The sequence below is a fragment of the Micromonospora sp. Utrum1 genome, from assembly GCF_057197805.1.
Genome location: NZ_CM170071.1, coordinates 2,074,141 through 2,128,033, shown reverse-complemented (window position 1 = coordinate 2,128,033; position 53,893 = coordinate 2,074,141). Strand labels below are relative to the sequence as shown.

The 53,893-nt window shown below is 70.7% G+C and carries 56 protein-coding genes, 1 tRNA gene and 5 pseudogenes (2 of these 62 running past the window's edge); 28 read left to right on the top strand and 34 right to left on the bottom strand.

Annotated elements, in window-relative coordinates; all coding sequences use genetic code 11:
* Positions 1 to 1,102, top strand: partial view of a serine hydrolase domain-containing protein gene (locus AC0OLQ_RS10420; protein ID WP_484531141.1) — the 3' portion only. Its footprint begins 41 nt before the window's first position; only the last 1,102 of its 1,143 coding nucleotides appear in the window; its start codon lies off the left edge, out of view; it ends in the stop codon at positions 1,100 to 1,102.
* Between the two features lie 70 nt (positions 1,103 to 1,172).
* Here AC0OLQ_RS10420 and AC0OLQ_RS10415 read toward each other — a convergent pair whose 3' ends face one another.
* Positions 1,173 to 1,928, bottom strand: coding sequence for a hypothetical protein (locus AC0OLQ_RS10415; RefSeq protein WP_484531140.1), 756 nt, complete (start codon positions 1,926 to 1,928; stop codon positions 1,173 to 1,175).
* Positions 1,929 to 3,144: 1,216 nt separating this feature from the next.
* Between AC0OLQ_RS10415 and AC0OLQ_RS10410 the strand changes: the two genes are divergently transcribed.
* Entirely contained in the window at positions 3,145 to 3,297 is a 153-nt protein-coding gene (locus AC0OLQ_RS10410) for a hypothetical protein (RefSeq protein ID WP_484531139.1), read from the top strand.
* A gap of 144 nt (positions 3,298 to 3,441) precedes the next feature.
* Here AC0OLQ_RS10410 and AC0OLQ_RS10405 read toward each other — a convergent pair whose 3' ends face one another.
* Together AC0OLQ_RS10405 and AC0OLQ_RS10400 are read right to left on the bottom strand one after the other, a co-directional pair.
* Positions 3,442 to 3,906 (bottom strand): hypothetical protein, encoded by a 465-nt coding sequence (locus AC0OLQ_RS10405; protein ID WP_484531138.1) that lies wholly within the window; start codon positions 3,904 to 3,906, stop codon positions 3,442 to 3,444.
* A gap of 66 nt (positions 3,907 to 3,972) precedes the next feature.
* On the bottom strand, positions 3,973 to 4,947 hold the full coding sequence (locus tag AC0OLQ_RS10400) for a helix-turn-helix transcriptional regulator (RefSeq protein WP_484531137.1): 975 nt from the start codon (positions 4,945 to 4,947) through the stop codon (positions 3,973 to 3,975).
* An 89-nt stretch (positions 4,948 to 5,036) separates the two neighbouring features.
* Here AC0OLQ_RS10400 and AC0OLQ_RS10395 point away from each other — a divergent pair, with 89 nt between their 5' ends.
* Together AC0OLQ_RS10395 and AC0OLQ_RS10390 are read left to right on the top strand one after the other, a co-directional pair.
* Positions 5,037 to 5,555 (top strand): VOC family protein, encoded by a 519-nt coding sequence (locus AC0OLQ_RS10395; protein ID WP_484531136.1) that lies wholly within the window; start codon positions 5,037 to 5,039, stop codon positions 5,553 to 5,555.
* Positions 5,556 to 5,742: 187 nt separating this feature from the next.
* Entirely contained in the window at positions 5,743 to 6,522 is a 780-nt protein-coding gene (locus AC0OLQ_RS10390; RefSeq protein ID WP_484531135.1) for an SDR family oxidoreductase, read from the top strand.
* A gap of 229 nt (positions 6,523 to 6,751) precedes the next feature.
* On the opposite strand, the gene AC0OLQ_RS10385 is transcribed toward AC0OLQ_RS10390, so the two are convergent.
* The gene (locus AC0OLQ_RS10385) at positions 6,752 to 7,402 is read right to left on the bottom strand and encodes a haloacid dehalogenase-like hydrolase (RefSeq protein WP_484531134.1); all 651 of its coding nucleotides are present in this window, start codon (positions 7,400 to 7,402) and stop codon (positions 6,752 to 6,754) included.
* 32 nt (positions 7,403 to 7,434) lie between these two features.
* Entirely contained in the window at positions 7,435 to 8,280 is an 846-nt protein-coding gene (locus AC0OLQ_RS10380) for an MOSC domain-containing protein (protein ID WP_484531133.1), read from the bottom strand.
* Positions 8,281 to 8,460: 180 nt separating this feature from the next.
* On the opposite strand from AC0OLQ_RS10380, the gene AC0OLQ_RS10375 reads away from it, so the two are divergent.
* On the top strand, positions 8,461 to 9,357 hold the full coding sequence (locus AC0OLQ_RS10375; RefSeq protein ID WP_484531132.1) for an IS982 family transposase: 897 nt from the start codon (positions 8,461 to 8,463) through the stop codon (positions 9,355 to 9,357).
* A gap of 87 nt (positions 9,358 to 9,444) precedes the next feature.
* Positions 9,445 to 10,224, top strand: coding sequence for a transposase family protein (locus AC0OLQ_RS10370; RefSeq protein WP_484532318.1), 780 nt, complete (start codon positions 9,445 to 9,447; stop codon positions 10,222 to 10,224).
* A gap of 49 nt (positions 10,225 to 10,273) precedes the next feature.
* On the opposite strand, the gene AC0OLQ_RS10365 is transcribed toward AC0OLQ_RS10370, so the two are convergent.
* The 3 genes from AC0OLQ_RS10365 to AC0OLQ_RS10355 form a co-directional block, all read right to left on the bottom strand.
* Positions 10,274 to 11,362 (bottom strand): winged helix DNA-binding domain-containing protein, encoded by a 1,089-nt coding sequence (locus tag AC0OLQ_RS10365; RefSeq protein ID WP_484531131.1) that lies wholly within the window; start codon positions 11,360 to 11,362, stop codon positions 10,274 to 10,276.
* A gap of 62 nt (positions 11,363 to 11,424) precedes the next feature.
* Positions 11,425 to 12,204, bottom strand: coding sequence for a transposase family protein (locus AC0OLQ_RS10360; protein WP_484532318.1), 780 nt, complete (start codon positions 12,202 to 12,204; stop codon positions 11,425 to 11,427).
* 217 nt (positions 12,205 to 12,421) lie between these two features.
* A complete protein-coding gene (locus AC0OLQ_RS10355; RefSeq protein WP_357333262.1) occupies positions 12,422 to 12,763 on the bottom strand; it encodes a four-helix bundle copper-binding protein in 342 nt (113 codons plus the stop codon).
* Positions 12,764 to 13,068: 305 nt separating this feature from the next.
* Here AC0OLQ_RS10355 and AC0OLQ_RS10350 point away from each other — a divergent pair, with 305 nt between their 5' ends.
* Both AC0OLQ_RS10350 and AC0OLQ_RS10345 read left to right on the top strand, forming a co-directional pair.
* Complete coding sequence (locus AC0OLQ_RS10350; RefSeq protein ID WP_484531130.1) at positions 13,069 to 13,224, top strand: hypothetical protein; 156 nt, start codon at positions 13,069 to 13,071, stop codon at positions 13,222 to 13,224.
* 106 nt (positions 13,225 to 13,330) lie between these two features.
* The gene (locus AC0OLQ_RS10345) at positions 13,331 to 14,317 is read left to right on the top strand and encodes an endonuclease/exonuclease/phosphatase family protein (protein WP_484532317.1); all 987 of its coding nucleotides are present in this window, start codon (positions 13,331 to 13,333) and stop codon (positions 14,315 to 14,317) included.
* A 134-nt stretch (positions 14,318 to 14,451) separates the two neighbouring features.
* Here AC0OLQ_RS10345 and AC0OLQ_RS10340 read toward each other — a convergent pair whose 3' ends face one another.
* The 4 genes from AC0OLQ_RS10340 to AC0OLQ_RS10325 all read right to left on the bottom strand — a co-directional run bounded on the left by AC0OLQ_RS10340 (position 14,452) and on the right by AC0OLQ_RS10325 (position 16,899).
* Complete coding sequence (locus AC0OLQ_RS10340; protein ID WP_484531129.1) at positions 14,452 to 14,835, bottom strand: hypothetical protein; 384 nt, start codon at positions 14,833 to 14,835, stop codon at positions 14,452 to 14,454.
* A 161-nt stretch (positions 14,836 to 14,996) separates the two neighbouring features.
* Positions 14,997 to 15,407: a hypothetical protein gene (locus AC0OLQ_RS10335; RefSeq protein ID WP_484531128.1), complete on the bottom strand. Its 411-nt coding sequence runs from the start codon at positions 15,405 to 15,407 to the stop codon at positions 14,997 to 14,999.
* A gap of 344 nt (positions 15,408 to 15,751) precedes the next feature.
* Positions 15,752 to 16,159, bottom strand: coding sequence for a hypothetical protein (locus tag AC0OLQ_RS10330; RefSeq protein ID WP_484531127.1), 408 nt, complete (start codon positions 16,157 to 16,159; stop codon positions 15,752 to 15,754).
* A 266-nt stretch (positions 16,160 to 16,425) separates the two neighbouring features.
* The gene (locus tag AC0OLQ_RS10325) at positions 16,426 to 16,899 is read right to left on the bottom strand and encodes a hypothetical protein (RefSeq protein ID WP_484531126.1); all 474 of its coding nucleotides are present in this window, start codon (positions 16,897 to 16,899) and stop codon (positions 16,426 to 16,428) included.
* Between the two features lie 536 nt (positions 16,900 to 17,435).
* Here AC0OLQ_RS10325 and AC0OLQ_RS10320 point away from each other — a divergent pair.
* On the top strand, positions 17,436 to 18,197 hold the full coding sequence (locus AC0OLQ_RS10320) for a hypothetical protein (protein WP_484531125.1): 762 nt from the start codon (positions 17,436 to 17,438) through the stop codon (positions 18,195 to 18,197).
* 157 nt (positions 18,198 to 18,354) lie between these two features.
* Here the strand turns inward: AC0OLQ_RS10320 and AC0OLQ_RS10315 are convergent, their stop codons facing one another.
* Positions 18,355 to 18,930 carry a hypothetical protein gene (locus AC0OLQ_RS10315; protein WP_484531124.1) on the bottom strand — a complete coding sequence of 192 codons (576 nt, stop codon included), beginning with the start codon at positions 18,928 to 18,930 and terminating at the stop codon, positions 18,355 to 18,357.
* A gap of 348 nt (positions 18,931 to 19,278) precedes the next feature.
* Here AC0OLQ_RS10315 and AC0OLQ_RS10310 point away from each other — a divergent pair.
* Positions 19,279 to 19,424: pseudogene (locus AC0OLQ_RS10310) on the top strand (IS701 family transposase); the annotation flags it as partial.
* Positions 19,425 to 19,605: 181 nt separating this feature from the next.
* Here the strand turns inward: AC0OLQ_RS10310 and AC0OLQ_RS10305 are convergent.
* From AC0OLQ_RS10305 to AC0OLQ_RS10290, 4 genes are all read right to left on the bottom strand, one after another.
* Positions 19,606 to 20,625, bottom strand: a complete 1,020-nt coding sequence (locus AC0OLQ_RS10305; protein WP_484531123.1) for a carboxypeptidase-like regulatory domain-containing protein — start codon at positions 20,623 to 20,625, stop codon at positions 19,606 to 19,608.
* Positions 20,626 to 20,792: 167 nt separating this feature from the next.
* Positions 20,793 to 21,524, bottom strand: coding sequence for an NUDIX domain-containing protein (locus tag AC0OLQ_RS10300; RefSeq protein WP_484531122.1), 732 nt, complete (start codon positions 21,522 to 21,524; stop codon positions 20,793 to 20,795).
* 65 nt (positions 21,525 to 21,589) lie between these two features.
* The gene (locus AC0OLQ_RS10295) at positions 21,590 to 22,072 is read right to left on the bottom strand and encodes a peroxiredoxin family protein (RefSeq protein WP_484531121.1); all 483 of its coding nucleotides are present in this window, start codon (positions 22,070 to 22,072) and stop codon (positions 21,590 to 21,592) included.
* A 177-nt stretch (positions 22,073 to 22,249) separates the two neighbouring features.
* The gene (locus AC0OLQ_RS10290; RefSeq protein ID WP_484531120.1) at positions 22,250 to 23,017 is read right to left on the bottom strand and encodes an SDR family NAD(P)-dependent oxidoreductase; all 768 of its coding nucleotides are present in this window, start codon (positions 23,015 to 23,017) and stop codon (positions 22,250 to 22,252) included.
* Positions 23,018 to 23,160: 143 nt separating this feature from the next.
* On the opposite strand from AC0OLQ_RS10290, the gene AC0OLQ_RS10285 reads away from it, so the two are divergent.
* Complete coding sequence (locus AC0OLQ_RS10285) at positions 23,161 to 23,832, top strand: RNA polymerase sigma factor (protein WP_484532316.1); 672 nt, start codon at positions 23,161 to 23,163, stop codon at positions 23,830 to 23,832.
* Complete coding sequence (locus tag AC0OLQ_RS10280) at positions 23,829 to 24,053, top strand: hypothetical protein (RefSeq protein WP_484531119.1); 225 nt, start codon at positions 23,829 to 23,831, stop codon at positions 24,051 to 24,053. Before AC0OLQ_RS10285 ends, AC0OLQ_RS10280 begins: the two co-directional genes overlap by 4 nt.
* Positions 24,054 to 24,232: 179 nt before the next feature.
* Here the strand turns inward: AC0OLQ_RS10280 and AC0OLQ_RS10275 are convergent, their stop codons facing one another.
* Together AC0OLQ_RS10275 and AC0OLQ_RS10270 are read right to left on the bottom strand one after the other, a co-directional pair.
* The gene (locus AC0OLQ_RS10275) at positions 24,233 to 24,994 is read right to left on the bottom strand and encodes a C39 family peptidase (RefSeq protein ID WP_484531118.1); all 762 of its coding nucleotides are present in this window, start codon (positions 24,992 to 24,994) and stop codon (positions 24,233 to 24,235) included.
* Between the two features lie 575 nt (positions 24,995 to 25,569).
* The gene (locus AC0OLQ_RS10270; RefSeq protein ID WP_484531117.1) at positions 25,570 to 26,010 is read right to left on the bottom strand and encodes an Lrp/AsnC family transcriptional regulator; all 441 of its coding nucleotides are present in this window, start codon (positions 26,008 to 26,010) and stop codon (positions 25,570 to 25,572) included.
* 285 nt (positions 26,011 to 26,295) lie between these two features.
* Between AC0OLQ_RS10270 and AC0OLQ_RS10265 the strand changes: the two are divergent.
* From AC0OLQ_RS10265 to AC0OLQ_RS10255, 3 genes and pseudogenes are all read left to right on the top strand, one after another.
* A pseudogene (locus tag AC0OLQ_RS10265) lies at positions 26,296 to 27,116 on the top strand (HARBI1 family protein).
* A gap of 136 nt (positions 27,117 to 27,252) precedes the next feature.
* Positions 27,253 to 28,062 carry an arginase family protein gene (locus AC0OLQ_RS10260; protein WP_484531116.1) on the top strand — a complete coding sequence of 270 codons (810 nt, stop codon included), beginning with the start codon at positions 27,253 to 27,255 and terminating at the stop codon, positions 28,060 to 28,062.
* 332 nt (positions 28,063 to 28,394) lie between these two features.
* On the top strand, positions 28,395 to 29,258 hold the full coding sequence (locus AC0OLQ_RS10255) for an IS5 family transposase (RefSeq protein ID WP_484528173.1): 864 nt from the start codon (positions 28,395 to 28,397) through the stop codon (positions 29,256 to 29,258).
* A gap of 197 nt (positions 29,259 to 29,455) precedes the next feature.
* Here the strand turns inward: AC0OLQ_RS10255 and AC0OLQ_RS10250 are convergent, their stop codons facing one another.
* Positions 29,456 to 29,833, bottom strand: a complete 378-nt coding sequence (locus AC0OLQ_RS10250; protein WP_484531115.1) for a hypothetical protein — start codon at positions 29,831 to 29,833, stop codon at positions 29,456 to 29,458.
* Between the two features lie 368 nt (positions 29,834 to 30,201).
* On the opposite strand from AC0OLQ_RS10250, the gene AC0OLQ_RS10245 reads away from it, so the two are divergent.
* The gene (locus tag AC0OLQ_RS10245) at positions 30,202 to 30,444 is read left to right on the top strand and encodes a hypothetical protein (protein ID WP_357333272.1); all 243 of its coding nucleotides are present in this window, start codon (positions 30,202 to 30,204) and stop codon (positions 30,442 to 30,444) included.
* Between the two features lie 28 nt (positions 30,445 to 30,472).
* Here AC0OLQ_RS10245 and AC0OLQ_RS10240 read toward each other — a convergent pair whose 3' ends face one another.
* A complete protein-coding gene (locus AC0OLQ_RS10240; RefSeq protein ID WP_484531114.1) occupies positions 30,473 to 34,216 on the bottom strand; it encodes a S8 family serine peptidase in 3,744 nt (1,247 codons plus the stop codon).
* Between the two features lie 213 nt (positions 34,217 to 34,429).
* Here AC0OLQ_RS10240 and AC0OLQ_RS10235 point away from each other — a divergent pair.
* A pseudogene (locus AC0OLQ_RS10235) lies at positions 34,430 to 34,603 on the top strand (SDR family NAD(P)-dependent oxidoreductase); the annotation flags it as partial.
* A gap of 98 nt (positions 34,604 to 34,701) precedes the next feature.
* On the opposite strand, the pseudogene AC0OLQ_RS10230 reads toward AC0OLQ_RS10235, so the two are convergent.
* Positions 34,702 to 34,983 (bottom strand): annotated as a pseudogene (locus tag AC0OLQ_RS10230) (EamA family transporter); the annotation flags it as partial.
* Here AC0OLQ_RS10230 and AC0OLQ_RS10225 point away from each other — a divergent pair.
* Positions 34,980 to 35,291: pseudogene (locus AC0OLQ_RS10225) on the top strand (tyrosine-type recombinase/integrase); the annotation flags it as partial. The pseudogenes AC0OLQ_RS10230 and AC0OLQ_RS10225 overlap by 4 nt on opposite strands.
* 64 nt (positions 35,292 to 35,355) lie before the next feature.
* On the opposite strand, the gene AC0OLQ_RS10220 reads toward AC0OLQ_RS10225, so the two are convergent.
* Positions 35,356 to 35,427 (bottom strand) — tRNA-Val (locus AC0OLQ_RS10220).
* 50 nt (positions 35,428 to 35,477) lie between these two features.
* Positions 35,478 to 36,011 carry a TIGR02611 family protein gene (locus AC0OLQ_RS10215; protein ID WP_484531113.1) on the bottom strand — a complete coding sequence of 178 codons (534 nt, stop codon included), beginning with the start codon at positions 36,009 to 36,011 and terminating at the stop codon, positions 35,478 to 35,480.
* A gap of 273 nt (positions 36,012 to 36,284) precedes the next feature.
* Between AC0OLQ_RS10215 and AC0OLQ_RS10210 the strand changes: the two genes are divergently transcribed.
* Positions 36,285 to 36,716, top strand: a complete 432-nt coding sequence (locus tag AC0OLQ_RS10210) for an SsgA family sporulation/cell division regulator (protein WP_007457244.1) — start codon at positions 36,285 to 36,287, stop codon at positions 36,714 to 36,716.
* A 70-nt stretch (positions 36,717 to 36,786) separates the two neighbouring features.
* Here the strand turns inward: AC0OLQ_RS10210 and AC0OLQ_RS10205 are convergent, their stop codons facing one another.
* The gene (locus tag AC0OLQ_RS10205; protein ID WP_484531112.1) at positions 36,787 to 37,563 is read right to left on the bottom strand and encodes an SDR family oxidoreductase; all 777 of its coding nucleotides are present in this window, start codon (positions 37,561 to 37,563) and stop codon (positions 36,787 to 36,789) included.
* A gap of 161 nt (positions 37,564 to 37,724) precedes the next feature.
* Here AC0OLQ_RS10205 and AC0OLQ_RS10200 point away from each other — a divergent pair, with 161 nt between their 5' ends.
* Positions 37,725 to 38,633 carry a helix-turn-helix transcriptional regulator gene (locus tag AC0OLQ_RS10200; RefSeq protein WP_484531111.1) on the top strand — a complete coding sequence of 303 codons (909 nt, stop codon included), beginning with the start codon at positions 37,725 to 37,727 and terminating at the stop codon, positions 38,631 to 38,633.
* Between the two features lie 7 nt (positions 38,634 to 38,640).
* Complete coding sequence (locus tag AC0OLQ_RS10195; RefSeq protein WP_189198168.1) at positions 38,641 to 39,096, top strand: RrF2 family transcriptional regulator; 456 nt, start codon at positions 38,641 to 38,643, stop codon at positions 39,094 to 39,096.
* 151 nt (positions 39,097 to 39,247) lie between these two features.
* On the opposite strand, the gene AC0OLQ_RS10190 is transcribed toward AC0OLQ_RS10195, so the two are convergent.
* The 3 genes from AC0OLQ_RS10190 to AC0OLQ_RS10180 form a co-directional block, all read right to left on the bottom strand.
* On the bottom strand, positions 39,248 to 39,805 hold the full coding sequence (locus AC0OLQ_RS10190) for a flavin reductase family protein (RefSeq protein ID WP_484531110.1): 558 nt from the start codon (positions 39,803 to 39,805) through the stop codon (positions 39,248 to 39,250).
* On the bottom strand, positions 39,802 to 39,999 hold the full coding sequence (locus AC0OLQ_RS10185) for a hypothetical protein (protein ID WP_484531109.1): 198 nt from the start codon (positions 39,997 to 39,999) through the stop codon (positions 39,802 to 39,804). The genes AC0OLQ_RS10190 and AC0OLQ_RS10185 overlap by 4 nt, the downstream gene beginning before the upstream one ends.
* Before the next feature lie 137 nt (positions 40,000 to 40,136).
* Positions 40,137 to 40,214 carry a putative leader peptide gene (locus tag AC0OLQ_RS10180; RefSeq protein ID WP_484532315.1) on the bottom strand — a complete coding sequence of 26 codons (78 nt, stop codon included), beginning with the start codon at positions 40,212 to 40,214 and terminating at the stop codon, positions 40,137 to 40,139.
* A 248-nt stretch (positions 40,215 to 40,462) separates the two neighbouring features.
* Between AC0OLQ_RS10180 and AC0OLQ_RS10175 the strand changes: the two genes are divergently transcribed.
* Positions 40,463 to 40,642, top strand: coding sequence for a DUF4236 domain-containing protein (locus tag AC0OLQ_RS10175; RefSeq protein ID WP_091270009.1), 180 nt, complete (start codon positions 40,463 to 40,465; stop codon positions 40,640 to 40,642).
* Between the two features lie 166 nt (positions 40,643 to 40,808).
* Here the strand turns inward: AC0OLQ_RS10175 and AC0OLQ_RS10170 are convergent, their stop codons facing one another.
* Positions 40,809 to 41,717 (bottom strand): hypothetical protein, encoded by a 909-nt coding sequence (locus tag AC0OLQ_RS10170; RefSeq protein WP_484531108.1) that lies wholly within the window; start codon positions 41,715 to 41,717, stop codon positions 40,809 to 40,811.
* Between the two features lie 24 nt (positions 41,718 to 41,741).
* A complete protein-coding gene (locus tag AC0OLQ_RS10165; protein ID WP_484531107.1) occupies positions 41,742 to 42,263 on the bottom strand; it encodes a VOC family protein in 522 nt (173 codons plus the stop codon).
* A 50-nt stretch (positions 42,264 to 42,313) separates the two neighbouring features.
* On the opposite strand from AC0OLQ_RS10165, the gene AC0OLQ_RS10160 reads away from it, so the two are divergent.
* The 3 genes from AC0OLQ_RS10160 (at position 42,314) to AC0OLQ_RS10150 (ending at position 46,682) form a co-directional block, all read left to right on the top strand.
* Complete coding sequence (locus AC0OLQ_RS10160; protein ID WP_355639912.1) at positions 42,314 to 42,784, top strand: MarR family winged helix-turn-helix transcriptional regulator; 471 nt, start codon at positions 42,314 to 42,316, stop codon at positions 42,782 to 42,784.
* 48 nt (positions 42,785 to 42,832) lie between these two features.
* Positions 42,833 to 44,395, top strand: coding sequence for a tetratricopeptide repeat protein (locus tag AC0OLQ_RS10155; RefSeq protein WP_484531106.1), 1,563 nt, complete (start codon positions 42,833 to 42,835; stop codon positions 44,393 to 44,395).
* A 67-nt stretch (positions 44,396 to 44,462) separates the two neighbouring features.
* Entirely contained in the window at positions 44,463 to 46,682 is a 2,220-nt protein-coding gene (locus AC0OLQ_RS10150; protein WP_484531105.1) for a hypothetical protein, read from the top strand.
* A 12-nt stretch (positions 46,683 to 46,694) separates the two neighbouring features.
* On the opposite strand, the gene AC0OLQ_RS10145 is transcribed toward AC0OLQ_RS10150, so the two are convergent.
* The gene (locus AC0OLQ_RS10145; RefSeq protein WP_484531104.1) at positions 46,695 to 48,146 is read right to left on the bottom strand and encodes a sensor histidine kinase; all 1,452 of its coding nucleotides are present in this window, start codon (positions 48,144 to 48,146) and stop codon (positions 46,695 to 46,697) included.
* On the bottom strand, positions 48,143 to 48,799 hold the full coding sequence (locus AC0OLQ_RS10140; protein ID WP_456185921.1) for a response regulator transcription factor: 657 nt from the start codon (positions 48,797 to 48,799) through the stop codon (positions 48,143 to 48,145). Before AC0OLQ_RS10140 ends, AC0OLQ_RS10145 begins: the two co-directional genes overlap by 4 nt.
* A 96-nt stretch (positions 48,800 to 48,895) precedes the next feature.
* Here AC0OLQ_RS10140 and AC0OLQ_RS10135 point away from each other — a divergent pair, with 96 nt between their 5' ends.
* The gene (locus tag AC0OLQ_RS10135) at positions 48,896 to 50,023 is read left to right on the top strand and encodes a LolA family protein (protein WP_484531103.1); all 1,128 of its coding nucleotides are present in this window, start codon (positions 48,896 to 48,898) and stop codon (positions 50,021 to 50,023) included.
* Positions 50,024 to 50,308: 285 nt separating this feature from the next.
* Positions 50,309 to 52,528, top strand: a complete 2,220-nt coding sequence (locus AC0OLQ_RS10130) for a HelD family protein (protein ID WP_484532314.1) — start codon at positions 50,309 to 50,311, stop codon at positions 52,526 to 52,528.
* 64 nt (positions 52,529 to 52,592) lie between these two features.
* Here the strand turns inward: AC0OLQ_RS10130 and AC0OLQ_RS10125 are convergent, their stop codons facing one another.
* Positions 52,593 to 53,015: a hypothetical protein gene (locus tag AC0OLQ_RS10125; protein ID WP_357333297.1), complete on the bottom strand. Its 423-nt coding sequence runs from the start codon at positions 53,013 to 53,015 to the stop codon at positions 52,593 to 52,595.
* Positions 53,016 to 53,328: 313 nt separating this feature from the next.
* On the opposite strand from AC0OLQ_RS10125, the gene AC0OLQ_RS10120 reads away from it, so the two are divergent.
* Positions 53,329 to 53,706 (top strand): hypothetical protein, encoded by a 378-nt coding sequence (locus tag AC0OLQ_RS10120; protein ID WP_484531102.1) that lies wholly within the window; start codon positions 53,329 to 53,331, stop codon positions 53,704 to 53,706.
* A gap of 61 nt (positions 53,707 to 53,767) precedes the next feature.
* On the opposite strand, the gene AC0OLQ_RS10115 is transcribed toward AC0OLQ_RS10120, so the two are convergent.
* Positions 53,768 to 53,893, bottom strand: partial view of a sporulation protein gene (locus tag AC0OLQ_RS10115; RefSeq protein ID WP_484531101.1) — the 3' portion only. It continues 819 nt past the right edge of the window; only the last 126 of its 945 coding nucleotides appear in the window; the start codon falls outside the window, past its right edge; it ends in the stop codon at positions 53,768 to 53,770.

Below are 53,893 nucleotides of genomic sequence, written 5' to 3'. Positions count from 1 at the left end.
GGAAGCGTTCGAACGAAACTTCACCGACCTCGGCGAGGTCGGGGCCGCCTTCTCCGCGTACCACCAGGGTGAACGCGTGGTGGATCTGTGGGGCGGCCAGGCCGATCCGGAGACCGGACGCCGTTGGCGCGCGGACACGGTGCAGCTGGTCTTCTCCGGCACGAAGGGCCTCGCGGCGGCCTGCGCGCTCCTGCTCGTGGAGCGCGGCGTGCTGGGTCTCGACGCGCCCGCCGCCAGGTACTGGCCCGAGTTCGCCGCGGCCGGCAAGGCCGGCATCACCGTGGGCGACATCCTGTCGCACCAGGCGCGGCTGCCCGGCGTCCGCGAGCGAATCGGCCTCGACGACCTGCTCGACCACGAGACGATGGCGAAGCTGCTCGCCGACCAGGCGCCCGAAACGGATCCCCGGGCGGCCTTCATCTACCACGCGCTCACCTGGGGCTGGCTCGTCGACGAACTCGTCCGGCGGGTGGACGGGCGGTCGGTCGGCGAGTTCTTCACCGACGAGTTCGCCCGCCCCCTTGAGCTCGACACCTGGATCGGCCTGCCGGACGAGCACCATGACCGCGCATCCACCATGCTGGCCGCGCCCGGCTTCCTGCTCACCGCGGAGCCGCCCTCCACCGATCCCCTCGTCGTGCTCACCCACAATCCGCTCGTCGTTCCCGGAACACCCGCCTTCTGGAACAGCCCGGAGTTCCGCCGGGCCGGGCTGGCCGCCGTCGGCGCGTTCACCACCGCCCGGTCGATGGCGCGGTTCTACGCCAGCCTCGCGGCCGGTGGTTCCCTCGATGGCGTACGCGTGCTCGAAGCCGCCACGGTGGAACTCGGCCGGCGGGAGCGCCGTCGGGGGCTGTCCGCGCTCTCGGACAGCCAGATGGCGTACGGGGCCGGGTTCGAGCTCGCCACCGACGCCCAGGTCTTCGGACCGGCGCCGGACGCGTTCGGGCACGTCGGAGCGGGCGGCTCCCGGCACGGCGCCTGGCCCGGCAAGCAGGTCGCCTTTTCGTACGCGATGAATGAGGCCCGCGCCGAGTATCCCGATCGGCGGTCCCGAGCACTCCTGAACGCGCTGCACGAGGCGGTCACCGCACTGGGTTAGAACTGGCGCCCCGCCCCGGCCAAGGTCCGGGGCGGGGCACCTTCATGCGGCGTCTCGTCGAAACCCGCCGCTAACGGAGCTGGCTGATGTTGCGGGCGAAGACGTACCGTTCCTGCTGCGTCTCGGTCAGGTTCCAGAGCCAGCCGGTGTTCTTGTCGTAGGCGAGGTCTTCGGGGTGTGCCAGCAGGTCGTTGTAGTTCACGAGGCTGCCGGGAACCCACGTGACGAGGTCGCCGTTGGCGTTCCCGTTGGCGCGGGCCATGTAGTACTTGCCGTTGACGCTCGTGGCGCCGTTCATCTCGTTGACGTCGACCTGGATGGCCTCCACAGCAGTGGCCACGTTGCTCGTCGCCGCCAGCAGCCGGGTGGTGGCGTCGATGTTCCACCGGAACAGGCGCTTGTGATCGGCGGGGTCCTCCGGCAGACCGTATTCGCCGACCACGATGCTGTCCGGCGTGGTGGTGCGGTCGAGCGAGATGAACGACCACTGGACGGGCCGCTCGCCCCCGGTGGGGGCCTGGGCGTCGTAGGCGGCACTCTGCGGCAGCACGTACGCGTAGTTGTGCGCGGTGTAGGTGCCGTTGGACTGCCGGCCGATGGTGGTGTCGTCACCGTTGGCGGTGACCTTGAGGATCTTCGTGGTGTCGAAGACCCGGATTCCCCTGCTGGTGTCCACCACGTAGAGCAGCTTTCCGTACCACATGATGCCGCCGGCGTGGAAGTGGATGGCCTTGAAGTTCGGCGTGCCGGCGCCGCCGGTCGACGGGTCGAGGTAGGGCTCGACCAGAAGGACGTGCCGGTACTTCGGCGCGTCGGGGTTGGTCATGTCGACGAAACTGATCCGTGCGCCCTTGCCGGTGGTCTCGTCCAGATGGTCGTACCACGAAACCAGGGGTGACCTTGCGGCCGTTGTAGAGGCCGCCGTCGGCGTAGTCGGCGCTGGTCGTGAGGCCCTGCGGGTACCAGAGGCCCGTCCCGTCGGTGGTGTTCTTGTCCCACGTCCATCCCTGCGCGAACCCGCTCATCTCCGACAGCAGGATCTTGCTGCCGGTGCGATTGGCCGAGTTGAGCACATCGTCGACGGTCGCCCACGGTAGCGAGCCGGCGAGCTGGATGTCGTTGATCACCTGCGCGTAGGGCGCGGCGGTCCCCGCCTGCGTGGTCGTTCGGTACTTCAGCTTGAAGTGACTCGCCGTCAGGTAGGAGAGGTCGGCCGAGACCGGCTGGGGACCGATGGGCGCCCGAGCAGCGGCCGCCACGGGTTGCTGACCGGTGGCCCGCTCCGGCAGCGATTGCGACGGGGGTGGCGGCGAGGCCCTTCAACAGGGCGCGTCGGTTGATCATCATGACGGCCGAAGGTAGCCGCGGCACACGAAGATCATCAATGATCGAGATCACATTGTCGTCAATCGTTGTCGATGGAATGCGCGGGATCTCGGTGCGGAGCGGGCCTCCTCGTCGGCAACCGGCAAGGCGATCCGTCTCCCGGTGAAAGGTGGCCGCCTGTCCGCCCCATTGCCTCGTATCGCCGGGCCAGGTCTCCGGGCATGATGTTGTCGTGTCGGACGCGGGACGGTTGCCGCCGTAGCGAAGCATTCGGTGTGGCAGTCCGGGTGGGCGGCCGTGTTGGCGGCCTGGCTCGGGGTCGCCTGGATCGAACTGGCCAGCCTGCAGAACGCCTCCCTCCTGCTGTTCGTGATTCCCCCGTTCGAGCTCGCGGTGTGGTTCATCGCCATCGCGCTGACCGTGCGCCTGGCCTACCGCGCCCGAGCCGGACGTCCTGCGGCGCTCGCCACCGCGGCACTCCTCCTGGTGGCCTGCGGGTGGTTCACGAACTGGGGCCCGTTCCACCCAGCGTCGTACTGGGCCACCCACCGCTGGGCGTTCAACGCCGTGGCCGACGGTGTCCGGCAGGGGCAGATCGGCACGTCCCGCGACTATTACGGCGAACTGCTCCCCCTGCAGCTTCGGGATCTGTCCACCAGCGGCCGCGCGGCGGTCGTCGGCGGCCAGGACGGGAAACCGGCCGTATTGCTGCCCCAATGGGTCGGTATCCCGGACGACGCCGGCGGATACGTCTACCTCGAGGCCACACCGCGCCGGACCTGGTCATCGACCTCTTCGGCGAACCCGCTCGGCTGGCCGGCGGACAGCACCTCGCCGACGGCTGGTGGTACGTCCTGCCCGGCGACTGACCGACGCCACTGTCCGGGCGCCTCAGTCGGTACAGCGTGTGTCGGGCGCTCCAGGCCTGGTCAGGCCCGCAGAACACCAGCGCTGTCGCCCCTCCGGCCGCGGAGCGTAACCGCCACGGCGCCGGACGAGCGACCACTGGCGAGTCACAGGCAGCACCAGCAATACAGGTTCTCGCCGGCGTCTCGTGCGCGCCGCGCAAGCGCGGCAATCTCCTCGATGACAGGCAGCATCTGGTCGTCGGGCAACGGGCCTCCCCACGCCAGCTCGTCGATCCGTCCCCACCGTGCCGACAACTCCAGCACTCGCGCGTCGTCGATCGAGGCGAGCGTGTCCCGGGTCGCGCCGTCGAGGGACATCAGCCAGGGTCCTTCGTGCTCGTCGCGGCTCCACAGCAGCTTGAGATCAACCAGGTTGACCTCCCAGTCGACACCTCGGACGAAACTCACGAGCTTGCCGAGGGTCACTGTGGGCTCGATGCCCTTGAGGTCGATCGCATCGACAGCCGCGCCGTCGCCACTGGCGACGACCGGCCCGCCATCGAAATTCTCCATCAGGCTGACAGCCGCAGCGTCATCCTCAGCCCGGAAGTAGTCAAACAGCACGCCCATGGCGAGCACTCCACCACGGGCATACGACATCGCTCGGACACCCGCTGCGGCAAGGGCGCGCACCGATCAAGCGGTCATCCCGGGCCGACTCGGTCCCGCCGTGGCCGCCTGGAACAGCGCTGCTGTTGACCTGAGGTGGGCGGCCAGTTCCGCCGGGCCGCTGACGTTGAACGGCAACCCGATCGACGCGAGCCGGAGCGCATGCCATTCGAGGGTGTCGGGCGGCGCGAGCCACCGGCAGGTACCGTCCGGCTGGTCGGTCAGGGTGCCCGGCGGCGGCCCGCCGAGGCGGTCCACCACGTGGGCGGCCGGTGCGTGGATCACGACGTCGGCCGGGTACGTCGGGGCCATCTGCATGGTCCGGCTGGCGACGAAGGCGGCGACGTCCCCACCGGGTACGTCCCTCGTGGCCGCGCGGGCACCGGTCGCGGCGACCTTCGCGACCCGGTCCAGTCGGAAGGTCCGCCAGTCGTCGCGGTCGAGGTCAAAAGCGAGCAGGTACCAGCGCCGCCCGGCCGTCACCAGGGCCCGCGGCTCGACGTGCCGGCCTTCGTCGCGGTACTGGAACCGCAGCCGCTCGTGGTTGGCGATCGCCGCGGCGGTGACGACCAGGCTGTCGGGGTCCACCGCCTCCGCAGCCAGCGAGAACGGGTGGGCCACCGTGGAGGAGGCCAGGGTGTCGACCCTGCGGCGTAGTCGGGCCGGCAGAACCTGAAGCAGCTTGCCCATCGCGCGCACCGCCGCCTCGTCCACCCCGGCCACCGGTTGCGCCGCCGCCGTGCGCAGCCCGATGGCCACGGCGACAGCCTCGTCGTCCTCGAGCAGCAGCGGCGGCATCGCCGCGCCGGCCGTCAACCGGTAGCCGCCCAGTCCGCCCTGCTCCGCGTGCACCGGATAGCCCAGCTCCCGCAGCCGGTCGATGTCGCGCCGCACGGTCCGGCCGGACACCCCGAGCCGCTGCGCCAGCTCGCTTCCCGACCACAGCCGAGGGGTCTGCAGCAGCGACAGCAGGGACAGCAGTCGGGCACGCGCGTTGGACATGGCTGCCATTGTGCCGCTCGACTAGGACGGGAACTGACCTATACGAGATCTACCGTGGGCGCAGTTCGCTACGACGAGGGAGATTTGCCATGAGCAGCACCGCACCCGCCGGATACACGACCGTCGCGCCGTGGATCGTCACGCCGGACACCGGGCAGTTGCTGGACTTCATCACCGCGGTGTTCGAGGGGGTCGAGCTCGCGCGGGTACGCCTGGAGGACGGGACCATCGGCCACGCCGAGATCCGCGTCGGCGACACCATCCTGCTCGCCTTCGACCAGCAGCCGGACTGGCCGGCCATGCCGTCGCTGCTGCGGGTCTTCGTCGCCGACGCCGACGCGGCGACCGAGCGCGCGGTCGCCGCCGGAGCCCGCGTGGTCACCGCGCCGGCCACCCACGCCTTCGGTCAGCGGGGCGGCCGGGTACGCGACCCGTTCGGCAACATCTGGTGGATCAGCATGGTGGTCGAGGACGTCGCACCCGAGGTGGGCATGCGGCGGCTCGCCGAACCGGCGTACGCCGAGGCGATGCGGGACGCGCAGGAGACCCTGGACCGGGAGCTGAGTGGCCGCACCGACAGCCTCGTCAGCCGCCCGCTGATCGGCTGATCCACACCTCCCGGCAGTTCGGGGCGTGCACGATGACCAGCACGGCCGACGGACGATGACGCCTTCCAGCTCGCTGTCGGCGAGGTAATGCGCCGTCACCGCAATTACCTCTCTGTCGGCGAGGTAATTGCGGTGACGGTCTTCGGTTGCCCCGCAAGGATGGTGCGTCGAGGGGGTGCGACTGCGGATGGCGCTCATGGATCGCAGGGATCAACTGGCTCGACCCGTCGCCTTGGTGACCGGTGCCGGTCGCAGCGCCGGCATCGCCGCGTCAGTGGTGCTGAAGCTGGCTGAGACCGGCTGGGATGTCGCATTCACCTACTGGACCCCCTACGACGAGAGGATGCCCTGGGGAGCGGATCCCGATGCCGTGACGCACCTCAGCGGTGGAGCCGCCAGGCACGGGGCAAGCACCGTGGCAATCGAGGCGGATCTCAATGATCCTGACGCCGCGGCTGGCACTTTCGAGGCTGTGGAGCGCGAGCTCGGGCCGGTCACCGCACTGGTCCTCGCGCACTGCGAGAGCGTGAACTCGGGGCTGCTCGACACCAGCATCGAGAGCTTCGACCGTCACTTCGCGGTCAACGCCCGCGCGAGTTGGCTCCTGATCCGCGAGTACGCCCAACGGTTCCAAGGGGCGCACGGCACCGGACGCATCGTCAGCCTGACCAGTGACGCCACTGTCGGCAACCTGCCCTACGGCGCCAGCAAAGGCGCGCTCGATCGGATCACCCTGGCGGCCGCCCGAGAACTGGCCCACCTCGGCGTGACCGCCAACGCCATCGACCCGGGTCCAACTGACACCGGTTGGATGACCGCAGAGATCAAAACCGCGGTCCTGGAGTCCACGCCGCTGGGACGCCTCGGCCGCCCACAGGACTGCGCGAACCTCGTCGCCTTCCTCTGCTCATCCGACGGAGGCTGGATCAACGGTCAGCTGCTGCACAGCGACGGAGGGATCTCCTAACCGGGACGTTCTGCTTCCTCCCTCGCCGAGCGGACGAACCTCGGGCCAGCGAGCACGCAGGTGCAGCGTCTGGTCGCAGGCCCGAGCAACGCCCGCCTCGTGCCTTCCAGTCCGTCGAGTGCCGAGGAGGTGAGGGTGATGCAGCAGGGGTAAGGCGCTGTTCGACAGCCGCTGGCTGGGTCGACGGTCACGGACGTCGGCGAGCAGTTCACCGTCTCTCCGCTGTCGTCTAAAGGACGGTGACTGCGCCGGGAAAGGCTGCCTGGAGGCGAGTCAGGTCCTGGGCGGAGGGCTCAATGAGGTACCGGTGGGTGGCGGCCCGCAGGAGGGGCAGGTCGGAGAGGCTGTCGGTGTAGGCGTAGTCGACGGGCAGCGTGACGCCGGCGTCGCGGAGTCGCTGCACCTTCTGCGCCCCCCGGCAGCCGAGGGCCGGCCACATTCCGGTGCGCCCGGCACGGAGTCGGGCAGCGATGACCTCCACCTCGCCCAGGCCCAGCTCGGCGCAGATGGCGGCGGCGAGCGGGTCGGCGCATGCGGTGACGATGATGACGCGGTCGCCGATGGCGAGGTGCCGCTGGAGCCGGTCGAACGCGACCGCGATGCGCTTCTGGGCGTGGGTTGCGGCGAACTGTTCGGCCAGGGCGGTGAACTGCGCCTCGGAGAGACCAGCCGACGCCAGCCAGAGGAAGCCGGTGATGGCCACCCGTCGGGTGGGCGACAGGAAGAGCATCGGTACGAGGAGCGGAGCGAGTACGAGCGACACCGCCGCGCGCCACCGCTGACGGAACAGCAGATGGCGGGTGAACTGGGCGAACGAGTCTCCGCGTACCAGGGTGTCGTCGAGGTCGAAGACGGCTACCCGGCGTGTCGAGGCGGTCATCAAGCGCCTTCCGTCGGCATCGATCGTCCCGGTCAGTCCAGCACCTCGACGGTGTCACCGGCACTGACCGTACGACCTTCGGGCGAAGACCCACCGGGTTCGGCCCGCACAGTCATCTGGAGACCGAAGAGGAGCTTCTGGCCGACGTTTCGCCGTGCGGCGAGCATCCGGAGCGGCTCCCGCCCCCGCTCCCCGGTCTCCTGGTCGATCGTCGCGACCAGACAGCGACCACACTCGCTGACGCCGTGGAACACGGCCCCGCCGATCCTGATGCGCCGGCCGACCCACCCGCCCTCGGCCCACGGCGCGGCACCACTGACCACCACGTTGGGGCGGAACCGGCTCATCGGCAGCGGCCCCTCGGTGCTGCCCGACTCCAGCAGCCAGTCGTTGAACGCGTCCAGCGACGCGGCGTTGGCCAGCAGCAACGGACTGCCGTCGGCGAAGCTCAGCTCGGCGCCGGAGCCGGCCGGAACCGGCCAGGGAACGAGGTTGCCGGTGGGGTCACCGAGCCAGACCAGCCGAGCGGTGCGCCCCAACAGCCGGTTGAGCCAGTCGTCCGCCTCGCGGCCGGCGGCGCGTACCGGTGCGGGCGGCCGCCCCGGGAACACCCGGACCTTGATCGCCTCACCGCCGGTCGGTTCGGCCAGATCGAGCGGGGCCAGCCCCGGCGCCTCCAGGGTCAGACCGCCCGGCCGGGACACCGCCCGCATCGTCACCAGTTCCCGGTGCTGGCGCTGCGTCAGGCCGACCCCGCGATCGTCCACGATCAACCAGCGCCGGTCGCCGTCCAGGCCCCACGGCTCGACCCGCGCCGTGTCGCGGTCCATGCGGCGGCACCCCTTCACCGGGTACGTGTGAATTGAGGCGACTCGCACTCGGCCAGGATGACACGACCCGGCGTGACGCCGGAACCCTCGCTCCGGCGGCCGTCCCTGACTCCGGATGGCTGCCGCACCGTGACGGGCCTGATCATCGCTAGATGATTGAGTCCGAAGTCTGAGCTGTGTGGCTGGGCAGCTTGACTTGGACACGGCGAAGGGTATCGATGTCAGTTTGTGAAGACAGACCTCGATACCCTTCTGACCGCACTCTACGTGTTCCTCGACGATCACGTCATCGGCCGTCGCCGGATCGGTCGCCCGCCGCTGCTGTCCGACGCCGAACTGCTGTGCCTGGCCATCGCGCAGGTCCTGCTCGACTTCCCCCGTGAGCGGCACTGGATCCGCTACGCCCGTAAGCACCTGCGTCACCTGTTCCCCTACATCCCCGACCAGTCCGGATACGGCAAGCGGCTACGAGCCGCCGGTCCGCTGATCGCCGCAGCGATCCGACACCTGGCCGAGAACACCCCGACCGGGGTACCGATCCTGCGGCTGGTCGATTCCACGCCCGTGCCCTGCGGAGCCTCTCGCGAGACCGCGAAACGCTCCGACCTGGCAGGCGACGCCGGCTACGGCTACTGCGCCTCCCACTCCCGCTACTTCTGGGGCATGCGCCTGTATCTGGTCACCACCGTCGAGGGCATGCCGGTGACCTGGTGCCTGGCCAACCCGAAACTCGACGAACGCGACGTCCTGGCCGCCCTGCTGCAAGTCGACCACCACCTTGTCCAGTCCGGGCAGGTGATCCTGGCCGACCGGGGCTTCGCCGGTCAGACGTTCGAGGCGTTCCTCGACGACCTCGGTGTCCACCTGCTGCGCCCCGCCCGCAAGGGCACCCGGGACTCGACACCGAGCTGCACCGAACAACGTCTGCTGCGCATGCGCCAGTGGATCGAGGCGATCTTCGACACCCTCAAAGGCCAGCTCAGTCTCGAACAACACGGAGCCCGCCGCCGGGCCGGCATCTACGCCCGCGTCGGCCAGCGTCTGCTCGCGATGGCCACCTGCATCTGGCACAACACCAACACCGGCGCACCCAGGAAACGATCACTCATCGCATACGACCACTGACCAGCCCGAACTTCGGACTCAATCATCTAAGGGATGTCTCGTAACCCTGGCGTCCGTCTCTTGAGGATGATCGGGCAGGATGCCCGGGTGCAGGTGATCACCGCAACCCACCCTGAGTGGATCTTCCCGTTCACCGGGCTGCAGCCCGCCCAGTTCCGCAAGCTGGTCCGGCTGGTCGCCGAGCGTGGCGGTGACGCCATCGCCGACGGCCGGCCGGGCCGGCAGTGGGCCCTGGACCTCGCCGACCGGGTGCTGCTGGTGGCCACCTACTGGCGCACGAACCTGACGATGCGCCAGATCGGCCCGCTGTTCGGGGTGTCGCACTCCGCAGCGCACCGGGTCATCGACACCCTTGCGCCGCTACTGGCCCTCGCGCCGGTGCGCAAACGGCCAGTCGAGCAAATCGCCATCGTCGACGGCACCCTGATCCCCACCCGCGATCACCGCCTGGCCGCCCGGAGCAAAAACTACCGCTACTCGGCGAACCTGCAGGTCGCCATCGACGCCAGCACCCGCCTGGTCATCGCCATCGGCGACCCACAACCCGGCAACCGCAACGACACCATCGTCTACCGCACCAGCGGCATCGACCAGAAACTGGACGGGCGCCCGGTGATGGCCGACGGCGGCTACCGCGGCAACCCCGAGGTGATCATGCCGTACCGCAAGCCCGCCGACGGCAGCGACCTCCCGGACTGGAAGGAAGCCCTGAACGTCGAACACCGCAGGGTCCGAGCAGGGGTCGAACACGCCCTGGCCAGGATGAAGTGCTTCAAGATCCTGCGCGACTACCGCCGCGCCGCCCACACATTGGCCGACGCCACTTCCGGCATCGCCAACCTCCACAACATCATCCTCGCTGGCTGACCACCGGTCCGGCGTCGGGCAACGCCTTCACCCAGTTACGAGACGTCCCTTAGGTGGCGAATTCGACGCCGGCGAGGGAAACGGTGCGGTACGCGGCGAGGCGTTCAGCTTGTTCGACGATGTTCTTGCGCGTGGTCGCGGACAGCTTCTGCCACGGCTGAACGGCGACCTTCAACGTCTTGCCGGACTTGCGGGGACGCCAGGTGCCGACCAACTCCCCGTCGACCAGGACGGCACCGGGGCGACCCAGCACGGGCCACAACTCCTTGGCGTGAGCCCTGCTGGGCACCAGGGTTGCTCGGTCCTTGGCCTGAAGGAAAAGGTCGAACGGGCCGAGCAGGCGGGTTGCCGGAGCGTCGGCCGATTCCAGCGCCGCTTCGTCGGCGGCCAGGAGCGAGCACGCCACGCCGCCGACCATCACCTCGATCACGTCTTCGGGCCAGCGCGCCTTCACGTCCTTGACCGGGGCATCGAGATAGTCGGCCACCTGTTTGGGGGTAGCCGGGCCGAGCAGACGAAGGTACGCGCGGATGAGGTCGAATCTGTCGCCTGAGGCGGCCTTCTTGAACTTCGCAATGGGCTGCAGGACCGGCGGCGACGTGTCGAATTGCAGCTCCAGCCCGGCCCGCACGGCGGCCAACCGGAACGGCATCTCGTAGAGATGGGTGGCGTCGCATGGTCGGCAGAACCGCAGATACGGCTCGGGCATCGCCTCGGCCAAGCGCCCGGAGACGTCCCCCTTGACCATCGGCTTGGTGACGATGGCTCGCATCTGAGCGGCCACCTCGTCGAGGGCAGCCAGGTTGCCGACGCCGGCCGCCTTCAACGGCCTGGCGGCGTCGTAGATGCGCTTGCCCGCGTCAGCGTCGGAGAACGGCTCGACCGCGGCAGCGACCTTCCCCACGTCGACGCGGCGGTAGAGGTGGGGAGCGCCTCGCACAGTCCACAGCAGGATCAGCTCCTCCACGGGCAACGCCGCCACATCGACCCCGCGGATGGCCAGCGCCCATCTGCCGCCATCCGGGCCGGTCTCCTGAACCCCGATGTCGAGCACTGCGGTGTCTCCGAGCGCGCCCTCGGCTCGGTCAAGCTGCTGCGCCTGAACGCGGAAGTTCATCACCTGGCGTTGCTCGATCACCTCTTCACCCTAAGGGACGTCTCGTAACTGGGTGAAGGCGTTGCCCGACGCCGGACCGGTGGTCAGCCAGCGAGGATGATGTTGTGGAGGTTGGCGATGCCGGAAGTGGCGTCGGCCAATGTGTGGGCGGCGCGGCGGTAGTCGCGCAGGATCTTGAAGCACTTCATCCTGGCCAGGGCGTGTTCGACCCCTGCTCGGACCCTGCGGTGTTCGACGTTCAGGGCTTCCTTCCAGTCCGGGAGGTCGCTGCCGTCGGCGGGCTTGCGGTACGGCATGATCACCTCGGGGTTGCCGCGGTAGCCGCCGTCGGCCATCACCGGGCGCCCGTCCAGTTTCTGGTCGATGCCGCTGGTGCGGTAGACGATGGTGTCGTTGCGGTTGCCGGGTTGTGGGTCGCCGATGGCGATGACCAGGCGGGTGCTGGCGTCGATGGCGACCTGCAGGTTCGCCGAGTAGCGGTAGTTTTTGCTCCGGGCGGCCAGGCGGTGATCGCGGGTGGGGATCAGGGTGCCGTCGACGATGGCGATTTGCTCGACTGGCCGTTTGCGCACCGGCGCGAGGGCCAGTAGCGGCGCAAGGGTGTCGATGACCCGGTGCGCTGCGGAGTGCGACACCCCGAACAGCGGGCCGATCTGGCGCATCGTCAGGTTCGTGCGCCAGTAGGTGGCCACCAGCAGCACCCGGTCGGCGAGGTCCAGGGCCCACTGCCGGCCCGGCCGGCCGTCGGCGATGGCGTCACCGCCACGCTCGGCGACCAGCCGGACCAGCTTGCGGAACTGGGCGGGCTGCAGCCCGGTGAACGGGAAGATCCACTCAGGGTGGGTTGCGGTGATCACCTGCACCCGGGCATCCTGCCCGATCATCCTCAAGAGACGGACGCCAGGGTTACGAGACATCCCTTAGGCAGCGCCCCCGACAGAAACGCCACGGCAGCCGGGCGGGCGGAGAGTTGGCTGCCTCGTTGCTGCCTCCACCGTCGGCCTTTCCGGCGCCGCTGCGCTCGGTCATTCCGATAGGGCGCCCTCGGCTGCCGGTTTCCGGTCAAACGGGCGGAACGACTCAGACGGCGACGGCGGCCATCTGGGTGCACGAGTCGGCGCACCGGCGGCACTGCTCGGCGCACCGCATCATCTGTTCATCTGCGCCGAACTGCGCGCAGTCGACAGCGCACGCCTGGCAGATCTGGGCACAGATACGCGATATCTCCGCATTGAACCGCGACCCCCGCCCCATGAACGCCGCCACCGTACGACAGATCTCCGCGCAGTCCACCATCAGCTTGATGTGCTCGGTCTCAACGTGCCGGCCGCCTTGATGCAGGCAGTAGGTCAACGTCTCGTCACAGATCCTCGAACAGTCCAACGCGTCAGTGATCGCGCGCGCCATCACGTCCTTGGCCATGCCTTGCGCCGACATCTCGACCTCCGACCTCCTCGCACACGTGTCGCGAACGGCCCCGGGTACCCGGCCTCCGGTCGACTAATCGGGATGGCCGTCATCGTTGGTCCGGCGTTGACGCCCAGGAACAGTCCGAGGTCGGTGAGTTGAATCGGAACATAGAGCCGCAGTCACGCCAGCAGCGGAAAGGAGGCACAACGGCTGCATGCTCGGAGCTTCGTTCGTGCCGCCGCTCGTCCGTGTGCTGGCGTCCGGCGGCGTTGCTGCCACCAGCCGTTCCGCCGGCCGATCCCGTCGGGGCCGCGTACATGCTCTGGCTGGCCAAGCACGGCGGCGAGTACGGGCTGTGCCAGATCTGGCGCAACGAGGCCTGGCGCTACGAATTGCGCCCCGAAGCGATCGACGACAGCTGCTGTCCGAAAATGTATGTCGACCCCATCCAGCCCGAGGATGCAGCGCGGTGAGCGAGGACAGACGATGACGCAGGTGGAGACGGCAGGGACCGAAGGGGGCGGCGCCGGCCAGCAGGATACCGGCGCCGGGACCTGGCGCACGCGCATCCGCCGGGCGATACGCGCAGCTTCCCGGCCGGGCCCCTGGAAGCGCGGCCGAGTGCTCGCGGCGCTGGCGCTGCTGCTCGGGCTGCTCATGCTGCTGCACGCCAAGATCCCGAACCGGATCGGGAACCTCGGCAGCCTGGTGGAGACTTTCCTGCCGTGGTTCGGTCTGTTCATCCCCGTACTGCTGATCGGGGCGCTGTGGCGCCGCTCCGCCTCCGCGGTGGCCGCGCTGCTGCTGCCGGTCATAGTGTGGCTGAACCTCTTCGGCGGGCTGCTCGGGGACAAGTCCCACCCGGGCAGCGACCTCACCGTGGCCGAGCACAACGTCCGCGCCGCCAATCCCGACCCGGCCGGCACCGCCCGCGACCTTGCCGCCTCCGGGGCGGACGTGCTGGCCCTGGTGGAGGTTACCGAGCAGGCCCGGGCCACGTATGAGAACGAGCTGGCGAAGGCGTATCCCTACCACACGGTGCAGGGCACGGTCGGGCTGTGGAGCAAGCTGCCGCTGTCGGACTCCCAGCCGGTCGACACCAAGATGGACTACGGGCCACTGGCGGCCACCAAGCCGGCGGACGTCAAGATGGCCTACACCCGGGCGTTGCGCACCACGGTGACCACGGACCAGGGTCCGCTGGCGGTGTATGTGGCCCACCTGGGGTCCGCACGGGTGAATCCCAGGGCGGGCTTCTGGACGACCCACCGGGACAGAAACGCGCAGGCGCTCGGCGAGGCCATCGCCGCCGAGCAGAACGAGCGGGTGGTGCTGCTCGGCGACCTGAACGGCAGCATGGACGACCGGGCGTTCGCCAGCATCACCTCGCAGCTGAGTTCGGCCCAGGACGCCGCCGGGGATGGCTTCGGCTTCACCTGGCCGGCAAAGTTCCCGGTGGTGCGGATCGACCAGATCCTGGTCAGAGGGGTGAAGGCGGAGAGCTCCTGGGTGCTGCCGGCTACCGGCAGCGACCACCTGCCGGTGGCGGCCCGGATCACGCCCTGATCACGGCAAGCCCGTGCGAGCGCGTACCGCCACCGTTGATGTCAACCGCTGATGTCAAGCCGACCCCTCGCTCGATCGATGGCCCGCCGTTTGGTCATTCTTTCGCCGAGCCCAGATGGCCGTCTCTGATGCCGCTACCAGATGATGATGCCGCCGTGTACCGGCCTGGCGCGGTCCACAGCGCGCCGGACGTTAGTCAGGTAATGGAGGATGCGATCCGCGTCGTATCCAGTCGCGGCGGATAGTTGCTCGACGTTCTCTGCCAGGAATATGCACTCCTGCTCGAAGGCGTCAAGCTGACCTGGCGGGACCTGGAGATTCCCACGGTTCTCAACCGTGATGTCAGCAAGTTGCGGCAGGAACGTCGCGCCGAGACGCCGAGCGGCTGCGGAACCCCACAGCTTATAACGAAAGCTTTCAGCTCCTACCCCGGTGCTGGTGCCCGGCGGATCCACCACAACGTGCCGACCGGCGTAGGCGTCGTCGTCGGGTATCCACACCGAGATATCGAGGCTCATCCCACTCCCGTCCTGTCTCGAAGCACGGCTACTTTAAGCGATGACCAAATGCACTTGCTGCCTTCTCGCTGCCTCCGGACAACGACTGACACCTGGTCCCTGGTGGAACGGGAGTTGGGGCCGCGTGGCCGGGCACGGCCAACCGCCGGCAGGCTCACTAATCAGCTCAGGCAGTGCACCCACACCACGGCTTTGGCCAGCCAGCTGCCAGTCCCGTGTAGGTCGATGATGCCGAGCTCCACACGCTGTCCATGGGAGTCAGTCGCCAGACAGGTCGGGCGGGTGCCCTGATAGTCGGCGCCGGAGGCGTCCGTCCATGGCACCTCCCCCAGCAGCACCATGCCCTCGCCCTCGCGGCGACCGTTGTCGGCCGAGAAGCCGATTGCCGTGCCGTCCACGTTGACCCCGGTTACCACACCCCGCACAATCGCCGGCCGACCACGGTCGCCGACGGTCTGCCACATCACCGTTCCCGCCGCGGCGACGACGGCAAGCAGGAGCACCGCCGCCCACACCGGGATGCGCATGGGTCTGGTCAGGACGGACGACAAATTGCCCACGACAGGGGTCACCGCCGCACTCTACGTTGGTCAGCGGCAGGTGCGAGCACTGCTGGGCTGAAATCTACGGCGGCGGTTTCGAGCGGCCCGAGGTAGCTGACCCACGCATTACGAGTCGGCCGTCAGATGCCCCTTGAACCCTTGGCCTTCGTGTTGGTTGTGGCGTCCGAGTCCGCAATCGTCTACTGCTGCTCGCCGGTTCGGCTGCTCGCTTGGCTGTTCGGCTGAGTACTGATGCGAAGGTCGCAACGTCCGCTCGGGTCCAACGGGTTCGGCTCAGAGAGCCGACAGCGGTCCTCCTCGTCTGGCCTCTGCCGCCGCCGTTGATGCCAGCCATGGATGTCAAGCCGAGTCCCTCAGGTCCCCGAAAACGGTCCCGGGCCTCCCGGATGGCTGCCGGCCCAACCGATGCCCCCGGGCGGTTGCTTCCACTCGGAGGCACGCCTCTTCGACAGGCCAGGCCATCGTTTACGTGCGGCCTGCCGACTGGCGCCTACCGCTGCGCCAAGCTCGGGATAGCCGGCACCGTGCTGCACCGCTTCCTCGGCATTGGCGGACACGAGGTCCGCGAGAAGGCGCCGCATGTGCTCACCTGCCGCCATCCGTGCAAGGTGAGTCCGCATCCTCTCCGCGGAGCTTGGCTCCTGGGCAGCGCTGCCCTGGGCATCCACATCAAAGTTGTGCAGCCGCTGCGCCCAGTCATCGGCAACAGCACCCAGTTCCCGCCGAAGTTCCCGTCGCTCGTCCGACGTCAGCTCGCGCATGATCGGCTCCCTCATCAATGGACTCCGACTCCAGCGTCCGCTCGACAACCAGGGTTGTCAAGCGTCGTGGGCATGTGTGGTGGCGAGGGGTGAGGACGTTGTCGCCTCGGCGTCCCGTGAGGCTCTCGCCTCGAGAGTGACCCGCGCATTACGAGTCGACTGCCCGGCGCTGGTCCACCGCCTGGTCCTCGCGCCCGCCTGGCGCCCGGGTCCGCCATCATCCGCCGACGCTCGCTGGCTTGGCTGCTCGTTTGGCTGCTCGGCCTTCAGCAGCCTCGGCCTTTGGAGTCGGTGAGGGGGGCCGCAGCACAGGAGTCAGGGAGAGGTTCGGTCCTGTCCGCCGCCAATCTTTCTGCCCGGTGGTACAGGTCATCAGCGATGTTGTCCCAGTCGGGGCCGAAGGCGTGGAGATCACTGGCCGCCACACGCAGCAGCTCGACATCCTCCGGCCGTTGGAGGCAGGCCAGCCGGAACGCGAGATTCCGCGCCCAGACCGGGAGCCCTATCCAGTCCTCCTCCAGCATCACCTTCAGCATCCCCACTATCTCGTCGGCCGATGCGAAGGTCACCACCTCGACAAATGCGCTGGCGACCCTGGCGCTGTGCCGCTGGGTAAGCAACCTGGCCAACTCAAGCAGCGACATGCACTCCGGCGCGAAGGGCTCTGCGTCAGCAGGCTCCCGGGAACGGTTCCTGGTAGCCCTGTCAAGCAACGCCCGGAGCCGACCCGTCGTCTTCACAAGTCAGAACCTAACCGCTCCCCACCTGACGACCCGATCACGGCACAGACGCCTAACGATGGTCTGACGTAGGTGAGTTGAAGCAGAACTAAGGGCCGCTAGCTCACGACCAGCGGGATCGGCCCTCGACGCCTGCTCATGCGGCGTCAGGGGGCTGCCATGGTTCGCCGCCGGTTGACGACGTTTGACGGTGTCTTGTGCCCCGCTTGCGCCCCAGATCCTTCATCGAGGGCTACCCACCCTTGCCCCCGTCCCCGAAGCTGCGATCAGGAAGGCAGGTGCGCTTGCCGGACGATCCGACCTCTTACCGGGGCATACACCGACCCTTCATCAGCGACGGCCTTGACCGTTCCGCACATGTTCCGGATCTTGTCTTCTCGGCCCCGGATCTATGGGTTCCAGGCGAGGCGGTAGCGACCCTCGCGACCCATACGGAAGAACCTTCGCCGCGAAACGGCACGGGCAGCCGCCGGACGCGACGAACAGTATGCTGCGCCCCGAATGGAAGCGGGGGATCAATGAGTGTGGGTGATCGAATGCGCGGCGGAGCGGTCGTCGCGGGCGTGCTGGTGGTAGCGGGACTTGCCGGCTGCGTGAAACAGGCCGTCCCGCCACCACCCCCACCGCCGTCGGTAAACCCCGCGCCGTCGGCACCGCCCAACGAGCCCGAGGCCCTGATGGCGACCATTCACGGGCTGGTCGAGCAGGCCGGTGTCGGCGACGACATCCGGGAGCGCAAGATCGAGGTCGGCGAGCGGTACGGACCCTGCGACCTGCTCATCGCCGACCAAGACCGGTCGAAGGTGGGCGGGTTGGAGTTCGATCAGGTGTGGGGCGCCGGCCTTGAGGTCAACCCCGTGGGGATCTTCATCGACGTCCAGCCCCCGATGACCCTTCTGGACGTCAAAGTGATTGGTCTGCAGGATGCCTCCGCGGCCGTCGCGGCCGCACGTGCGGCGCGCACCGCACGGTGCCCGAGGGAGGCTTTCCGCCTCAGCATCGGCATGGCGACTGCCCAGTGGGGCGCGCGCACGGTGACCATCGAGTCGACGAGCGCGCGGCTGACCACGGCGACGGTGAGTCGAGTGGACCCGGAATCCGCAGACGGAATGCCATTCCTGCCCGGCGATGCGCGGCTGATCTTCGCGCACGGCCGGCTGCTGATCAGCATCGAGGCGCTCATTTTCTGGCCGCCCAAGGTGAGCACCGCAGCCGAGGTCACCGCCAAGGCTCACGAAAAGGCGACATCCCTAGCTACGGCGATCGTGAAGACCCTCCCAACGGCAAGCGAGGGTTGAGCCCGCGCGTCGCGACGCGGCTTTGGCAGGGATCTATCAGGACCTGGGTGACACTCCGCGCAGCGTTGGTGGGGTGACCTCGAACAGCAGTATTACGCGTCGCCGGCTCGGTCGGGCAGCTCAATGCCCGTGCGGGCATGCCTGCGCCGACCTCTGGCTAGATCTGTGGATCAGCCTGCGAGTCCCACCAGCGCGGCAGCCCGTCATCCGGGGCGTCGGGGCTGGCGAAGCAGAACGGCACGCCGATGCTGCCTGCTATCGCCTGGCCTTTCGCGATAGCTTCCGCGGCTTCCGGCCATGGCGGAACCTCGCCTCTGAACAAGCGGAGATCGCTGCCGTGGCGAAACCCGGCCAGCGGCTGCTCGTCGAAGCAGGGGTGGTGGCGGCTTGGCCGTCGCACAATCGCGTACAGCCTCACAAACCATCCTTGGGTGTCTCCATCCCACAGAGCTTCCACGGCAACAACCGGATCCGTAATCGCCGTGACTGTCTCGACCAGCTGCGGCACCTCGACCGGCGGCTCTTCAGGTTCGATCAAGCCCTCCGCGTGAAGCCAAGCCGAGCGCTCAGCCATCATGTCCTGGGCTTCGTACAAGCTCGGCTGAGGATCAAGGACGCCGTCCGAGCGCAACAACATGACGGCATGTATCAGCCGCCGCTGGCGAAGCTGCTCGTCGATCCGATCGCGCACCTGCGAAGACAGCGACGTCCACCACGAACCCTGTTCCTGCACGACCCCAGTCTCACCCACCCGAGTTCCGAGGTCGTCTAGCCAGATGTGTCACCCACGTCCCGAGACTGATCTGTCACGCAGGTCCTGAGACCCGACAACGCCGGCAGGCGGCTGTCGGGCTCCAGTTGATCCTTTACACATCAGCTTCACTTGAAGGGCGACAGTTGGCCGCCTCTCTCCGGGCTGCAACGGGATGCGTGCGATCCGCGAGCAGCGGCGTCGACCCCTCGCCCTGCGCACGTTCGACTGCCTCAGCGAACCTGGAGCGCGTGTCGCCGATCCCTGCCACTTCGGCTGACCGCAGTCGCCGTGGGCTCCCCCGAGAAGATGCCCCAGCTCCGGGAGGCACTCGACCAGTACCAGATCTCCGCCGCTACGACGCCTGGTACGCCCACATCACCCTGGCCATGGCCGCCGCCGCGTTCCTCATCGTCACCCGCACCACTGCGAACGCCACCAGCAAACACCCGCCGACAGCGACGAGGACGGCCTGATCCCGCTGACCGTCAACGAGATTAGGCGCCTACTCGCCGCGCTCGCCTTGACCATCCAGCACACCGCCGAACACGTACTGACCTGGTCGACCTTCCGCAGCCGCTGCCTCCAACGAGCCCGCAACTCCCACTACCGCAAACGACTCAGCACACTCGGAAGCTATGAACCGCCGTAACAGTATTAGAGGGCTGGCCCGCCGTATGGGTCGTGGCTGAGCTGCTGGGTGCCGCCCTGCGGGGGCCCGCTGTACGGGCCGGGGAACCCGTCGGCCGGCGGCCTCGTGTGCAGCACCGCGGTCGGTGCGTCGCTCATGCCGGCTCCGGCCGGCGCCGTCAGCTGAGTCGCCGCATGCGGAGCCGGCTTGTCCGGCGTGTTCCGGCGGCGGTTCACCATCAAAGCCAGTGCGCCCAGGCCGGCGGCGACCAGCAGGCCGCCCAGGATGAGCGGCAGCGAACCGCTGCCCTCGTCGCTGACAGCTTCGAGGGCGGGGGGTGTCGCCGCGGCTACGCTGGTCTCCGGCTCGGGAGCCTCGTCCGCTGCCGCCGTTGCAGTGGGCGACTGCGGGGTCTTGGCCGGGGCGGCCACGGCGGCCAAGGTCAGCCGCACGCTCGCGGTGTCACCAGCGGAGCCCTGTACGCTCGTGCGGGTGGTGCGATAGCCGCCCAGGGCCGCGACGACCGTGATCGGGCCCTCTGCGATCGTCTTGCCGGCACCTGACTTGATCGAGAACCGGCCGCTCCGGTCGCTCGTCGTACGGAATTCGTGCCCGGCGCTGTCCCGGACGGTCAGGGCCACGCCGCCGATCGCCTTGCCGCTGGTGTTGCGGACCACGCCGGACACCCCGTCCACCTCGGACGACGGCGTGTCCGCACCGGGTTGCGGCGCGCCCGCGCCGGGTTGCGACGTGCCCGGGCCGTGAATGTAGACCATCTTGTAGTCGAAGCTGTTCTGCCCGTCGAGCCGTACGGCGACCGAGATGTTGAGACCGAGGATCTCGCCCGCGTTCACCTGGGGCGCCACGACGGTAGCCTGGAAGTTCTGGCTCTCGCCGGGTTTGAGGGTCGGCTCCACCCGGCAGCCGGTGGTGCATTGCAGGCCGCCACCGACCACCACGACTGCCGTTTCGGCCCCGCTCCCGTTGTTCGTGACGCGGAACTGAACGCGAACCTTGTCGCCGGGCTTCACGTTCTCCGCCGACACGCTCAGGATGCTGATGGGTGCCGCGGCACCCGCCACGGGTGCCGCGGACACCGCGAGCGTCCCCCCGGTCAGCGCGATAAATGTGGCGACCCGGGCCCATCGGGCACGTAAGCGCGTCGTCAATTCATACCACCCTTTCCACGGGCAGGCGACATCGGCCGATGACACTACTGGGACCGGCCGAACTCGGCGTAGCGGGGTTGGCCCTCGTCTAGCGCGTCGAGGGCAGATTGCACCCGGCGTGCCATGGACGGCCGGAGAAGCGGCACGGCCTCGTCGTAGGTCAGGAACCGTAGGTCCTTGAGTTCGTCGTCGGTCGGCTTGAGGTCGGCGGCCTGGTCCTCGTCGAGCTGTCCGCCGTCGACGATGAACATGACGCCGTCTGGCCGGACGCCGTGAGCCGGAATCCAGTCCACCACCAAGAGCCGGCCAACAGGCAGGTCGAGCCCGATCTCCTCGCGGATCTCCCGGCGGCATGCAGCCAGCGGCGACTCGTCGGCATCGGCCACGCCTCCGGGGATGTCGAGGAAGGGCTTGTAGCCGGGCACCACGAACAGAATCCTTCCGGCGTGGTCGCGGATCAGGGCGCCGCCGGCTACCCGCTTGCGGGGCAGGGCTGCCTCAGAAAGTCCGGCCGGATGAAGATCCGCTCGGGGCGGGGCCCGGGGTCTTGCCGTCGCGATTGCCGCCGTGCTTGCCAGAGGTGCTCCAGGTTCTGCCGGACCTCCTCGTGCAGCGGGATGCTCCCCTCGGGCCCGTCGCAGGCGCTGAGCAGCCGCTTGTTGATGGCCGCCCGGTCCGGCCGGGCCGCCCTGGGGCGGCCCGGCGGCGGCGAGACGAGGTTTACCGCTTGCCCCCCAGCTCCCCGACGTACCGGGTGAGCTGGACCAGAACGTCAATTCAGTGGCGGCGGGTCCGCGGGTGGCGGGCGGCCAGTGCCAGGACCGCCACCAGGACGACGCCGCTACGCGGCCTGGTGCTCGCGCAGGTAGCGGATCAGGCCGGCGACATCCTCGGGGACGAGGCGTCCGATCGCCCCGCTGGAGTAGACGCTGACCACGACCTTGCCCTCCGGGTCGAGCACGAAGCCGGTCGACTGGAGGTACCTCGGGTCGTCGTTGACGAAAGCGCCGGTCGCCTCGGCGTAGGCGGCGGGGTCGGCGCTGTGGCCCACCGGGAACTCCAGACCGTCCTCGGCGATCGTCTGCTTCGTGGTGGCCTCGTCGTCGACCGAGACCGCGACCACCTTGACGCCGAGTTCTTCGAGCTTCCCCAGCGACCGCTGGAAGGCCCGCAGCTGGGCCTTGCAGTACGGGCACCACGAGCCGCGGTAGAAGAGGACCACGCCGAAGCCACCGGCGAGGGCGTCGGGCACTCGCAGGGTCTCCCCGGCGGGCAGGGAAAGCGTCAGCGCGGGAAACTGCTCACCAGGCTGTAGCAGGCTCATTTCTGAATCTCCTTGTTTCGGTTGACAAATCTTTTCTGGGACCGGTTGGCAACTCGGCCGGTCCGGAATTGGGGACCGCCGCGCGGGAGGCGCCGTCTCCCCGATCGGCGGGCCGGCCAGTGGGTGCGCGCCGTGCGGTGTGGAGCCGGGCGGCCCGCCCACCGGCCGGATCAGGCGTCAGGCGGGATCGAAGACATCCCAGACCTGTGCCGTGCGGTTGTCGGCGGTCAGGCGGGCGAGCAGCGACCCGGCGGAGTGTTCCGGGGTGAGCAGCTTCCCGTCGGCGTGCGAGCGGATGAACCGCTGGTGCAGCGCGACGCCGATCTCGGCCGGATCCTGGTAGCGGATCCAGGCCTGGATCGCGGTGTCCACCGGCCCAGGGCGGTAGACGTTAGCGGTGACGCCGCTGCCGTCGAGTTCCAGGCCGAGGTTGATCGTGTGGGCCTCGAGCGCGGACTTCGTCGCGAGGTACGCGTTGCCGCCGATCATCGTGCCCGGGTTGGCGACGGCGCCGGTGGAGACGTTGACGATCCGCCCCCAGCCCCGCTCGACCATTCCGGGCAGGAACGCGAACGTGAGCGACACGGCGGCGATCACATTGATCTTCATGGCAGCGGCCCACTCCGTGGCGTCGACCCGCACGCTCGGCGCGAGCGGCCAGACCACCGCCGCATTGTTGACGAGGATGTCGACATCGCCCAGCTCGTCGCGTACACGTCTGATCGCACCGGAAAGCTGCTCGTCGTCACCGAGGTCCGCAGGTACGACGACCGCCCGGGAACCCAACTCTTGGACGAGAGCCGCAGTTTCGGCGAGTTCGTGCTTGGAACGTGCCAGGAGGGCGACGGTCGCGCCAGCCCGGCCGAGTCCGACGGCGGTCGCCCGGCCGATGCCCCGCCCGGCGCCGGTCACCAACGCGGTCCTGCCCGCGAACGAATCAGTCATGCATGTTGGCGGCGTGTTTCGAGCGAGTTCTTACCGCCATGAGACCGCCGTCACAGCGTGGGTCGCGAATAGTCCTCCCGGTCCGCGCCTTCCCAGGTTCCGCCGGATGTCCTCGGGCGGCCATGTCTAGAGTTCGGTGTGTGATGCCGGCAGACCCGACGACGCTGGACGACAGCCCGGACCCCTCGAGCCGACTCGACCGGGAGTCGGCCGAGTGGGTACGCACGCTCGGCGGCAGCGGCGCGGAGCGGGAGGCGGCTCTTGTACGGCTGCACGAGCTTCTGCTGCGGGTCGCGCGCGGCGAGGTACGGCGCCGGAGTGGGCTTCTGCGCATCGACGGCCCGGAGCTCGACGATCTGGCGTACCAGGCGGCGGCCGACGCGCTGCTGGCGATCACCAGCAAGATCGGGCAGTTCCGGGGGGAGAGCCGCTTCAGCACCTGGGCGTACAAGTTCGTGATCTTTGAGGTGTCGAGCAAGATCGGCCGCCACTTCTGGCGCCAGCCCCAGGTGCCGCTGGAGGCCGAGGAGTGGGAGCGGTTGCCGGACCGGTTCGGCCTCGAGCCGGCCCGGGAGTCCGAGTGGCGCGATCTGGTCACCGCGCTGCGCCGGGCGGTGGAGACGGAGCTGACCGAGCGCCAGCGCCAGGTCTTCGTCGAGCTCGTGCTGAACGGCGTACCGTTGGACGCCCTGGTCGAGCGGCTCGGGTCGAACCGGAACGCGATCTACAAAATCATGTTCGACGCCCGGCGTAAGCTGCGAACCGCGCTCGCCGCTCATGGGTATCCGCATGACAACACCTCGGAGCAGCGATGAACCACGCGTCCGCACTCGACCGTTTCCTGCACACGGATCCCGAAGACGTGGGCTGCGGCCAGGCGATGGAGATGCTGCACGTGTACGCCGAGTTGGCCGCCGCGGACGCCGAGGCGGCGGCCGAGCGCTACCCCGGACTCGCCGCTCACCTGCGCGCCTGCGGCCCATGCAGGGAGGACCTCGAAGGTCTGCTGGTCGCGATAACCGGTCCGGGGCTCTGACCCGGCGGCAACTCGTTCGGCCCCGCTGTAACCGATACGGGTCCGCTACGGGATCGGAAGCGATCGCGCCGAGAAGCCGCCCGCCTCCATCAGTCAGCGCGGGCGCTGGCTGATGGAGGCGTCGCTGCGGGAAACTGCAAATCCCCGAGCGGCGTCTTCCGCGTAGGGACGTGGTGCGCTCAGGCGGAGTAGCCGCGAGTGGCGATCCAGTTGGCCATGTCGATCGTGCTCATCCAGTAGGTGTTGGAGCCGTACATGCCGGACGCGTCGGCGACCTTCACGGCACGCCCGTCGTCGCTGTAGCCGACGAGGGTGACGTAGTGGCCGCCGGAGAAGTCGTGCCAGACCCCGCTGGCGTCGGTCGCGCCACCGATGACGTTGGCCACCACGGCATGGCCGCTGCTGATGGCGTGTACGACGTCGGCCTGCAGTTGGTCCATCTGAGCGGGTGTGGCTTCCTGGCCCGTGATTTCCTTCGTCTGGTACATGTCGGCGCCAATCGCGCCGTTGAGCATGCGGGTTGTGTCGAAGGCGGAAGCCGTGCCGTGGATCGTGGTGCCCAGCCCGTCGGCGAGTTCCTCCTGGCTGGCGTCGATGTTGAGGGCGGTCAGGGCGTTGTGCACCGCGGCCGGTCCGCAGTAGTAGAAGTTGATCTGATACTCGAACGAGGTGCCCAGGATCTTCTCCGGCGGGGCCGCCGGAGCCGGATCTCGAGTGGTGGCCGAGGCCGGATCCGGCCCGGCCGCGGCTGTGGCCTTGGCGGGCGCGACATCGGCCACGACCTGCGGACCCGAGGCGGCGAGTGCCGCACTCGGGGCGGAAAGCTCATGCCCGAGAGCGCCTCCCGAGGCGGCCGTCGCGGCGGTTACCAGCGCAGCCGACAGCAGCGCCACCTTACGGCCGCGGCGCAGCGCGGTAATGCGAACACGTTCCGGAGTCATGATGCTCCCTCGGTTGAGTGGATTGGCGGACGTGGTGGACCGGATCAGCCGTAGATGCAGCGTTGGGTCGACCGGAACACATGGCGGTGAACGCATCGGCCTCGACCGGTGAGGGTGCAGCCGTCAGGGGCCATCAAGTCCTGGGAATCAGCCGACGTTCCGTTGGTGGCTCGCATGATCGCGATTGAGCGGGCTTGGCCCTGGGCATCATTGCGTTCATGCCTGACGATCGGCCGGCCGTGCGACGGTAACGGGTTCAACTGATCCTCTGCAACCGTGCCCTTTATAGCGGCTATAACTGAATTGAATGACGGAGGTATGTGCCTGCAACGGCGTCGGCGCTATTTGGTTCGACGAGGCGGAATGGACCGTACTGTGCGGGCCGCCCAAAACGCATGACGCGGGGCTGCCACTCGGGACGCGGGGAAGGGCGCCAGCCACACCGATCGGTCGGCGGCTCGTCCGGCAAGCCCCTTTACCTGAGCCGGGCCTGGCCCTCGCCCCAGCCCGACGGTCGCGGTGCCAACCGCAGCCACACACGTTGCTGACACAGCTAGCTGCTACGTGACTGAGCGTCATCCTCGCGGCGTAGGGGCAGTCAGGGAGTTGAACAGAAGGCTGGTCTGTGTGTCCCTTACCCCCGGCACGCCGCGGATCCGCTCCAGAGCGAGATCGAACTCTGACAGCGAGGTGGCACGCAATTGCACGACCAGGTCCCACACCCCGATCGTTGAATGAAGGTATTCGACCTCGGGGAAGCCCCGGATCGCGCGCACGACGTCCTGGCCGCGGTTCGGTTCGATCGAGACCATCGTGACGCCGCGGATGGCGTCACGGTCGACGTCGGTGCTCAGTTGAATCGTGAACGCCTCGATCACGCCCGAGTCGCGCAGCCGCTCGATGCGCGTGGTCACCGTGGACCGGTTGACACCTAACTCGCGCGCGAGCGCCGCCACCGGAGACCGGCTGTCGATCCGGAGAGCGGCGATGAGCCTGTGGTCTAGGTCATCGAGCATGCAGACCGCCTAACTACTCCCCACAAAATGTCGTGCGGCCAAGCATAATGCGCGCTCGTTGTTGATTGCTCCACCACATCGGCAGTACGTACGCTCAGACTGTCCGTTTGCCGGCAAGCCTGAAGCGAGTGAACCTTTCCGCGTAACGGTGTGAGTGCGGCGGGTAGCCGCCTTGGCGGTCGGTGCGGACACGCCCGAACCTGTTGCGGTGCGAGGGAAAGACGCAGAACCCCGGTATGAAGTGGTCCTCTCACAGATCAACTTCAGTAGGGGTCCTGCGTCGCCATGAGTGTCACATACACCGCCGAGCTGTCCGTGCGCGAGGAGACCGTGTTGTTCCTGTCCGGGCTCCTGCACCGGCAACGGCAGCGGCTCGGGACCCGTACCGGGACGCGGTCGCTGAGCTGCTTCAAGCAGGCGATCCTGGTGATCCGCTGGTTCCTTGACGGCACTCGGGTCAAGCAGTTGGCCATCGACAACCAGGTCAGCTCATCGACCGGCTACGCCTACCTGCACGAGGGCATCCGGGTCCTCGCCGCGCACGCGCCGGGCCTGGAATCGGTGCTGTTGGCCGCGAAGATGGCCGGCTACGCGCACGTGAACATCGACGGGACCCTGATTGAGACCGACCGGTGTCGCACCCCCGGACCGACGCCGGGAGTGGACCTGTGGTGGTCCGGCAAACACGACAACCACGGTGGCAACGTGCAGGTCGTGACCGCTCCGGACGGGTGGCCGCTGTGGACCTCACCAGTACGGCCCGGCCGGGAACACGACACGACGCCCTACGCGAACACGACATCCTGCCCCTGCTGGTCACCTGGACCAACGACCAGCGGCGGGTACTCGGCGACCTCGGCTACGAAGGCGAAGCCGACACGATCACGACCGCGTTCAAAAAGCCGAAGAACGGCACCTGCACCACCGTGCAGCAGCAGTTCAACAAGGCACACAACGGCGTCCGCGCCATCGGCGAACGCGGCAACTCCCTGCTCAAGACCACCTTCAAAGCGCTGCGCAACGTCAGCCTGTGCCCCTATAACATCGGCAGGATCACCGCGGCGGCCCTCGTACTCCTGCACGTCGAGCACAACCGCACAACCTGATCACCCAACGCCACGACCCGTTACGCGGAAAGGCTCAGTAACCATGCACGTCCCGAATCCCCGAAGGCCAGCAGCGCTCACCCACTTTGCCGGCCGCGCCGGTGATCACAACAACCGCGCGATGCAGGGATCAGGGATGATCGCCGCCGAACTCGCGGCCCGCCTGAACATCGACCCCTTCGTAGTCGGAACGCCCGAGCCCGCACTGTGCACGAACTGGGATGTCGAGTTGGCAGCGGCGGAACCCGCACTTCAGGCGATGGCCCGGCAGTATGAGCGGATCTTCCACGACGGCGGCCTGCCGATCACCGCACTGAGCCGATGCGCTGTCGCACTGGCCACCCTGCCGATCGTCGCCAAGCATCGCCCCGACGCAGTCGTCGTCTGGTTCGACGCGCACGCAGACCTCAACACACCACCGAACACGACGACCGGCTACCTGGGCGGCCTCGCCTTGAGCGGGCCACTGGGAATGTGGAACTCCGGCCTCGGCGACGGCCTCAAGCCGGAGAACGTCATCCTCTGCGGGGCCCGCGACATCGATCCACCCGAACAGTCGCTCATCGACCACGGCGTGATCACACTCGTCGAGGCCGGCCCCAACCTCCCGACAAGACTGAAGGCCGCGATCGGTGGCCGGCCGGTATACGTGCACATCGACTGCGACGTCCTGCAACCCGGCATCGTGCCGACCGACTACCTCGTGCCCAGCGGCCTCACCCTGAACGACCTCAGCGCGATCGCCGACATGATCGCCCTACACGAACTCGTCGGCATCGAGATCGGCGAGTTCGAGGCCGGACTGGACGGGACCGGCGCCCTCATCCACCCCGGGCCCCTGCTGGACGCTCTCCAACCGCTGCTCCACGATCCGGCATGCCCCGCGACTGCCATAAGCAGCCAGCGGCCGATCTTCCCGAGCCAGTTCACCAGCTCGCCCGGCTGACGTCTTAGTGTTTGGCCTCCTGGCCTGGGCGGCGTCACCCCACAGTTCACCAACTACAGGTAAAGGGACTCCGGCCGGCCTGGTCATCGCGCAGGCCTCGCCTTTCACCTGGGCAAAAGTCGTCATCAGGCGTCGTTGTTGGTCGCCCACGATCGGCCTCCGACGGCCTGGTGACGGCCTGGACCTGGTCCTCGTCGACTCGCCCGGAGCTGGCGCGCCCCGGCCTTGCCTGACCCCTCGTTTGTTAGAGGGCATCTCGTGTGGATCTGATCTGATACACGCTGGTTGCTGCCTTGCTGGAGTCGAGGATCTTGCGCCCTGATGATCGATGGATGACGACCCCTCGCCGTCCGTATCGCACCGATCTGTCTGATGCCAGGTGGGCGTTGATCGAACCGACCATGACCGCCTGGCGGGCGGCTCAAGGCGGCCTGGGCCTGAAGAAACCGGTGCATGACCTGCGGGAGATCGTGAATGCGATCCTGTACGTCAACCGGACCGGCATTGCGTGGGAGTACCTGCCCCACGACTTCCCGCCGTACAAGACCGTGCACTCGTACTTCACTCGCTGGGCCGCTGACGGCACCACCGAGACGATCCACAACCTGCTGCGCGGCAAGGTCCGGCAGGCAGCCGGCCGTGACCCGGAGCCCAGCGCGGCGATCATCGACTCGCAGAGCGTCAAGACCAGCAGCAACGTGCCCGAAGCCAGCCAGGGCATCGACGCCGGCAAGAGGATCAAGGGCCGCAAGCGGCACCTCGCCACCGACGTCCTCGGTCTGCTGCTGGTGGTGATCGTCACCGCCGCCAGCGTCTCCGACACCGCCGCCGGCCGCGACGTCATCGACCGCCTCGCCGCCACCCACCGTCACATCAGCACAGTGTGGGTTGACGCCGGCTACCGCGCCACTGCCATCGCCCGCGGCGCCGCCCACGGCATCGACGTGCAAGTCGTGCCGAAAACACCAGGCCAGAAGGGCTTCCAACCCTTGCCCAAGCGGTGGGCCATCGAACGCACCAACGGCTGGATCATGCTCCACCGACGACTCGTCCGCGATTACGAGACGTCACCAGAGCACTCCCGAGCCCACATCCACTGGGCCATGATCGACAACATGAGCCGGCGATTGACCCACGAGACGACTCCATCCTGGCGCGACGACCACCCCGAGACGGACACACCGCTACACATCTAAACGGGATGCCCTCTTAGTTCTGGGCGCTCCGTCCGACAGAGTCCGTCCATGTCTGCGCCTCGGCCGGCTGGCTGGGATTACCGTCCGTCCCCGTGCCTGCTGATGCGCCGGCGTTCGGTGCGGTTGCTGTCAGTGTTGCTGTAGACAGCTTTCTCGCCGGCCTACGCCGTAGGCGGGGCCTGGGCTTGTGCCAGGTTCTACTTGAAGTAGTGCCACCCGCCGCCGTCCGTTACCCGGGTCTCGGAGTCGAACCCTACGTCGATGCGCTCAGCGTCCGGCCAACCCTCCCGGGAAAAACAAGCGACGACCGTCTCGCGCATGCGTCCGATCTCTGCCAGCAGGTCCGCGTCGTACTCGCGGTCGGCGCGTTCCTTGCTCGGGAAGTACCAGGCGGGCAAACGGGACGGGGAACCGGCGAGTAAGACCCAGACGACGAGATGCTTACGGTTGATATCGACGGCTCCGTACCAGAACACGGACGAGAAGAGTCCGGTACTGCCATGAGCAAGCTCCCGCCGCGCTCGCTTCACAGCGCGGTTGCACTGCCTCTTCGGCGTCGGTGCGAGGAGAGACACAGCCACATCCTCGCAGAGGATCGAAACAGGGTACGGGCGTCAACAGCCGCCGATCTGGTCCGTCACGAGGTGTTTCGACGAGCTGGCGGCATCGTTGCGGTCAAGCCGACTGATACACGGTTTAGGAACGGTTTAGCGCCTGCTGAGCCATCTGCCGTCTCCCCAGGGAGTACGCGGGAAGGCTTCCCAGCGACGCGCCTGATCGTTCCGCGCATGTTCCGGATCTTGCTGTTCCGCCGCACGCCGGCTCCGGCACATGTCATATCGTCGCCCTAGCCTGCCGCGGCACTGACAGTGGCGGCCACACCTCCCTGGCCAAAAGCGGCGTATCGGCGCAAGGGAGGGAAGGGTCCGGCGAGCGTGGGCGGGTGGGGCGAACATCGGAGTCGGCACAGGCGCGAGACGTCCTGCGCGGTGAGGAGGAGTCCCGGCAGGCCAACTTCCTGGAGTTGTTCTTCGACCTGGTGCTGGTTTTCGCCCTGATCGGCGTGGTCAGCCGGGTGGTGCCGGACCTGCTCTCCGACCGCCGGCCGCCTGACCACCGCCGGTTCGCGTGCCGATCTAGGGCAGATCGTTGCTGGATGATCTCTGATCACCACGATCTGCCCTAGATCGACTCGACGGAGGCGAGCGGAGCGGTTAGCGCACGCTGAAGGCGCGGATCACGGTCTGGTCGACCGAGTTGCCCGAGCGGTCCGTGGCGCTGGCGCGCAGCGACGCGTAGGCCGCGCCCTTCGGTGCCTGCAGTTGCGCGGTCCAGGCGCCACCCGGTGCACCGTCGAGCGTCTGCTTCTGCCAGTGCCGGCCGTCGTCGTACGACACCTCCAGCGTGACCGGCCCGATCCCGCCGCCGACGGCGCCGGGCAGGTGCCCGGCGGTGACGGTCAGGTCGCTCCGGCCCTTCGCGGTGCCGGCGGCGTCGGTGTCGACGGCGTAGTCGAGCTGGAGCAGCGGCAGCACGCTCGACTCCACTCCCGCGGCCGGCGCCGCCGACCGGAACCGCCACTGCGTCTGGGTGCTGGTGGAGTACCGACCGGCGGCCGGGTCCTGCAAGGTCTTGACGACCAGCCGGTACGGCAGGTCACCCGCGTCCGGCGCGGTGCCGCTGATCCACGTGCTGCTGCCCTGGCCGAGCAGCGTGTCCCCCTGGTAGAGCTCGTTGGTCTGCGTGGCCCCGTTCAGCGCCATGCCGACGTGGTCGTCGCCGCCCCAACCGGGCACATCCAGGTTCAGGCTGTCACCCGACCGGGTGGGCAGCTTGAAGTTGTTGTTCAGGTGGGGCCGCTCGATCGGCTCGAAGAACTGCTCCGCGCCGCTGCTGCCGGCCCGGTAGTTGGTCCGCGTGTCGATCTGGTACGTGCCGGATTCCAGGTACGCCTCCTGACCCCACTGGTACAGGTCGCCGGTGGACACCCAGTCGGTGCGGACCGGCGCGAGCGGCCGGTTGCTGGTCCGGCCGATGCCCCAGTCCGAGTACGACGGCCAGTCGAAGCGGAACTCGCCACCCCGGGTCTGCGGGGCCGGGGCGTCGAAGCCCACGTCGATCCGGGCCAGCGTTTTCCTGCTCTCGGTCCGGGCCAGCTCACGCGGGATCCGGTTGTGGTAGCCCTGGGCCAGGTCGTACACGTAGTCGGCGACCGGCTGCGACGCCACCTCGAGCGTCGTCGACCCGCGCTGGATCCGCTGGATAAGCGCCTCGCCCTCGTCCGTGCTGAGCAGCGCCACCTCGATCGGGGTGGGGGTGAAGAAGTCGACCCCGTAGTTGCGTACCTGGCGCCATGGACGGTCGTTCACCACCAGCATCAGCTTCGCTCCGGCGGCGGTCGCCGCGGCGGCCTGCTCGGAGTCGCCGACCTCCCCGTTGTGCCGGACCACGACCACCTTGCCGCGGGCGTCGAGCGTGGCGTAGTCGCCCGCCGCACCGTTGCCGGCGTACACGGCCGGCAGCGTCCACCGGCCCTTCGGCAGCTGGGTGGTGCCCTCCTGGCGGACCACGTCGTCGAAGTCGACGGTCGTGGTGCCGACGCTGAGCACCGGCTGTTCCCGCCGCCAGCGGGCACCGACGTAGAAGTCGCCGTGCGTGACGTCGTGGCTGGTCGGCTGCGCCCAGAGGCTGTCGTAGAAGACGGCGCCCTCGATGAACGAGCGCCACCGGCCGTCACCCTCGGACCGGTAGTAGTCCAGCCGGGCGAACGTGTCGGAGGTCGGCTGCGGCACCAGCGACTGGACCTGCCGGGCCGCCGTGCCGTCCAGCCGCACGGTGGTGTCGGCGCGCAGGTCGATGTCCGGGTCGCCCAGCAGGGCCAGGCCCAGCGAGTTCGGCCCGTGGCTGCCGGTGACGTTGAGGAAGCTCATCGCCGAGTAGACGCCTTCGGGCAGGTTCAGCTGCAGCGTGCCGTCGGGATCGGTGTTGACGAAGGCCGGCTCGTAGCTGCCCGGCTGACCCAGCTCGATCGTGCCAGCGGCCGGCCGACCGGCGCGGTCGGTCAGTTCCATCCGGAGCTGGTGATACGGGGTGAACGTGCCCACGCCGATCGCGGTGCGGGTCAGCACGACCCGGTCCGGGCCGGTCGCGACGACCTGCCCGGTGTACCGGCTGCCGGCGCTGGCCCGGGAGGTGTCCGTGGTCAGGGTGACGGCGGCGGTGCCGTGCGCGGGTACGGTCAGCCGCGCCGCGGACAGACCGAACAGCCCGGCCGGCGCGGACGCGGCGTCCACCGCCACGTCCAACGTGATCGGCTGCCCGGTCGTGTTGGTGTACGTAACCGGGTGCGTGGTGGCGGCCGCCTCCGCGGTCTCGTGGCGCACGGCGGTGTAGACGGTGCCGGTGGCGACGATCGGGGCGCGTACCGCCGCGGCGACGTCGACCCGGCCGGTGCCGGCCTGGTACGCGTTGTACTGCGGGGTGGCCCTGGTCGTGCTGACCAGGGCGTCCTTGAGCTGCTGGCCGGTCCAGTCCGGGTGCTTCGCGGCGAGCAGAGCGGCGGCGCCGGCCACGTGCGGCGCGGCCATCGAGGTGCCGTCATGCTTCACGTATGCGCCCTCACCGGGCGCGTACTGCGAGCGGGCCGCCAGCACGCCGACGCCCGGCGCGGTCAGCTCCGGCTTGATCGCCTCGTCGCTGATCCGTGGCCCCTGGCTGGAGAAGTAGGCGAGCTGGTCGCTGGCGTCGACCGCACCGACGGTCAGCGCGGCGTCCGCCGCGCCCGGGGCGGTCACGGTGCCCGGCGCGCCGAGGTTGCCGGCGGAGACGACGAACAGGGCGCCGGTCTCCGCGCTGAGCGTGTTGACCGCCTGGCTGATCGGGTCGGTTCCGTCGGTCGGCTGGCTCGAGCCCAGGCTCATGTTGATGACCGTGGCGTCGGCGTCCCGGGCCGCCCACTCCATGCCGGCGAGGATCCAGGAGTCCAGCCCGTACCCGTCGTCGCTGAGCACCTTGCCGATGGCGAGCCGGGCGTCCGGGGCGACGCCCTTCTCCCGCCCATCGGAGGCGGCGCCGGTGCCGGCGATGGTGGACGCGACGTGGGTTCCGTGGCCGATCCGGTCGGCGAGGTCCGCACCGGGTACGAACACGGCCGACTCGGCGATCCGGTCGGCCAGGTCGGGGTGACCGGAGTCGATGCCGGTGTCCAGCACGCCGACGCGTACGCCCGCGCCGGTGTCGCCGCCGGCCCACACCTCGGGGGCGCCGATCTGCGCGGTGGTGTCGGCGAGGTCGGCGTGTACCCGCCCGTCGAGCCAGATCTTAGCGATCCCGCCGCCGAAGCGTCCGGTGCCGCCGGAGGCCCCCACGGTCGACTTCGCCGTGGCGGTGACAGCGGCCCAAAACTTGTCGGCCTGGTCGCGGTCTTCGTTCAGCGCGGCGCCCTTGATGCTGCTCAAGGTGCGGGTGCGGGTCGCCCCGGTCGGTACGGCGGCGCTCCGCAGCCCCGCCGCCGCGTCGGCGTACGAGACGATCAGCGGCAGGTGGTCCACGTGTGCGTCGTCGTACCCGTCGGCGATCAGTCCGGTGACATTGAACAGTCGCTTGTCCAGCGTGCCGGCGGCCAGGTAGGGGAGCACGGACTGCGGGTAGACGTACAGGTCGTTGCCGGCCTCCACCACCCGTACCTGGGTCGGGGCGCCGTCCGGGCGGCGGGCGTCGACGGTGCCGCCGTTCGCGTCGCGCCGGGTGGTGATCACGTCGCCGGTGATCAGCGTGACCGACCGGGTTCCGGGTGGGGTGGGCAGGTCGCTCGTCGGTGCGGCGGGGGCCGCGGCTGTCCGGCCGGGCTGAGCCGCCGGGTCGGGAGCGGCGGCCAGGGCTGGTGAGCCTCCGGTCGCCGCCAGAACCGCGGAGACCACGGCGGCGAGCCGGGCTCCACGGGGACGGGGGAACTTCACTTGTGTCGTCCTTGCCTCGTCTACTGCTCCAGTCGCCGCCTGAGGGGACGGCGCCGCCTCCGGATGCCACTGGCCGAAGTGGTTGTCACCGGGCAAGGGCATCGATCGGAGGACCGGACGAGACCGTACGCCGACAAGATCCTTTCGTATAGGAGAACTTCCTGAGCGCGGGTTGAGCTCCTTCGATCGAGCCCAAGTTACCGGGAGGTAATCATGTCGGAGGAGCCCCGCGTCGCCATCGTCACCGGAGCCGCGCGCGGCATCGGCGCGGCCACGGCCCGGCGGCTGGCCGCCGACGGGGTGGCCGTCGCCGTCGTCGACATCGAGGAGTCGGCGACCACTGCGGTTCCCACGGCGGCGAGCGGTCCGTCGGGCAGCGCCACCGGCCGTGTCCGGCGCAGAGTGTGCGCCGGGGCCGAAACGCCGACGAGCAGGCCGACAACGACGACGCAGATGCCCGCCATCTGCGTGCCAGGCGGAACGACGTGATCCTGCATGGTCATCGCGACGACAGCGGCCGGGGGCAGCAGCCCCACGGTCAGCGATCCTTGTTCCACGCCGGCCAACTGAATCCCACGAAACCAGCACCAGAAGCCGCCGGCGGTCAGGACCACTCCAAGGTGTGCCAACACCAAACCTTCAGTGCCGATCGGCATGCGCCACGAGGACGGCTCCCCGGCCATGGCAGAAGCCCCGACCAGCATCGGCACCGCCAGAACGCAGCTGTACGCGGACACGCGAACCGCTCCCAGGCGGGGCAACAGCATCCGACGCCACCCTCCCCCTGCCCGACATCTGCCTGACGGCCCTCAAGCTCAGACAGGAACAGCGCGACGAGGCCCTAGCAACAGCCGGCAACGCGTGGCACGAAACCGGACTGGTATTTACCACCCGCTATGGCACACCCATCGAGCCGCGCAACTTCCAGCGTTCCTGGCAGACGAGGTGCGAGAAGGCCAACGTCAAGCCGATCACCGTGCACGACGCCAGGCGCACCTGCGCCACGTTGCTGGCCGACCTCGACGTCCACCCCAGAGACGCACTCAAACGCCTCGGTGACTCACTCGGCCGCTGACGGAACTGCTGTACGGCAGCAGAAAGGCCACCTCCCGAAGCCGGGAAGTGGCCTTTGACTTGCGTGGGCGATACTGGGATCGAACCAGTGACCTCTTCGGTGTGAACGAAGCGCTCTCCCGCTGAGCTAATCGCCCTCAGCGCCGATGACTCTACCTGATCGAGACCCGGGACCAAAAACCGGGTCTCAGTGCGTCGCGAGGTAGTGCAGCGCCCGCGCCACGAGGTCGATCCCCAGGCTGTACTTGAGCGACAGCCACAGCACGACCGACACGAACACCAGCCCGACGGCGCCCAGGGCGCAGCGCACCGGCAGCGACCGGCTGGTGACCCAGCGCGTCCAGGCGTTGACGTGGCGGCGGGTGAAGGCGAGCAGCCGGCGCGCCCAGTGGAACTCGACGGCCCAGACACCGAGGCCGGCGATCACCAGCAGCCAGCCGGGCCCGGGCAGCGGGATGAGCGCGATGCCGATGGTGACGATGATGGCGCCGAGCACGCCTATGAAGATCTTGAGGGCGACCCGGCCGGTGGGGTTGGCCCGGATCATTTCGAGGGTGGCGTGCAGGCGCAGTCGCCAGCCGCCGCGGCGTCGCTCGGCGAGAGCGGTCCGCGGACCCCCTTCCACAGGCACCTCGTACCCCCGACTTTTGGCTGCTCGGGCCGCACCTTTCGGTGGGTGGGCCGTGGTCCTCGTTCCGACCGAGGAACCCCTCGTGACCATTTCCACCCCCAGTGTCGCCCGGGACCGTCACCCCTGCTGAGGACTGGACGTTACCGGAGTAAGTCGACGACTGAACCACCCGTTGCCGGGCGGGATGACGGATCGGGCGGAAGCGGAAATCCTACAAGAATTCTCACGTTCTCGAAGGCTTTCCGACCCCCTTCCCACCACTGGGTGAAGTCAGCGTATGGCGGAGCGTAGCCAGGAGCAGCACCTGAGTATGGGAAAAGCGGGACACGCGCGTTCCGCAGCGGTGCCGGGGGGAGAACGTCCATGAGTGTCATCCGACCGACGACCGTAGAGGTCGAGACGTCGCTAAGGCTCGTCGCGCCTGACGCCACCGCCTTGCCGGTGCGTGCCAGTCTGCGTTACGACCCTGCTGACCCGTATGCGGTCCATGTCCTGTTCCACGCCGAATCCGCCGGCGGCGAGGCGGTGAGCTGGTCGTTCGCCCGCGAACTGCTGGTCACCGGGCTCGACGAGCCGGCCGGCATCGGCGATGTCCGGGTCTGGCCGTGGGCCACCCCGCGCGGCGACTTCGTCGCGCTCGCGCTGTCGTCCCCGGACGGCAACGCCCTCTTCGAGGTCCCGCGCAGCGTGCTGGTGCGCTTCCTGCGCCGGACCTACGTCGTCGTCCCGCGCGGCCGAGAGGCCGAGCACCTGGACGTCGACACGGCGGTGAACCGGCTGCTCGCCGGTCGCTGACACGGCACACCGGGGCCGCGCGGATCTGCCGAGTCCGCGCGGCCCCGGGCCGTCGATCGCTGGGTACGGCTCAACCGTGCGTGGTGATCCCACCGTCGACCGGGATCACCGCCCCGGTCAGGTACGCGCCGGCCCGCGACGACAGGTAGATCGCCGTGCCCGCCATGTCGTCGGGGCGGCCGATCCGGCCCAGCGGCACCTGCTGTTCGATGGCCGCCCGGGAGGCCGGGTCGTCCAGCGCGAAGGCCATCATCTTGCTTTCGAACGGCCCCGGCGCGATCGCGTTGACCGTGATCTGCTCGCCGGCGAGCTGGTGGGCGAGGCTGCGGGTGAGCATGTGCACGGCCGCCTTGGTCGCCGAGTAGGCGTACACCTCCATCCACGGCACCCGGATGCCGTCGATCGAGCCGATGTTGATGACGCGGGCCGGGTCGTCGGGGGCGGCGGCCGCGCGCAGCGCGGGCAGCAGCGCGGTGGTGAGCCGGAAGACGGCCTTGACGTTGACCGCCCAGAGCTTGTCGAAAGCGGCCTCCGGGTACGCCTCGAGCGGCGCGCCCCAGGTGGCGCCGGCGTTGTTGACCAGCACGTCGAGCCGGTCGGTGCGGTCCCGCACGGCCCGGGCCAGCCCGAGCGCGCCGTCGTCGTGGCCGAGGTCGGCGGGGATCGCCTCGCAGTGCCCCTCGGCGGAGAGTTCCTTGGCCACGTTCTCGCAGACGTCGGCCTTGCGCGAGGAGATGATGACCTTGGCGCCGGCCTGCACGAAGCCGCGGGCGATCATCAGACCGATCCCCCGTGAGCCGCCGGTGACCAGCACCGTCTTGCCTTCGACCGAGAACAGATCCGTCATGCCCATCCCATCGCCGGTGTACGGGGCCGCGGGTCGGTCGGCCGACCCGGGCGCTACCGATCGGTAACCTAACCGTCCCGCGTCGGCGCCGACAAGACCCGGCCCGACCGGCCGAAACCGTCGAGATGCAACGTGCGCGCGGGGCGGTTACCGTCGGGACGATGGTCACTACCGGTCAGCTCTCCCCGGCCACCCGCACCGACCCGTCGGCGCCTCGCGTCGACGCGATCGTCACCGGTGCGCTCGCCGACCTGACGCCCGCGCCGGGCTGGCCGCGGCCGGTCCTGCTCGACGCGGACCTGCTGATCCTGGTCACCCACGGTCACGGCAGTGCGGAGCTGGATTTCCGCGCGCTGCCCTGCCGCCCGGGCACGCTGCTGCGGGCCCGCCCCGGTCAGGTGCTGCGCTGCCTCGGTCCGCAGCTCGACGCGACGGTGGTGCGCTGGGGCCCGGAGACGCTGCGCGGCCTCGACGTCGATCCGGACGCGGTGCCGGCGTACCGGCAGCTCGCCGGGGAGGACGAGGACGCGGTGATCAGCGAGGTGACCCAGCTGGCGGTGGACGCCGAACGGCACGCCGGGATCCCGGCCGCGGCGGCGCTGCTGCGCCACCAGCTCGCCGTGCTGCTGCTGCGGCTGAGCCTGCTGCCCGGCACCGACGAGCGGGCCGCGCCGCGGGCCGAGACGGAGACCTTCCGGCGACTGTGCCGCGACGTGGAGCGCGGCTACCGGCACACCCGCCGGGTGGAGGACTACGCCGCCCAGCTCGGCTGTTCGGTGCGTACCCTGACCCGGGCCTGCCTGGCGGTGACCGGCCGCAGCGCCAAGCAGGTGATCGACGAGCGGGTGACGTTGCAGGCCAGCCGACTGCTCGCCGCCACCGACGAGCCGATCGCCCGGATCGGCCGGCGGCTCGGCTTCCCCGAGCCGACCAACTTCGGTCGCTTCTTCACCCGCGAGGTCGGGGTGAGCCCGGGGGCCTTCCGGGCCGCCCGGGAGCAACCACTGCCCGTCCGCATGGTGCGCCCTCGCCCGCCCGCCGACTCCCCCGCCCCCGTCGGGCGGGCATGATGGCACTGTGCAGATCTCCGCGCGCGGCGACTACGCGGTCCGGGCCGCACTGAGCCTGGCCACCGCGTACCCCACCCTGCTGTCCACCCAGGCCATCGCGGCGGAGCAGGACATGCCGCGCAAGTTCCTCGAGGCGGTCCTGGCGGACCTGCGCCGGGCCGGGATCGTCCGGGCCCAGCGCGGCGCCGAGGGCGGCTACACCCTGGCCCGGCCGCCGCGCGACATCACCATCGGACAGATTCTGCGCGCCGTCGACGGCCCCCTCGCCGGGGTACGCGGGCTGCGCCCCGAGGAGACGCAGTACGAGGGCGCGGCGGAGAACCTGCCCCGGCTCTGGGTGGCCGTCCGCGCCGCCGTCCGGCAGGTGGTCGACGAGGTGAGCCTGGCCGAGATGGCCAGCGGGAAGCTCCCCGGCCACGTCCGCAAGCTGATCGCCCGCCCCGACGCCTGGGAGCCCCGCTGACGCCTCAGAAAGTGCTGACCACGTCGGCGTAGTCGATCTGGGCGCGGCGTTGGACCGGGCCTGGGCCGCCCGGCCGGCGGGGTCGCCGGCGAACCGGTCCCGCGCCGGGCCGGTGCGGGAACAGCTCGGGGCAGCTCGGTGGCGGGTGCGCTCACCAGGTCTCCGGCCGGCTGCCGAGCGTGGTGGTACAGCCGCCGCGGTGGTGCACCAGCCGGTCCTCGCCCGCGCCGAGCGCGAGGGGTTCGGCGAGCACGCGGGTGTGGTCGCCGGCCTCGATCCGGCGGACCACCCGGCAGAGCAGCACGGCCCGGGCGTCACCGATCAGCGGCACCCCGAACGGCCCGGTCGCCCAGCCCGGGTGGGCGGCGAACCGGTCGATCCCGCTGGTGGCGAAGATCCGCGCGACCTCCTGCTGGTCGGAGGCGAGCAGGTGCACGGCCACGTGCTCGGCGTGGGCCACGGTCGGCCAGCTCGACGACTCGCGGCCGAGGCGGAACGACACCAGCGGCGGGTCCAGCGACACCGCGGTGAACGAGGTGGCGGTGAAGCCGGCCGGGGGCAGCGACGGCCGGCGCCGGCCGCCGTGCAGGCCGGAGGTGGTGACCACGGTGACCGTGGACGCCTGCCGGCGCAGCAGGCTACGGAACGTGTCGGCGTCGACCGGACGCAGCTCGACGGTGCCGGCCGCGGGCCGGTCCACGGTGGTCACGCCGTCACCAGCTCTCGGCCGGCATAGGTGCTGGCCGCCGGGCGGGACAGCCCATTGTGCTCGCGCAGGGTGGCGGTGTACTCGTGCCGGAACAGGCCGCGCCGGTGGCGCCGGACCCCCCGGGCGGCGGTGAGGGCGAGCAGGGTGACGGCGGCGGCGAGGGCACGCCGCGGCGACTGACGGGTCGAGGGCATGGAGAGGTCTCCTGATCTGTCCACGATGCGGTGGCGAGCGCCGAGAGGGGCGCGAGAGCACGCCGCTGCCCGGGCCACGATGCGCCGGCGACGGGAGCGGACGAGCGGAGGAGATGTGACGACCGGAAGCGGTCAGCTCAACAGAGCGCGCTCGCGTGCCGGACCAGGTCGACGTGCACGCGAGCGGTGAGGAGAGGCTCGTTCCGCTGCGACATGACCTCATGCTGCCGACCGTTCTCCGCGCCGGTCAATGCTCTTCCATAGAGTGAGACATGCATCGCTGCGTTTGTTACGACCCGTCGCCACCAGCATTTACCGCCCCTTAACACCTACCCGTTGAATAGAGATTGTGACGGGCCGGACGGGCACCGTCCAGACCGGATCCGACCGGGTTTCGCAAACCGCCGTTTCGGGCATGTTCGATCAGGCAGAGGCAGGGAGACGACGAGAGAGGAGCCCGGCGATGGGCATCGTGTTCCGCAAGCGGCAGAAGTACGGCCCGCTGATTCTGAACTTCACCGAGAACGGCTTCTCCTCGTGGAGCATCAAGATCGGCCGTTGGTCGTGGAACTCGCGGTCCCGCGCCCACCGCGTGGACCTGCCGGGGCCGCTCTCCTGGAAGCAGGACAAGTCCCGGGCGTGACGTCCCGAGGTCGCGCGGGGTGCCGGTGATCCACCGGCACCCCGCTCGGCGTTCGGGGGGACTCCGCCGTCGGTCGGCGACGTCGACGCCGAGAGGCAGATCGCCCGGGTGGCGGTCTGCGGGGCAGATGGCATCGGGGTGATCGCCACCGGGGCGTCCATCGTGGTCAGGCGGATGACCCGTCGGCCGTGCCCGACGCCGCGCTGATCACCACGTCGCCGCCGAGCCGGCCGTGCTCGGGGTCGCGGGTCACCGCGCCGGCGGCGAGCAGCGAGGTGAGCGCCCGGTTCGCGTCGGCAGCCCGGTAGACCGTCGAGGTCGCGGCGAAGCGGCGCAGCTCGGTCACCGAGCGCGGGCCGGAGCGGGTGAGTTCGGCCAGCAGTTCGCGGCGCAGCGGGCCGGGTTCCGGGTCGAGGCTGATGTCGAGCAGCCGCCCCGCCGGGTCGGCCGGGTCCCGGTAGCGCACCCCGGCGTACTCGTCGACCGCCCAGAGGGCGTCCTTGACCGCCTCCAGGCCCCGGTCGGAGCCGGTGGCGTAGCCGAACAGGCGGGCCGGCCCGCCGTCGGCCGGCACCAGCTCGACCTCGGTGACCAGCGGGAAGCCGGCCCCGGTCAGCGCCGGGCGCAGCGACCGGCCGGGCGCGGTGACCAGCAGCACCTCGGACGGGCGGCCGGACGCGGCGGCGGCCAGCAGGGCCGGATCGGGCTCGCCCCCGTCGACCACGGTGAACAGCGGGGCGCCCGCCGCGCCGGCCGCCTTGAGCGCCACCGGCAGCCGGTCCGGCCGGCCCGGCACGACGTGCACGGCGACGTCCGGCGGCAGGCCGGTCTCCGCCGCGCCCAGCCGGGCGGGCAGTTCCTCCCCGCCCTCGGCGAGCACCAGCACGGTCAGCCGCCGGCCGCGCAGCCGGTCGGCGAACTCGCCCACCACCCGCAGCGCGGCCTCCGCGCCACCGACGTCGCTCCCGGCGTACGCGAGGGCGAGGGTGGCCCGCCGCGAGCGGTGCAGCGCGGCGGGCAGCCAGTGGTCGAGCTGCCGGACGAGCAGCTCGCGCAGGACGGCGTCGGTCGACATCCTGCCGTTCTACCGCATGACCGGTCAGGCGGGAACGGAGATGCCGACGCCGCCGCGGGTCTGCCCGCCGTAGCGCCGCCGCTCGCGGTCGAGGTCGAGCCGGCCGATCCGCTTGCGGGCGGTGAGGGCCGCGTCGTCGAGCAGGGCGGCGGGGACGATCCAGACGATCTCGAACTCCAGCCCGTCGGGGTCGCGGCCGTAGAGGCTCTTGGTGGTCCCGTGGTCCGAGGCGCCCACGAGGGCGTCGGCGGCGGCCAGCCGCTCGGCGGTGGCACCCAGCTCGTCCAGGGTGTCCAGCTCCCAGGCGAGGTGATAGAGGCCGACGGTGGTCCGGCCGGCCGGGGAGGGCCCGGCGGCCGCGCCGACCTCGAACAGCCCGAGGTCGTGGTCGTTGGTGGAGTCGGGCGCCTGGAGGAAGGCGGCGCCGCGGAAGCCGTCCGGCGTCATCGGCACCGGACGGAAGCCGAGCACGTCGCGGTAGAAGGCGACGCTGCGGTCGAGGTCACGGACGTAGAGGACGGCGTGGTTGAGCCGGTGGATTCCCATGACCCCGACGGTAGCGCGGTTTGGTTGAGCGTTCAACAACAAGCGCTATGATGGCCGTCATGACCCGGTGGCTGGACCCCGACGAGCAGCGGACCTGGCGGGCGTTCCTCACCGCCTCCCGGGCGCTGATGGACACCCTCGACCGCGAGCTGCAACGCGACGCCGGGATGCCGCACGCCTACTACGAGATCCTTGTCCGGCTCTCCGAGGCCCCCGACCGGCGGCTGCGGATGAGCGAGCTGGCCGACGCCACCGGCTCCTCCCGCAGCCGGCTCTCGCACGCCGCCGCCCGGCTGGAGGCGGCCGGGTGGATCCGCCGGGAGGAGTGCGCCACCGACCGGCGCGGCCAGCTCGCCGTCCTCACCGACGCCGGCTTCGCCACCCTGGCCGCCGCCGCGCCCGGCCACGTCGCCGGGGTACGCCGGCACCTGTTCGACGCGCTCAGCCCGGCCCAGGTCGACCAGCTGCGGCGGATCAGCGAGACGCTGGCCGACCACCTGACCGGATCGCGACCAAACTGATCTACTGCGGGGCTTGTACTTACCGTCGTCGGATGAGCACGATGGGGCGTGTCCTCCGGCTTCGCTGACCTGACCGTCCAGGCGCACCAGCTGGTGTCCGAAGGCGACCTCGCCGGTGCCCAGCGACTGCTCGCCGACGCGCTGGGCGACGCCGATCCCCGTCCCGCCAATGCCTCCGCCGAGCTGGCCGAGGCCGCCGGTCTTCAGGCCCGGGTGCTCGTCGCGCTCGGCGAGCCGCATTCGGCGCGCGGCTGGGCGGCGTTCGCGTACGCGGCGACCACCCGGCTGTTCGGGCGCTCCGACGAGCGGACGGTCACCGCCGCCGCGACCCTGGCCGCGGTGCTGCACCGGGTCGGCAGCGACGCCCGCGCCGCCCGGCTCTACTCCGACGTCATCATCGAGCTGACCGCCCGCGACGGGCCGGAGTCGCAGCGGGTGCTGGCCGCGCACGCCGACCTGGCCACCGTGGAATACGCCCGCGGCCAGTGCGACCTGGCCCGCGACCGGTTGCAGGACGCCTGGGAGCTGCACCGCGAGGTCTACGGCGACGGCCACCCGAGCGGCATCAAGATGCTGGCCAAGCTCGGCGCGATGGAACGCGACTGCGGCCGCTACGCCGAGTCCCACGAGCACCTGACGCTCGCCGAGGAGCTGTGCGCGGAGCACCTGGCCGCCGACGACCCACTCGCCACCCAGGTCGCCGGGCTGGCCCGGGCCGCCGCCGACCCGGACCACGTCTGCGGCGCGGCGGAGCCGCCGGCCCCGGAGACCCCGGTGGTGCCGGCGGCCCGCGTCCCCCCGCCCGCCGAGGGGCCACCCGACCTGCCGCCCTACCAGCCACCGACGCTCGACGACCCGGTCGAGGCGCCGCTCTACCGCCCGCCGGACCGGGCCGAGGCCCCGCACGTGCCGACGCCCCGCACCCCGCCGGAGGCGGACGACGAGGCGTTCGCGGACTACCCGTGGCCGCCGGAGGAGCCGGCCGAGGAGCCCTGGCGGCCCGGGGAGAGCGCGCTGCCCCCGACCGTGGTCGGGCTGGCCGACACCGAGCCGGCCGGCGTACGCCGGGTGCCCCGGGCCGCCGAACCCGAGGCGCCGCCGCGCCACCTGCCGGTGCACGTGCCCCGGCCGCCCGCCGCCGAGCGGCGGAACACCCCCTGGCTCCCGCTGGTGGTGGCCGGGGTGGTGGTGGCGCTGCTGCTCGGCACCATCGCGGTGATCGCCGGGGTGTCCCGGGTGGACGACCGGCGGGACGACCCGGCGCCCGGGCCCACCGCCCGCGCCTCCTCGGCCGCTCCGACCACCGGCCCGCCGACCGTCGCCCCGGCCGCCTCCCCGGGCACCCCGCCCGGGCGGCTCAGCCTGACCGACCGGCGGGACAGCATCGTGCTGAGCTGGACGTACCCGGCCGGGGCGGAGGGGCCGGTGGTCGTCGCCGGGGGCCGCGCCGGGCAGCCGCAGCGCACCTTCCTGACCCTGCCCGCCGGCTCGGCCGACTACACCGCCTACGGCCTCGACCGCACCACCGACTACTGCTTCACGGTCGCGCTGGTCTGGTCCACCGACACGGTCGCCCGGACCGCCCCGGTCTGCACGAACCGACGCCGCTGACCATCGGTGTCGCGCGGTTTGCGCCGTATCGGCGGTGGGCCCGGTGCCTGTCTGTGAACCTGTCCGGGTGGGCACAGCACCGGAGGGCGAAGCCGTCGAGTTGAGAGTGCACGGGGTGTCCGGCGGGACCGCGGAGAAGATCCTCGACCATCCGATTGTGGAGCGGGTCGCCGGGGACCGCCACGCGGGGTTCTACCGGCCTCGGCCGGGGACCGGGGCGGCGGGCGGGGCCACCATCGGGATCGCCGTGGAGGCGTACCGCTGGGGTGCCCTGACGGCGGGCGCAGCCGTGCGGACGGCCTCCATGCTGTTGCTGCTGCCGTTCATGCTGAGCAACCTCGCGATCCGGCTGCGCCCGACACCGACCGGCCGGTCCGGCCTGTTCGTGGTGCTGTGCCGCCTGCTCGCCGGGACCCTCACCGCCGCGTTCGTGCTCTCCGTCGTCGGGGTGACGCTGGACCTCGTCGCTTGGCAGTGCGTGCCCTACCATCGGTGTCGCGAGGGCCGCCCCTACCTGTCCTGGCTGCACGCCCTGCCGATGGGACCCCGGCTGGCTCTGCTGTCGCTCGTCCCGCTGCTCGCGCTGCGCGTGATCTGGCGTCTCGGCGCCCGCTCGGCCCGGGCGTTCGAGGGGTTCCGCACGCCGCCACCTCGTCCGGAGAGCTCCTGGGTGAGCGGGAGCTTGAGCGTGCCGGGATTCTGGGACGACGAGCGGACGCCGGCGTGGCTGCGCCGGATCCACGTGGTGATCGGCGCCGGCACGCTGGACGCCAGCCTGCTCGCCGGGGTCTCGTCGGCGCAGGGGGTCGCCGGTTGGCTCCTCTTCGCCGCCAGCCTCGGCCTCCTCGTGTGCTGCGCGGTGCTGCTCTGCCTGCCCGTGCCGGCCACCCGGCGGAGGGTTCGCCGCGTGCTGCGCCCGCTGTCGGCGGCGACCGCGGGGGTGACCGCCCTGAGCCTCGGCTACGCCGCCCTGACCCGCGGAATCCAGCTGCTGCCCGGGCAGCTGCCCGCCTACGAGGGCATGGTCGGTGGCCTGATCGGAGCGCAGGGCGTCCTGCTGGTGGTGCTGGCCCTCGTCACGATGGCGCCCCGGGCGGCCGGGAGTCCGCGTTTCCTGGCCGGGCTGGGCATGCCGATCGTGGCGGCGGCCTCGGTGACGGTCGCCGGCGCCTTAGCCGCCACACTGGTCTTCCGGGTCGCCGACTTCCTCGACCGTGGCTCCGTCCCCGGCCCCATCCGACCGGACCCGCCGGACGTCGCGCCCCTGGACCCACCGGTCGCCTACTGGTGGGCCGCGTTGGCCGGCCTGGCCGCACTCGCCATCGCCACCACGGCCGCCTCCCTCACCCTCCTGGTCAGTCGGCGGCGGAGGCGGCGCCGTGCCGCGCGGATCGTCGAGCGGGACTACCCGGACGTCCCGGCCCCGGAGGCGCCCCGCCGCGACATGGTCCGGGAGACCATCGCCCGATCCCGCGTGACCGACGAACTGGGACCCATCCTGATCACGTTCTTCCTGATGTCCTCACTGGGCCTGGCGACCATCGCCTTCGACGTGATCGGGATCGGGCCCACCCAGCTCGTCGGCCGGCTCAGCGGGGACCCGGAGCACACGGTCCTGCTGACCGCGTACGTCACCGACGGCGGCGTCTGGCTCATCAGCCTGCTCGTCATCGGCCTCATGATCCTGGCCTTCCGCTCCTACCGGTCGGCGGAGACGCGCCGCACGGTGGCGGCTCTGTGGGACCTGGGCGATTTCTGGCCCCGTACCGTGCACCCCTTCGCGCCGCCGTGCTACGCCGCCCGGGCGGTGCCCGAACTCGCCAGACGGGTCTCCGCACTGGGCGCGCGCGGCAAGGTGATCATCTCGGGACACAGCCACGGCTCCGTCCTGGCTGCGGCCACCATCCTGCAACTGCCGCCGGAGGTCCTGCACCGGGTGGCGCTGCTGACCCACGGGTCTCCGCTGAGCCGGCTCTACACCCGCCTCTATCCCGCCTACCTCGGCCCGCAGACCCTGTGCGACCTGGGCGACCGGCTCGACTGGCGGTGGCGGAACCTGTGGCGGGACACGGATCCGGTCGGTGGACCCGCCTTCCCCCGCTCGGAAGCCGGGGCGGCGTGTGACAGCCCCGGGACCCGGTCCGTCGACGTCCGGCTCCGCGATCCGGTCAGCCTGGCGATCGACCCGGCGGACACCGTGCCACCGCCGCTCGAACGGCACTGGCCTTACCACACCCGGACGACGTACCAGACGGCTGTGCGGGACCTCGCCGACCGGATCGGCTGACGCCGGTGGCGGTCAGTCCGCCTCCGGGTCGGCCAGCGCGGGCAGCCGTACCGTCACGCGCAGCCCCGGCGCCGCCGCCTCCGGCGTGGCGTCGGCGAGCTCGACGGCGCCACCGGCCCGGCGGACCAGCTCCCGCACGATGGCCAGGCCGAGGCCGGCGCCGCCGGCGTCGCGCGCCCGGGCGTCGTCGAGCCGGGTGAAGCGGGCGAACACCCGCTCGCGGTCCGCCGCCGGGATGCCCGGCCCGTCGTCGGTCACCGTGACCAGGTGGTACGGCGACCCGCCGCGCTGCCGGGGCACCGGCGGGTCCGCGTGCGGGCCGGTCACCTCGAGCCGCACCTCGCCGTGCGCGTGCCGCAACGCGTTCTCCACCAGGTTGACCAGCACCCGGCGCAGCTCCCCCGGGTCCCCCTCGGTCCAGAGCGGGCCGGGCGGCGGGGTGTGGCGCAGCGGCGGGGACGGATAGCGCTCGGCCACCCCGCGCAGCAGCTCGCCCAGCTCCACGGGGCCGACGGCGTGCGGCGCCGGACGGTCCGGCCGGGCGGCCTGCTCGTCGAGGCGGGCCAGCAGCAGCAGGTCGTCGACCAGCCGGCTGAGCCGCTCGGTGTCGGTGAGCAGGTTCTCGGCCACCGCCGGCCAGTCGGTCCCGTCGCCCAGCCGCCGGGCCACCTCCAGCTCGGTGCGCATGTTGGTGACCGGGCTGCGCAGCTCGTGCGCGGCGTCGGCGACGAACGCCCGCTGCCGGTCCCGGGACGCGGCCAGCCGGTCCAGCATGTCGTTGAGGGTGACCGCCAGCCGCTGGATCTCGTCCCGCCCGGCCGGCACCGGCAGCCGCTCGGCCCCGGCCCGGCCGGTGATCTCGGCGGCGCCGCTGCGGAGCGCCTCCACCGGGCGCAGCGTCGCCCCGACCACTCGCCAGGCCACCACGGCGAGCCCCGCCACCAGCAGCGGGAAACCGACCAGCAGCAGGTTCCGCACCACGTGCAGGCTGTGCCGGACGTCGGACATGGACTTGGCCACCAGCACCGTGCGCGGCTCGTCCGGGGTGCCCGCCGGCACGGTCACCACCCGGACCGGCCCGGTCAGGCCGACCCGCCGCCCGTCCACCACCAGCCGCTGGCGCTCACCGGCGCGCAGCTGCTCCGGGCCGAGCATCGGCACCAGCCGGTCAGCGTCGATGGAGGCGGCCCGGATCCGGCCTTGGCCGTCGACGACCTGGACGCGCAGCTGCGCGCCGGCCACCGGCAGCGGGTCGGGCAGGGCGTCCTCCGCGGCGAGCAGCGCGACCGCGTCCGCGGTCCGGAGCGCCTCGGCGTCGACCGAGCGCTGCAACGTCCAGCCGAGCGCGCCGAGCAGCAGCGCCCCGCCGAGCGCGAACCCGACGATCAGCCCGAGCACCCCGAGCGCGAGCAGCCGGGCCCGCAGCCCCAGGTGCGGCAGGAGGCCCCGGATCCAGCGCGTCATGTGGCCAGCCGGTAGCCGGCGCCCCGGACCGTCTCCAGCCGGTCGCGGCCAATCTTGCGGCGCAGGTAGCCCACGTAGACCTCGACCGCGTTCGGGGCGGTCTCCACCGAGGCGTCCCAGACGTGGTCCAACAGCTCGGTCTTGGAGACCACCTCGCCGGGGCGGCGCATCAGGTAGTCGAGGAGGGCGTACTCGCGGGTGGTCAGGGCGACCTCGGCGTCGGCCCGGGTCACCCGCCGGCGGGCCGGGTCCAGCCGCAGGTCACCGACCGACAGCACGGCCGGGCGTTCCGGCGCGCCGCGGCGCAGCAGCGCCCGCAGCCGGGCCAGCAGCACCACGTACGAGAAGGGCTTGGTGAGGTAGTCGTCGGCGCCACAGTCCAGCCCGTCGGCCTGGTCGTACTCGCCGTCCTTGGCCGAGAGCATCAGCACGGGCAGCCAGCGCTCCTCGGCGCGCAGCCGGCGGACCACCTCGTAGCCGGAGAGGCCGGGGAGCATCACGTCGAGGATCATGGCGTCGTAGTCGCCGTGCCGGGCGGCGTCCAGCCCGCCGGGGCCGGTGGACTCGACGTCCACCACGAAGCCCTCCGCCTGCAGGCCCCGCCGCAGGGACGCGGCCAGCCGCGTCTCGTCCTCCACCACCAGCAACCGCACGGGTCAAGGGTGCCATCCGGTGACACCCCCTAGGGAATCTCCTCAGCGGTCTCACAGCGTCGGTGGTGCAGCATCTACTGTCAGGAGGTGCACAACATGTCCGTACTGAAGAACCACGCCGTGCTGCGCTGGCTGGTCCCGGTGACCGCGGGGGTCGCCGTGATCGGGGGCGGCGCCGCCGTCGGCACGTTCGCCGCCGGGGCCGACCCGGCGCTGCCGCCGCGTACCGCCGCCCAGCTCCTGGAGGACCTGCGGACGTCCCGCCTCGACGGGCTCTCCGGCACCGTGGTGCAGCGGGCCGACCTCGGGCTGCCGCCGATCGCCGCGCTGGCCGGGCAGGCCGGCGGGAGCGAGCTGGCGAGCCTGATCAGCGGCACGCACACCCTGCGCGTCTGGTACGCCGGCCCGGACCGGCAGCGGCTCGCCCTGGTCGACACGCTGGGCGAGCGGGACGTGCTGCGCAACGGGCGCGACGTCTGGACCTGGGGCAGCCGGGACAACGTCGCGTCGCACCGCACGTTGCCGGCGGAGGGGAAGGACCTCGAGTCCGCGCCGGCCACCCCGGCCGACGCCGCCGACCGGGCGCTGGCCGCGATCGACCCGAGCACCGCGGTCACCGTCGGCCGTTCCGCCACCGTGGCTGGGCGCAGTGTGTACGAGCTGGTGCTGACCCCGCGCGACCGGGACTCGCTGGTGCACCAGGTGCGGATCGCGTTGGACGCGGAGGAGCACGTGCCGCTGCGCTTCGAGGTGCTCGCCGACGGGGTGGACGAGCCGGCGTTCGAGGTGGCGTTCACCCAGGTCGACTTCCGCACGCCGGACGCCGACCAGTTCCGGTTCAACCCGCCGCCGGGCGTGAAGGTCACCGAGGAGCGGGCGGGCGACGGGCACGGCCCGGCCGGCCGGCGCCCCGCGGACCGGGGCGCGGACGGGCCGGACGTGCGTACCGTGGGCACCGGCTGGACCACCGTGCTGGTGGCGAAGCTCGACGCGGCCGGCGGAGCGGCCGGGCCGGGTGCCCGGGCGGCGAAGCCGGGCGAGGCGGCGGGACCGGACGCGGACGCGCTGGGCAAGCTGCTCGGCGGGCTGCAGCCGGTGAGCGGTGACTGGGGCAGCGGCCGGCTGCTGACGGGCAAGTTGTTCAGCGTGCTGCTCACCGACGACGGCCGGGTGCTGGCCGGTCTGGTCCGGCCGGAGCGGCTGTACGAGGCGGCGAAGGGCTGAGATCCGGGAGCGGACTCGTCCGGGGTCCGGTCGGCGTGTGCCGGCCGGGCCCCGTTTTCGTGTGTGCGAGCCTGCGGTGTGACGTCGTCGCGGGCGGCCGGCGAGGCTTGGCCCGACGGGCCGCCAGGCGGTATCTTTCTCAGTTCAAACACAAAAAGGAACGGCTTGTAAAGCCATTCCTGCCGCAATCTTAGCCAATGAGGAGCCGGCTTGTCAACGCACTCCGACGTGTCGGGTGAGCTGCACCAGGACGACGAGATCGGTCACGAGCAGAAGTACGTCTCGATGCTCTACGACCGGCTGGACGGCATGCGGGACCAGGCCGCCCGGCGGCTCACCGAGGAGCTGCGCGCCACCGGCGGCACGCAGCAGGCCCGGTCGCAGCGGGACTTCACCGTGCGGATGTACGCCGACCAGGTCGAGCAGTTCTCCGCGGTGGAGAGCGGCCTCTGCTTCGGCCGCCTCGACGGCGCCGACGACTCGTGCCGCTACATCGGCCGGATCGGCATCTTCGACACCTCCGGCGACTACGACCCGCTGCTGATCGACTGGCGGGCCCCGGCCGCCCGCGCCTTCTACCTGGCCACCGCCGCCAACCCCCAGGGCGTACGCCGGCGCCGGCACCTGCGTACCCGGGAGCGGAAGGTCACCGGGCTCAACGACGAGGTGCTGGACATCGCCGCCGCCTCCCCCACCGCCCACGAGGAGGTGACCGGCGAGGCGTCGCTGCTCGCCGCGCTGAACGCGGGGCGTACCGGGCGGATGCGCGACATCGTCGAGACCATCCAGGCCGAGCAGGACCGGATCATCCGGGCCGACCTGCCGGGCGTCATGGTGGTGCAGGGTGGGCCGGGCACCGGCAAGACCGCGGTGGCGCTGCACCGGGCCGCGTACCTGCTCTACACCCACCGGCAGCAGCTCTCCACCCGGGGCGTGCTGCTGGTCGGTCCGAACGCCACCTTCCTGCGCTACATCTCCCAGGTGCTGCCGGCGCTGGCCGAGACCGGTGTGCTGCTGCGTACCCAGGCCGACCTCTTCCCCGGCGTGCACGCCCGGCGCACCGAGCCGGCGGCGACCGTGGCGCTGAAGGGGCGCGCGGTGCTCGCCGAGGTGCTGGCCAACGCGGTCCGGGACCGGCAGTGGGTGCCGGACGAGCCGCTGGAGATCGAGCTGCCTCAGCGGGAGGTCCTCACCCTCGACCCGGAGACCGTGCGGCAGGCGCGGGACCGGGTCCGGCGCACCGAGCGCCCGCACAATCTGGCCCGGGCGCTGTTCGACATCGAGATCGTGCACGCGCTCGCCGACCAGGTGGCCGAGCGGATCGGCGCCGACCCGCTCGGCGGCGAGAACCTGCTCTCCGAGGCCGACCGGGCCGAGATCCGCCGCGAGCTGCGCGACGAGCCGGAGATCGGGGCCGCGCTGGACGAGCTGTGGCCGGTGCTCACCCCGCAGCGGCTGCTCGCCGACCTGTACGCGTCCCCGGAGCGGATCGCCGCCGCCGCGCCGATGCTCACCGACGCCGAGCGCGCGGCGCTGCACCGGGAGCCGGGCGGCTGGACGCCGGCCGACGTGCCGCTGCTCGACGAGGCGGCCGAGCTGCTCGGGGAGGACGAGCGCGCCGCCGCGGCCCGGCGGGAGCGCATCCGCGCCCTGGAACGCGAGTACGCCGAGGGTGTGCTGGAGATCTGGCGGGGTTCCCGCTCGATCGACGTGGAGGACGAGGCGGACGGCGGCGAGATCCTCGGCGTCACCGACCTGATCGACGCCGACCGGCTCTCCGAGCGGCAGGAGGAGGCCGACCGGCTCACCACCGCGCAGCGCGCCGCCGCCGACCGCACCTGGGCCTTCGGGCACGTGATCGTCGACGAGGCGCAGGAGCTGTCGCCGATGGCCTGGCGGCTGCTGATGCGCCGCTGCCCGAGCCGGTCGATGACCATCGTCGGAGACGTGGCGCAGACCGGCGCGCTCGCCGGCACGCCGTCCTGGCAGGAGGCCCTCGCGCCGTACGTGGCGGACCGGTGGCGACTGGAGGAGCTGACCGTCAGCTACCGCACCCCGGCCGAGATCATGGCGGTCGCCGCCGACGTGCTCGCCGAGATCGACCCGGCCCTGCGCCCACCCCGCTCGGTACGCGCCAGCGGCGTGCCGCCGTGGGACCGTACCGTCGCGGCGGACCGGCTCGCCGCCGAGCTGGTCGAGGCGACGGCGCGGGAGGCGGCCGGGCTGGCCGACGGGCGGCTCGGGTTGATCGTGCCGGCCGGCCGGGTGGCCGAGCTGGGCGCGGCGGTCGTCGCCGCGCTGCCGGAGGCGACCGTCGGCGAGCAGCCGGAGCTGGCGAACCGGGTGGTGGTGCTCACCACCGAGCAGGCCAAGGGCCTGGAGTTCGACTCGGTGCTGGTGGTGGACCCGGACCGGATCGTCGCCGAATCCCCCCGCGGCCACAGCGACCTCTACGTGGCCCTCACCCGGGCCACCCAACGCCTGGGCATCCTCCGCACCGCCTGACCCACCCGCACGTGACGACGGAGGGGGCGGCAGTGCCGCCCCCTCCGTCGTTCGCGCCGGGGTGTCAGCCCGGGTTGGCCTTGTCGTTGGTGAAGTTGCCGACCTGGCTGCCGGTCGACGAGGCGTCGCTGGTCGAGCCGCCGGCCGGGGTGCTCAGGCCGCCGGTGGTGGCGTCGCCCGTGGTGGTCGGGGCCACCTTGCCCCGGTGCCGCTCCGGCTGGCGGGCCACCCGGCGGGCGCTGGCCGGGCCGGCGGTGCCGCCGGTCGTGGTGACCGCGCCCTGGCCCCCGGTGGGGCCGCCGTCGCGCAACATGTTCGGATCGACCGGGGCGTGCGCCGGGTCGTCCGGATCCTCCTCCTGGATCACCCGCAGCACATCGGTCTGCGGCACGGTGACCTCGTCGAGCGCGCCCTCGCCGTAGACGCCGCCGGCAACCCGCTCCTCGGCCCGCCGGGCGGCTTGCTGCTGCATGTCGTCCTCACGCACGTCAACCACCTCGCAGATTTCTCGGGATCTTCCTTGCGTGCCCGACGTCCGGCGGCTGAAACCGGCCGGCCGCCACGGCCCCGAGCCGCGCCGGTTCCGTGCCCGGATGTCCGCTTCCATGACGGCCGTGCGGGGATCCCGCGACGGTCCCGCGACCTGCTCCTATTCGGCCGGGGGCCGGCGTTACCTCTCCGGGGCCAGGGGTAGACGGAGGGTGCCCCCGCCACAGTGCGCGAACCGTGCCGTGGCCGACCTGCGGCAGCGGGGCGGGAGGTGTGCAGAGAACGACTCATCAAATCCTGAGGAGGACCAGATGAGCACGCAGGCTGCATCCACCAGGCCGATGAACCGGCCGGCACAGGACATGTCCAACCGGGCCGCCATGCAGGAGACTCCGACCCGCCCGATGCCGATGATGCAGGACGGTCAGCGGCAGGCGATCGCGGCGCCGGGCACCGAGACCAAGCCGTCGTTCGCGACGACCGAATTCTGGATCTACGTCGCGTCCGTCGTGGGCGTGCTGGCGGCGTCGTTCCTCGTCGGCAAGAACTCGGTCGGGGTGGACATCTTCCGCGCCAACCAGGCCTGGTTCTTCATCACGCTGCTGACCATCGGCTACCTGGGTAGCCGCGGTCTGGCCAAGGCCGGAAGCAACTTCCGCAGCGGTGAGGAGCGCAAGGCCCGGCACTGACCGGAGCCGCACCTGAGACGACGATGCCCCCGGGGTGACCCCGGGGGCATCGCGCGTGCCGTCACTCCCCGCCGAAGTCCCCGAAGTCACCCTCGAAGGCGTCCTCGATCAGCTCACCGGCGACCAGGCCGCCCGCCACGCCGAGCGCCGCGCCCGCCACCATGCCGCCCATGCCGGAGCCGCGGTG

Excerpts from the sequence above, each read along its gene's own strand:
- AC0OLQ_RS10390 (WP_484531135.1), top strand. The coding sequence starts at position 5,743 with ATGGCGCTCATGGATCGCAGGGATCAACTGGCTCGACCCGTCGCCTTG.
- AC0OLQ_RS10160 (WP_355639912.1), top strand. The coding sequence starts at position 42,314 with ATGGCCGTCATGACCCGGTGGCTGGACCCCGACGAGCAGCGGACCTGG.
- AC0OLQ_RS10295 (WP_484531121.1), bottom strand. The coding sequence starts at position 22,072 with ATGAGCCTGCTACAGCCTGGTGAGCAGTTTCCCGCGCTGACGCTTTCC.
- AC0OLQ_RS10200 (WP_484531111.1), top strand. The coding sequence starts at position 37,725 with ATGGTCACTACCGGTCAGCTCTCCCCGGCCACCCGCACCGACCCGTCG.
- AC0OLQ_RS10215 (WP_484531113.1), bottom strand. The coding sequence starts at position 36,011 with ATGGTCACGAGGGGTTCCTCGGTCGGAACGAGGACCACGGCCCACCCA.
- AC0OLQ_RS10330 (WP_484531127.1), bottom strand. The coding sequence starts at position 16,159 with ATGCGCGAGCTGACGTCGGACGAGCGACGGGAACTTCGGCGGGAACTG.
- AC0OLQ_RS10180 (WP_484532315.1), bottom strand. The coding sequence starts at position 40,214 with ATGTCGCAGCGGAACGAGCCTCTCCTCACCGCTCGCGTGCACGTCGAC.
- AC0OLQ_RS10395 (WP_484531136.1), top strand. The coding sequence starts at position 5,037 with ATGAGCAGCACCGCACCCGCCGGATACACGACCGTCGCGCCGTGGATC.
- AC0OLQ_RS10355 (WP_357333262.1), bottom strand. The coding sequence starts at position 12,763 with ATGGCCAAGGACGTGATGGCGCGCGCGATCACTGACGCGTTGGACTGT.
- AC0OLQ_RS10275 (WP_484531118.1), bottom strand. The coding sequence starts at position 24,994 with ATGACTCCGGAACGTGTTCGCATTACCGCGCTGCGCCGCGGCCGTAAG.
- AC0OLQ_RS10210 (WP_007457244.1), top strand. The coding sequence starts at position 36,285 with ATGAGTGTCATCCGACCGACGACCGTAGAGGTCGAGACGTCGCTAAGG.
- AC0OLQ_RS10405 (WP_484531138.1), bottom strand. The coding sequence starts at position 3,906 with ATGGGCGTGCTGTTTGACTACTTCCGGGCTGAGGATGACGCTGCGGCT.
- AC0OLQ_RS10290 (WP_484531120.1), bottom strand. The coding sequence starts at position 23,017 with ATGACTGATTCGTTCGCGGGCAGGACCGCGTTGGTGACCGGCGCCGGG.
- AC0OLQ_RS10170 (WP_484531108.1), bottom strand. The coding sequence starts at position 41,717 with ATGTCGACCGACGCCGTCCTGCGCGAGCTGCTCGTCCGGCAGCTCGAC.
- AC0OLQ_RS10400 (WP_484531137.1), bottom strand. The coding sequence starts at position 4,947 with ATGTCCAACGCGCGTGCCCGACTGCTGTCCCTGCTGTCGCTGCTGCAG.
- AC0OLQ_RS10135 (WP_484531103.1), top strand. The coding sequence starts at position 48,896 with ATGTCCGTACTGAAGAACCACGCCGTGCTGCGCTGGCTGGTCCCGGTG.
- AC0OLQ_RS10340 (WP_484531129.1), bottom strand. The coding sequence starts at position 14,835 with ATGAGCCTCGATATCTCGGTGTGGATACCCGACGACGACGCCTACGCC.
- AC0OLQ_RS10130 (WP_484532314.1), top strand. The coding sequence starts at position 50,309 with ATGCTCTACGACCGGCTGGACGGCATGCGGGACCAGGCCGCCCGGCGG.
- AC0OLQ_RS10165 (WP_484531107.1), bottom strand. The coding sequence starts at position 42,263 with ATGGGAATCCACCGGCTCAACCACGCCGTCCTCTACGTCCGTGACCTC.
- AC0OLQ_RS10185 (WP_484531109.1), bottom strand. The coding sequence starts at position 39,999 with ATGCCCTCGACCCGTCAGTCGCCGCGGCGTGCCCTCGCCGCCGCCGTC.
- AC0OLQ_RS10260 (WP_484531116.1), top strand. The coding sequence starts at position 27,253 with ATGATCGCCGCCGAACTCGCGGCCCGCCTGAACATCGACCCCTTCGTA.
- AC0OLQ_RS10205 (WP_484531112.1), bottom strand. The coding sequence starts at position 37,563 with ATGACGGATCTGTTCTCGGTCGAAGGCAAGACGGTGCTGGTCACCGGC.
- AC0OLQ_RS10415 (WP_484531140.1), bottom strand. The coding sequence starts at position 1,928 with ATGACCAACCCCGACGCGCCGAAGTACCGGCACGTCCTTCTGGTCGAG.
- AC0OLQ_RS10255 (WP_484528173.1), top strand. The coding sequence starts at position 28,395 with ATGACGACCCCTCGCCGTCCGTATCGCACCGATCTGTCTGATGCCAGG.
- AC0OLQ_RS10270 (WP_484531117.1), bottom strand. The coding sequence starts at position 26,010 with ATGCTCGATGACCTAGACCACAGGCTCATCGCCGCTCTCCGGATCGAC.
- AC0OLQ_RS10410 (WP_484531139.1), top strand. The coding sequence starts at position 3,145 with ATGGGTCGGTATCCCGGACGACGCCGGCGGATACGTCTACCTCGAGGC.
- AC0OLQ_RS10280 (WP_484531119.1), top strand. The coding sequence starts at position 23,829 with ATGAACCACGCGTCCGCACTCGACCGTTTCCTGCACACGGATCCCGAA.
- AC0OLQ_RS10385 (WP_484531134.1), bottom strand. The coding sequence starts at position 7,402 with ATGACCGCCTCGACACGCCGGGTAGCCGTCTTCGACCTCGACGACACC.
- AC0OLQ_RS10350 (WP_484531130.1), top strand. The coding sequence starts at position 13,069 with ATGCTCTGGCTGGCCAAGCACGGCGGCGAGTACGGGCTGTGCCAGATC.
- AC0OLQ_RS10145 (WP_484531104.1), bottom strand. The coding sequence starts at position 48,146 with ATGACGCGCTGGATCCGGGGCCTCCTGCCGCACCTGGGGCTGCGGGCC.
- AC0OLQ_RS10175 (WP_091270009.1), top strand. The coding sequence starts at position 40,463 with ATGGGCATCGTGTTCCGCAAGCGGCAGAAGTACGGCCCGCTGATTCTG.
- AC0OLQ_RS10320 (WP_484531125.1), top strand. The coding sequence starts at position 17,436 with ATGCGCGGCGGAGCGGTCGTCGCGGGCGTGCTGGTGGTAGCGGGACTT.
- AC0OLQ_RS10120 (WP_484531102.1), top strand. The coding sequence starts at position 53,329 with ATGAGCACGCAGGCTGCATCCACCAGGCCGATGAACCGGCCGGCACAG.
- AC0OLQ_RS10285 (WP_484532316.1), top strand. The coding sequence starts at position 23,161 with ATGCCGGCAGACCCGACGACGCTGGACGACAGCCCGGACCCCTCGAGC.